The following is a 57,671-nucleotide window of genomic DNA, read 5'->3' as shown; positions in this document are numbered from 1 at the left end:
GAAGCAGTTCCCGATGGATCATAAAATTCATCTGAAGCTGACCGTTCACAACATATCCGTACACATCGATCAAATGCTGTCTTTCTGCTTTTGGATCATGTACAAGTCCATTTCGTTCATCTGCTAAATAAAGATGTGCTTCACCGTCTATTTGATCTAACTGTCCAAGATAATTAAAGCTCATCTGCGGCGCTGCCTTTTTGAGTAAACGAGATGCTGTCATGTATTGAAGCAAGCCATAGCCGATTCCCTTTTGCGGCACAGCTCTTAAGGTTTCTTTGACATCTTTGATTTGTCTCTCAATATCGGTTTGAATAAAAGGAATAAAAATAGGATAAGAGCTTGTAAACCATCCGACTGTTCGTGACAAATCCATCTGTTCAAATAAATCCTCGCGTCCGTGCCCTTCTAACGTTATGAGCAGCGGCTTTCCAACGGCTTGCGTGAGTCCTGATAAGAGTAAATCGTTTACCTCTGTTCGGTACGCTTGTGATGCCTGCCTTAGTAAAATATCTGTTTGATTCTTCGTCAATTGAATAGACAGGATCTCTGCATGTTCTTCTATATTGAAAAGTGCAGGGGTTTGAAAAGGAGAACCCTCTTCCTCTTGGCTCGTGATCTTTTGCCAAAAAGGAACCTGCTCTTGTAATTGATCGGTTTGTGCGTATTCATAAAGAGCATCTGCCCACTGCTGATAGGACGCAGTTTTCTTTGCAAGCGCGATTTCCTGCCCTGCCGCAAGCTGCTTCAGTCCATTTAATAGGTCTTCTTGTATGATGCGCCATGAGATTCCATCCATCACAAGATGATGGGCAGCGATAAAGAGTTCAGACGTACCATCACTTGTGTGAAAAAGAATGGCTTTGATTACTTCTCCCCGCTCTAATGACAACGTTTCTTGACAAGCGGCGGTCTCCATGCGAATTTGTTCCAGCGCTTCCTCATGAGAAACACTCGTCAAATCAAAGAAGGTGACACAAGGGGTGATGCCAGGCGCACGAATGGTTTGAATCCATGATCCATCTGCTGTTTTTGTATACATCGCTCTCAGCATATCGTGATGATCGACAATTTTTGAGAGAACCTGTGTCAGCTGCTTTAGCTGTATAGATTGCTTGAATTCCATATGCGCTGATAAATTCCAATAATCTTGGTTTGTCATTGATTGCTCAAAGAACCATGATTGGATTGGAAGCAGACGAACATCTCCTGTGACAGGCGATTGATCATAGGACGCAGCAGCATCTGACCTTTTCATAGCGAGTGCCAGCTGTGAAATCGTCTGTTTTTCAAATACATCTCTCGGCTGAATGACGTAGCCTTCCTGTGCTAAGCGCGCCATCATTTGTATGACAATAATCGAATCCCCGCCAAGCTCAAAGTAGTTATCATGTACGCCAATCGAAGGCGTACCGAGCAGCTGAGTCCACACTTTTTCCAGTAAGCGTTCTTCCTCACTGAGTGCCCTGTCAGCCGGTATGTCCACTTCTTCCTGTCTCCACTCTGGCGGCGGGAGACGTTTTTGGTCTACCTTGCCATTTGCCGTGAGCGGGAGTTCCTCCAGCTCTATTAATAGGCTTGGCACCATATAATCTGGCAGTATTTCTTTTAATTGATAACGAATGTCTTGCGTGGTCATGCTGCCCTTTTGGACAAAATAACCGATCAATCGCTTGTGACCACTCTCATGCTGATGCGGAATGACCGCACATTCTATGATGTCTTCAAAGCGCAGCATGGCGGCTTCAATTTCTCCGCATTCGACGCGGTGTCCGCGAATTTTTACTTGATGATCAATTCTTCCAAGGCAGTCGATGATGCCGTTTGGCAGCCAGCGGCCCATATCGCCTGTTTTATATAAACGCGCTCCTTCTTGGAAAGGATGCGGGATAAATGATTGCGATGTTTTTTCTTCATCTCCAAGGTATCCGAGTGCAAGCCCTGTACCGCCTACGTAGATCTCTCCAATGACACCTTGCGGAACCGGCTGCAGCTGGTCGTCTAGTACATAGGCCTGTGAATACGCAATTGGCTGACCGATAGGAACCGAAGTCTGCCCCTCATCCACTGCCCGAATGTGATGCACACAGGAGAACGTCGTATTCTCAGTTGGTCCATAGCCGTTTAATAGGCCTTCAGGTAAATACGGCAGCGCTTTACGGATATGAGCAGCTGACAAAGCATCACCACCGACCAATAAGGCATCGAATCCAGATAAAGCTTCTGGATGTTCCTCTGTTAATCGGTTAAACAGCGGTACTGTCAGAAATCCTGTTGTGATCTTGTAAGATGTCAGCGTATCAGCCAGTGTATCCATTGATAAGATCGTATTTCGATCGGTCAGTATCAGCCTTCCGCCGTTGAGCAGGGCTCCCCATATTTCATACGTAAAGGCATCAAAGGAAAAGCTCGCGATTTGCAAAATACGCGTTTGTTCATTAAGGGTGACATAATCTGTTTCACATACAAGCCGGATGACCGCTTGATGCGGAATTAAAACTCCTTTTGGCTGACCGGTTGATCCTGATGTGTAATTGATATAAGCGAGTCCATCAGGTTTTAAAGCAGCAGACTTGAGTTCTGCCTCTGATAAAAACTCTTCATACCCCTGATCAAGACAAATGAGCTCGGTTTGACTGATTGAGACTTGTTTCAGCCATTCATTTTTTGTCAGTAACAGCTGAATACCTGTATCCCTCAGCATATAATCAATGCGTGCATCTGGATATTCAGGATCAATTGGGACGTAGGCCCCGCCTGCTTTCACAATCGCCAGCACCCCAAAAATCATTTCAGGCGACCTGTCAATTAGAAGCCCTACTGGTTCATGCGGCTTCACTCCTCGCTGCTGCAGATAAGCAGCAAGCCGATCGACTTTCTCTTGTAACTCCTGATACGTCCACTGTTTTTCCCCAGATTCGAGGGCGATCGCATGAGGTGTCTTTTTCACCTGCGCTTCAAACCGTTCTGTGATGAGAAGCGGGCCTACTGGTTGTTCTGTGTTGCCGCTCCATTCATAGAGCAGCTGATCCCTCTCTTTCTCTGGCAGGTAATTCATTTGTCTGATTGGCTGTGCTGGATTTTCACAAATACACGCAAGCAGCTGCTCGTAGTAACGAAGGAACCGTTCCATCGTGTCGTCAGAAAATAAGTCTGCATCATACTCCAGTTTTACTTGAAGACCCTCCGCTCCTTCAAAAACAAACAGGGATAGATCGAATTTGGCCGTATCATTATCTTCAATGGCTAAAACGGATGTCACCTCACCCATCGGAGAAGCTTCAAGGGGCAGGTTTTGCAGAACAAACATGACCTGAAACAGCGGCTGCTTGCCAGCCTCACGTACAATATTCAGCTCATCTACCACCATCTCAAACGGCACATCCTGATGCGCATAGGCGCCCATTGTTGTTTCCTTCACTCGCTCTAATAGCTCTGTGAAAGCTGGATTGCCGCTATGATCAATCCGAAGTGCCAGTGTATTCACGAAAAAGCCGATGAGCTGCTCCATCTCCGTCCGATTTCTCCCGGCAATGACGGATCCAATGACAAACTCATCCTGTGAAGACAATCGATGCAGCAAAGTAGAGAAAGCCGAAAGTAATGTCATATAAAGGGTGCTGTCTGTTTTCTGAGAAAGAGCAGCCAACTGGTCAGACAACGGCTTCGACAAGCGGTATTTTTTCGTTTTTCCCCTATAGGATTGAACGGCCGGACGCGTGTAGTCATACGGCAACATCAACTCTTCCACAGGTACCGCAAATTGCTCCTTCCAATAGGAAAGCTGCTTCTGAAGCGTTTCTCCCGTCAAATACTCCTTCTGCCAAAGTGCGTAATCTGCATATTGAATCGGCAGCGGTGAGAGATCAGGCTCCCTCCCTTCGATCATCGCTGTATACCACTCGGACAGCTCCTTTGCGGCAATGCCAATCGACCAGCCATCTGATACGATGTGGTGAATGGACATCAGCAGCAAATGATCTGTGTCTGACAGCCGAATTAGTTTCGCGCGAAAAAGTGCATCATGCTCTAAGCGGAAAGGTGTGCCCGCTTCTTTTTTCGCCCACTCAGCCGCTTTTTGTTCTTTTTCTTCCTGTGATGAAAGATCTGATATATCGACAACCTCAAGCGCTGGAAGAGTCATATGCTCATGTATGATCTGTACCGGTTCATCGCCGTTCATTGCAAAGGATGTTCTGAGTGATTCATGCCTTTGCACCATTTGCTGCAGGCTGCGCTGAAGCACCTTTACATCTAAAGGTCCATTCATCCGAAAGGAAATCGTATTATTGTATAATGGCAGATCAGGCTGTAATTGATAAAGAAACCACTGTCTTTGCTGAGCATAGGACATCGGAAGCTCCTGACCCTTTTCTATTTTCCGTATCGGAATCGCTTCATCGGCTTTGGCATGTGAATCAATCCAGTCCGCTAACTCTCCAAGTCTCGTATGCTCAAAAAGAACGGTGAGCGGCACGTCAAATCCCGTTTTCTGTCTAACAGCAGACAGCATTTGCGTTGCCTTGAGCGAATGACCTCCGAGTAAAAAGAAATGATCACCACAGCTGATGTTTGAGACATCAAGCAGTTCGGACCAAATATGTGCCAAAAGTTTCTCCGTCTTAGTTTGAGGTGCTCTGTCCTCTGAATCATGTCCACTTTCCTCTATTAATTCATTGAAATACACTTCGTCCGGCATCCCATCCTCTGTTTCTTTCCAGTATTCTTCAGGATATAGATGGACGGAACATTCACCTGAGAGACGAGACTGTATACACGTATAAATGGATTGATACAGCCTTTCTTCAAAAGCCTTTGTTTGATCGGTTTTGAAAAAGACATATACGGCCTGCTCTGTTTGTATTTCCCCTTGTATCATCTCTTGAATTTCCTGCTTCGACCGATCCAGCCCGATATAAATGAGAGGAGCATCTGTCATCAAGCATGCCAGCATTGTTTGAATGCCCGCCCGTTTTGGAATCGGGAGATAACCTCTTTCTTTTAGCATGCCTTTGATCATTGAGCCTTCACTCATTCCGGTCTCATCCCACATGCTAAAGCTAAAGCAATACGGCTTTACAGTAGATGTCAGCCTCTGATAATGAGCAAATTGTTCAACGAACTCATTGGCCGCGCAATAAGCGCCAACGGTCATCCCGCCCTTTAACGTTCGAGCTGACGAGCTGGAAAGGAATAAGACATTGTGCCGTTTAGAGGCTGCTTCATGAAGCGAAATCGTGCCATATACCTTCGCTTCGTACATCGCATGTAATGAAACAGACGTCATGTCACGAAGCAGCTCTTCTTGAATGATGCCAGCGAAATGAATAACGCCATGCAGCCTTTTGCCTAAAGCCGTCTCCTGTCTTGAAATCAGGGTTTCAATGGCTTTTGCGTCAGTAATGTCTACTTTTTCATAAAGAACGGTGCCGCCGCGCTTTTCCGCTAGATTCTCAAGTGAAATCAATACGTCATGCTGCTCCGCAGATAAAGCCTCTCGCGCCTTTCTTCCAACCAGCACAAGATGCGCTTGATAGGATGTCAGCAGGTGCTCACTCAGCATTCTTCCAATGCCGCCAAGCCCGCCTGTCATCACATAAAGCCCGGAAGATTCAAATGGCGGTTTCTTCACCCTTTGTTCTTTTTCTAGATGAAGCGGTGTTAAAAGAGGAGTATAACGAACACCTTCACGATAAGCGGCGATATGATGGCTTGTGTCATGTGTGAGCTCTGTCATGATCGATGATGCATGAGAACGGCCAGCATCGGGTTCTGTCAGAGAAAAATCAAGACACCGCACCTTGATAAACGGCCATTCATGCTGAACAGCTGTCATCAGTCCTGCTGTCGTTGCTTTCTCCACATCATGTGTTTGATCTTCCGGCAAGTTCATCGCATGAGCAGAGACAAAGGTGATCTCTACCGGCTCCTCATAGGCAGCGATCGCTTTTGTTACATATAAGGCACTCATGCTGCCAGTTTTCTGTGCTTCTTTTGCCAACGCTGCATGAAGTGTGTCTTCTTGAGTTGTGTAGTTCCAAAGGTGAATGATTTGTTTCACCGAAACGCCATACGAACGGAGTGTCTCAAAGAGTTGTTCGTAGTCAGACGGCCGATTCGGGTGGATGATGAAGTGTGTATGTGTGAGTTGTGTGAATGCTTGACCCGGTTCAACCGTAATATACGTTTGTTCATTGCTTGAAAGGGATTTTAATTGATCTGCCAGCCCTAATGTGTCTGCAAAGATCACCATGTTCCCTGCTGTTTGTTTTTCAGCTTCATGAAGCGGAGCAGGTGTCCACTCCTTTTGTAAACTCCAATCAGGCAAGGTGTGTTCATTTTCAAGTCTAATGTCCAGCTCCTTGATGATTTCATCAAATTCGCCTTCCTGCCATCGCTTCTTAAGCTGTGCCCTTTCTATTTTTCCAGAGCTTGTTTTCGGAAAGGCATGCTTCTGGACAGGAATCACGCGCGATGCAGACAGCCCCATTTTTGTCGCAATATGGGATTTAATATCCTGACTTGCCCTCATGATATAAGAAGGTTCATACAGCTTCGGTGTAAAAAAGAGAATCAGCTCGTCGGATGCAGATGCTTCCATCCGGGCGGAACAGGCCGCTACAAAGCTCGTTTCGACGCCGGGTACTTCCTCTGCAATGACTTCTATTTCATAGTTGTGATAATTTTTCCCGTTGATGATGATCATGTCTTTTTCTCTTCCGGTTAATGTCAGCCTTCCTTCGTGCAGAAAACCTAAATCCCCCGTGTGAAACCAGCCGTCTGTTTGAAAGACTTCTTGATTCGCTTCGTCATTCTTGTAATAGCCCTTCATTGTCGTCGGCCCTTTAATTTGCACACTGCCAATATGATCTTCGGGAAGAAGCTCATGCTGATGATTCACGATACGAATCGTGATACCCGGAATCGGTCTTCCCAGCTCTGTAAAGCTGACGGTTCCTGTCTCACGTGCCTCCGCTGGTCTTAGCTGCTCTGTGAGTGATGTTTCCTCAAAGGTTAGAACCCCGCTGTTTTCATCTCCCCGCTCTATCGCAAAAGAGAAGACAACGGCTGAAGAGATTTCAGACATGCCGAATGCCGGTCTAATGACATCTCCCTTTAAGCCGTGCGGAGCCAGCAAGTGTAAAAATCGGTGAATTGTCTTCGGTACGACCGCTTCTGCCCCATTGATCATACAAGTCATAGCAGAAAGATCCCAAGATCCTGACGAAATGTCTTTCTCATAATCATTGATCATCGCAAATGCGAAGTTAGGCGCCCATGTTTTCGTTGCACGGTAGCGGTCCATCCAGTCAAGCCAGCGCAGCGGCTGAGCGATAAAATCATCTGTTCTTGCCCGAACCTGCTCACAGCCCGTGTACACATTGACTAGGTGAAACATCACAATACCGCCAATATGATCTAAAGGCATCCAGTCTAACGACACATCCTCTTGTGTAAACCCATTGGCTGCCACTGTTCCTTTGACATTCGCCAGCACGCTTCGATGAGAATGTTCTACGCATTTGGGCATCCCTGTACTTCCAGACGTTAAGATAAAAAAGACTGAATCATCCGGTGACGCGGGATAAGCTTCTATATCTCTTGCTAAAGTAAGCATCGGCTCAACGGCTGCAACACGTAACTTGTCTGTATGCCACAATAAAGCTAAGCCTTGCACCTCATCAATCAGCGAGTCATCTGTTAAAATGAGCGGATGCTCCAGCAGGTGCCACGCATGATGAAGTTTCTTCACGGAGGCATTCATTTCCCGATAGGTCGGTGCAGCGGACACTAGTGTTGGAACAAATCCGCCTAACACACACGCCCAAAAGGCTGTTACCATCGCATGATTGGATGAAAACTGAAAGAACACAGGATCACCCGGTTCAAGTCCTAATGCCCTCAAACCTGTCAGAACCCGCTCAGCGTCCTCCTTTAACTGCGCGTAGGATTGCGTGAGTTCATTCTCACTATTGACGATATAAGTCAGACCATTTGTCGTTTTTGCCGCCTCTGTTAAGGCGTCCTGTAAGGTTTGGGCTCCTGCGTTAACATCTAGATCCCCTCCATAGGAAAGGGCGGGCGGCATGTCCGCTAAAGCAGGGGAAGCCGTTTGCGTCTGTATCGATTCAGCTGCGGCCTCCTGCTCCATGTGATTGTCGAGAAATAAATGAGAGAGGTGATATGGCCGCGGTCGAATGGTTTTTTCACGAGAAAAAACAGCGAAGCGTTCGATTTCGTTGGTTTGTAAAATGGTTCTCTGTACATCTTGTAAAATCGTATCCATTGTTTCATGTACATTTGGTTCGTTCATAATTGATGGTTTCATATGAGTTCCTTTCCTTTTTTGACAGGCAGGGCTGCCAATATGCACCCCTGCCTGAACTAAAGTTTACAAAACGGCTTCTCTATTTTTTTGATTAATTATCTTTTGGATCAGCTGGGCATTTTGAGCTGCACATTCTTTGTTTTTGAACATGTCAGCGTGCTCACCGTAGCCTTGATAATAGCGATAAGCACCGGTCGTCGCTTCTTCCCAATGATCCATCCAATCTGGAATCTCAATTTGCTCTTCTGATTGGATGAAATCAATATCTGCTTGTATCTTTCCTTGATTCACCCCCTTAACAAATGTTTCATAATAGGCCCTCGTTTTTTGAGCAAGCGCTTCTTGAACGAGCTCTCCTTGGGCAAGTTCACTTTGCTTTGATTGATGGACAATCGCTGCGATATCGTCATCGATGGATCGTCCTTCTAAATCACTTTCTCCAATTTTCTTATAGGAATCGATCATAATGACCTTTTCCACCGTCCGTCCTGCTTGTTCAAGCGATTGAACGAGCTCAAAGGCCAGATAGCAGCCGCCAGAGTAGCCCATCAAAGTCAGCGGTCCTTCAGGCTGAAGGTGCTGGATATGATGAACGTATTGCGTCATGCGGTGATTAGCTTCAATAAAGTCAAAGGCGATCAAACGAACGCTATCAAGCGTTTTGGCGGCTTCCTGATAGATAAAGCCATAGCCAGGTAATGGCGGAAGAGCAAAGACTGTTGAAGTTTGAGATTCATTGAATACAAGATAGCCGGCAGCTTCATGATCCTGCTGTTGAATATAACGGCTGATGGCTTCAATTGTCGGCGTCTCAAACAGCAAGTGAATAGGCACCTGAACATCGAATTCCTTCGACACCTTTGATAAAAGCGACATCGCTTTTAAAGAATGTCCGCCAATCTCAAAGAAATGGTCATCTGTACTGATATCATCTCGTTCAAGCACTTCACGCCACATGACAAGCAGCTTTTGTTCTACCTCATTGGCCGGAAGCTTCACATGGCGGTTTCCTTGAGGCGCCTCTGGCTTTGGCAGCTGACGTTTATCAACTTTTCCATTTGGTGTCAGCGGCATTTTCTCAAGTCTGATCAGCTCATGAGGCTGCATGTATGCCGGAAGTTTCTCCTTCAGCCCTGACTTGATCACATCCACTTTGTCCTTCCACTCATCCTCACACGTCATATAAGCGAGCAGTCTTGTATGCTGTGACGAGCCATGCTGATCCGTTATAAGGGCAGCTTGCTTTACGCCCGGATGCATGAGAAGGTGGGCTTCAATTTCTGTCAGCTCAATTCGGTGGCCGCGAATTTTCACCTGATCGTCCACTCTGCCTGCATACTCAATCAGACCGTCTGCTCGAAAATAAGCCAAATCACCCGTACGATACAGCCTTTCTCCCGCAGCAAATGGATGTGTGATAAAGGCTTCTTTTGTCAGATCAGGACGGTTCAAATATCCCTTCGCAAGTCCTTTGCCGCTGAGACAAAGTTCTCCGACCATTCCAATCGGCTGAAGCTGTCCTTGCTGGCTCAATATATAAGCACCCGTTTGGTTAATCGGCTTTCCGATTGGAATAGAATAAGCTTCGATCGGCGGAGCTTCATCTACAGGATAATAGGTGGCGAAAACCGTTGATTCAGTTGGGCCGTAGACATTGATTAGTCTGCCTTTCCCCATGACATCAAAGGCTTTTCTCACATGCTGTACAGATGCACGTTCCCCTCCGAACAGCACCTTGCGCACACTGCGCATCCAATCAGTTTCTTCATCAATAAGAAGATTAAATAAAGCAGTTGGAACAAACATGACAGAAATGCTTTCTCTTTTAATCAGCTCCGTCAGTTCGTGCATATCTAAAATGGTGTCTTTTTTCGGCAGGACAAGCTTTGCTCCGTTTAAAAGCGCACCATATACATCAAAGGTAAAGCCATCAAATACGCTGTTGGATAGCGACAGCAGTGTATCTGTTTCTGAAATGGTTAAGTAGTTCGTATTTTTGACCACCCGGGCAATATTGGAATGGGTGGTCATGATGCCTTTTGGCTGACCTGTTGTGCCTGATGTATACATGATATATGCCGTATCGTGTAAACCTGCTTCCAGCGGCAGATTCTCTGAGCTCATTAGTGAAATCTCCTGATCATCTGCAAACAGATACGTGCCATCAAACGCGAGTCCCTTCGCCTGACCAATAAAGGATGAGTGAGTCAGAAGATGCGTTACTCCGCTGTCTTTAAGCATGTATTGAATGCGGCTTTCTGGATAATCAGGATCGATTGGCACATAGGCTGCGCCTGCTTTTAAAACAGCAAGCAGACTGACAATGAGATCAGGCGTTCGATCGGCTAAAATGGCGATGACCGTTTGATGTTCGGCTCCATTTTTTTGCAAATGCCTTGCCAATCGATTGGCCTGTTCATTCAGCTCGGCATATGTCATCGTCTGCTCTTCTGCTGATAGCGCCACTGCATTTGGCTGTTTGCGGACATTATGCTCAAACCATTTCGATAAATACAGCTGGTCATGCTCAAGCTCAGGTGCATTCCATTCCTCAAGAATCAGCTGTTTTTCCTGTTTTGTGACGAGTGGGAGTGTATGAACCGATTGATCGGGATGCTTGACCGCCTCATTGATCAATAGGCTGAGCTGTTCCTTTAACTTATGAACAAATTGAGGATCAAACGCTCTTTGGTTAAAGGCAAGCTTCAATAGTAATTCTTCTCCAGGCGATGCGAGCAGATTGAGATCATAGTTTGATTTTTCATAGACATTCATGTCCTCCACCGTGAACCCTAACCGTGCCTCTTGCTCGTCCTTCTTTGCGGCTGGAACATTTTCAAACACAACAATATGATCAATGAGCTGCTGCTGACCTGTCTTTGCTTGAATATCATAAATCGGAATATATTGGTGCGGCTCGGCTACAAGAGACTGCTGCTGTGTTTCTGACAGGAGCGCACGAAATGTCATGTGATCTGTCAGCTGAATTCTTCTTGGGATGACATTGATGAACAACCCAACCATCCTGTCAACGCCAGCCAAATCTGCCGGACGTCCTGACACAACTGTTCCAAACAGCACATCATTTGACCGCTGATACCTGCTCAGCAGAACCGACCAGACTGATTGAAGCGCACTGCTTAACGTCGCATTTTGCTGCAGCGCTAACTCTGATAAAGCGGCCGTTTCTTCTTTGCTCATGGACCATTCAATTTCGCCTAATTCATGTTCATTCGTCTGTTTCCGCTGCTCTTTAAAGGTCGATTGTCCATCAAACCCCGCTAATGATTGCTGCCAATATTGAAGTGATGCTTGCTTATCTTGTTTTTCCAGCCACTTTATATATTCTTTATATGGTTTGACCGGCGCTAACTTGTAAGGGATGTCATGTAAAAGTGCATGATAAATCGCAAATAACTCCTGCACCACAAGTCCAAAGCACCAGCCATCCAGAAGGATATGATGATAGCTCCATATCCAGCGATAGCTGGCAGGGCCCGTTTGGAAAACAGACGCCCGCATGAGAGAATCCTTCGAGAGGTCAAATCCTCTCAGCTGATCCTGTTGTTTGAATTTATCTATACGTTCAAGCTGTTCGTCTTCAGAAAGATCTTGCAAGTCCACAACATCAAGTGTAAAAGGACGTTCTTTTAGTACAACTTGGACAGGGCGCTTTACTTTTTCGTGGAGAAACACGGTACGAAAAATATCGTACCGCTCCACGATGATATTCATGCTTTTCTCAAGTAAGTCATAACGCAGTGTGCCCTTAACGTTCATATCCATTTGCTCTACATAAAAGCCCTTTTCTTGATGATGGAGGGTATGAAACAGCATTCCTTCTTGCATCGGTGACAGATAATACATGTCTTGAACTTGATCCCTTTTAAATTGACTCATCTATTTCATCCTCCCTTCCTTTTTTATGATTCATCTCGTGTTGTTAAGTCAATTTCTCCTCAAGCATGTCAAAAATGTCGTCCATTTCATCCATTTCAAGGTCAGCCGCAGAGAAGTCACTTGGCGTAAATTCCCGTTCTTGCTGCGCTAAGCAATGAGTGATGATGGATTGAATTTTCCCCTTCAACAATGCCATGAACTGCTGTATCGTCTGTTCTTCATATTCACTTGCACAATAGGAACAAGATAAAATGAATCGATTTTGTTGAACAAGACCACTAAGGTTCAGCTTATAAACAGCTTCCGAATCAGGGCTTGCCTGTCGTCCCATATCATAAGTCGACGGCCCAAAGAGTTCTGTCGTCACTTCCTGATCAATCTGTCCAAGATAGTTCAAGCTGATTGCAGGATGTACGTGCCGTCCTGACGGTTCAGCGGCTGTCATGTATTTTAAGATCCCGTAGCCAATTCCTTTATTTGGCACACGCCGCAGCATTTCTTTCGTTCCTTTAATAGCATCAGCTATGGTCTGGTCCGGCTTCGCTTCAAGAACAACTGGATACATACTCGTAAACCAGCCAATCGTGCGAGAGACATCCAGCCCTGATAAAATATCCTCTCTACCATGACCTTCAAGCTGCACATGTACATGGGACTCACCTGTCCACTCTTGAACAGCAAGACCGAGAGCACATAAAAGAATATCGTTCATTTCCGTAGTGTACGGCAGATGAATATCGGTCAAAAGATGTTCAGTTTCTGTTTCTGTCAGCTGCATTTGAACCGATTTGGTTTCGGCAACTTTTCTTTTCGTCACTTCATGATCCACAGGTAATGCGGTTAATGGTTTGCTTTCAATTTCTGCCCAATACTCCTGCTGACTTTTTAAAGGCTGTGACTGTGCATAACGTTCAATGGCCTCTGCCCATTCTTTAAAGGAATGAGTTTTCAGCGGCAGGACAAGCTTTTGTCCCTGAACTGCCTGCTGATATAGAGACATAAAGTCCTCTAGTAAAATCCGGCATGAGACACCGTCAATGACTAAATGGTGTGTCACGATGAGTAAATGATCGCCATCTTCTGCATGGAAACAAATCACTTTCATTAACGGACCTGTTTCGAGGTTCAGCTGACGCTGATACTCATTGGCATATGTGGAAACAGCCTTTTTCACGTCGTGCTCTTTTGAGACATCATGAGAAATAATCGCCAGCGGTTCCATGAGCTCCCGCTGGTTGTATTGCAGGATGCCGCCATGTTCCTGCTTGTATACCATACGCAGTGCATCATGATGTGAAAACAGTTTTTTCATGACTTGTTCTGTAATGGAAAGGTCAAATCCATTTGGTGCATGAAGCATCATCGAGAGATTCCAATGGTGCTGATCGCTGAATGCTCGTTCAAAGAACCAGCGTTGAATCGGTGTTAAAATGACTTCTCCTTCGACAGGTGATTGGTCGGCTGTGAGAAGATCGGCTTCTTCGATATATGGGCGCAGCTCCGCAATCGTTGGATACTGGAATAGAAGTTTCATATCGAGCTTCCAGCCCGCTTGCGTGAGTCTGCTTGCCATTTGGATGCCTTTAATGGAATCTCCGCCAAGGAAGAAGAAGTGATCGTGGATGCCGACTTGGCTGACGCCAAGGACATCTTCCCAAATGCCGCAAAGCAGCGTTTCCACTTCATCTCTTGGTGCTTCGTATACCGTTTGATTCGCTTCGATATCAGGTGCTGGCAATGCTTTGAGATCGACTTTTCCATTGGCCGTCATTGGAAATTGATCTAGTTTTATGATCCATGATGGCACCATGTATTCTGGTAACGTGCGTTTTAGGCTTTCTTTAAAGTTCTCTGTATCTGTATCGTTCTTCGTGATTACGTAAGCGGCAAGGGCGTCGTGATCACCCGCATCTTTGACCGTTGTCACGACGGCTTCTTTGACCGAATCCAGCGTCAGGAGCTGCGCTTCAATTTCTGACAGTTCAATCCGGAAGCCGCGGATATTGACCTGATGGTCTATTCTGCCGAGATAGATCAGCTCACCATCCTCTGTCCATTTCACTAGATCGCCTGTGCGGTACATGCGCTCGCCTGGATAAAATGGATCTGGGACAAATCGTTTGTCTGTTTCCTCTGGAAGATTCCAGTAGCCTCTTGCCAGTCCTTTTCCTGCAATGACGAGCTCACCGGGTACGCCTGGCGGCGACAGGTCGTATAAAGAATCCATGATGTAAAAACGTGTATTGGCAATGGCTGTTCCAATCGGAATCGTGCCTTGATCTGGATTGATGACTCCGCTTGTCGCTACGACTGTATTTTCAGTCGGACCGTAGTTATTCACGAGTTTGTATGGAACAGGCTTTACCTGTTTCAGCTTATCTCCGCCTGTTAGTAAATAACGCAGAGAATGGTTGTCCATTGACATAAACTGCTCGCATAGCTGGGTCGGCAGGAAGGCAATGGTGATGCCTTTTTCATTGAAATAAGCATTGAGCTTGATCATATCGAGGCGAATCGCTTCGTCGATAATGTGCAGCTCTGCGCCAGCGATCCACGTCGGGAACATCTCCCAAATGGAGGCGTCAAAGCCAAAGCCGGCATATTTCGCAGTTCGATCGTCTTTCGTCACTTGGAACGCATCATTGTGCCAAAATGCAAGATTTACAAGGGACTGGTGCTCAACCATGACACCCTTCGGCTGTCCCGTCGTCCCAGACGTGTAAATCATATAAGCGAGATTCGTTGGTTTGACATGAACCTGAATCTCATGAGCTTCTCCTTCTACCGCATCTTCTATGAACAACACTTGACCTGTGAATGAAGATGGTGCAGTGAGCCCTTTTTGCATCAGAAGTACCTCTGCCCCGCAGTCTTCCAGCATGTAGGCAATACGCTGCGCTGGATAATCTGCATCAATCGGAACAAATGCCGCACCTGCCTTGAGGACACCAAGGACAGCGGCTGTCATATCAAGAGATGGGCGGGTGAGAATACCGACGCGGTCTCCTGGTTTTGTGCCGTTTGCGATAAGTCTTGAAGCGACTGTATTCGCCCGATGGTTCAGCTCATCATACGTCCAGCTCGTTCCGCAGAAGGTTGCCGCTTTTTGGTGCGGTGCTTCAAGCGCCTTAGCCTCAATCAGGGCATGAACGGTTTGATCTAACGGGACGTCTAGGGCAGGTCCTGACCATTCATTGATCAGCTCTCGTTTTCCTTCTTCAGTTATGAGAGATAGCGCTGAAATTGGCTGATTCAGCTTAGCCAGCATATCGTCTATGATTTTTTCAATATACATGCTCCAGCGCTGAATGGTGCTCTTTTTAAACAGGGCCGCCGCATACTCAAAGCGCAAGCCCACTTGGTCATTTTCTTCAAATACACCGAGGGTTATATCAAATTTTGCATGAACGGTATCTTGCTGCTTTTGCGACAGCTTGAGTCCATTCAAATCCGGTAACGTCAGGTCACGGTCATCTGTTGTCAGCATGACACTAAACAATGGATTGCGGCTCGTGTCTTTCGGAAGATCTAACTGAGCCACCAATTCCTCAAACGGGAATTCTTGATGTTCATAGGCTGACAGGCTGCGATCTTTCATTTTTTCAAGCAGCTGCGCTGTCGTTTCTTCTGGCTGCACTTCGTTTCGAAGAGCCAGTGTATTGACAAACATGCCTGGAACCCGCTCGATTGAAGCATGCGTACGTCCTGCGGTCACTGCGCCTATGACGATATCTGTCTGCCCAGTTAACTTGGAAAGGAAAATGGCAAATGCCGTTTGCATCACCATGTTCAAGCTCACACCTTTTTCCGCCATGAGCGTTTTGATGGACTGCACCTTTTCAGCAGACAACCATCTATCGACTCGCCCTCCTTCAAATGACTGAACTTGAGGACGCGGAAAATCAAGGGGCAGTGCTAAGTCTTCCGGCGGCTGTGCATATTGCTCCAGCCAATACTGCCGCTGTTTCTTAAGCAGCGCCTGCTGCTTTTCTTCCTGCTGCCATACCGCAAAATCCTTGTAATGCAGCTGAACTGGCGGTAACGTCTTTTTCTCATACAGCTCTGCGAGTTCTTGAATGAGCAGACTGCGTGTGACACCATCTGCAATGATATGGTGCATATCCATCATAAATACATATTTCTCATCAGAAAGCTTCGCCACTTTTGCCCTCATTAATGGTGCTTGATGTAATGAGAATGGTGTAATGAATGACTCGACGACAGACTGCTCCTGATCGCCCTCTATTTCATCAACCTCTAATGTAAACGGTACTTGGCGATAGACCTTTTGAACGGGTACGCCGTCAATTTCTACAAAGGCTGTCCGAAGTGATTCATGTCTGTCGATCAAGGCTTGAAGCGCTGCTTCCAGCTGCTTCACATCAAGGCTGCCTTCCATCATTAACACGGCTGGCATATGATAAGTGACTGCTTCTGGATGCAGCTGCTGCAGGACATACATCCGCTTTTGAGCAGAAGAGACAGGATAGAAATCTTGCTTTTCCGCCGGCTGAATGGATGTCACCACTGAAGAATCCGTTTCTTCCAAGTAGGCTGCCATCGCCCGTATGGTTGGCTTTTCAAAAAGGACTTTGAGCGGCACATGCTTGTTCAGCTTCGCTTGCACCTTCGAAATGAGCACCATGCCCTTGAGGGAATGACCTCCCAATTCAAAGAAATGGTCAAGAACGCCCATTTGTTCAACTCCAAGAACTTCTGACCAAATGTCACACAGCGCCCGCTCAAGTTCCGTTTCTGGTGCCACATGCGCCGTACGGTTCATATGCACCTCATGCGGAAGCGGCAGAGACTTCGCATCCACCTTTCCGTTTTGGGTGAGTGGAATGTGATCGACTTTCACAAAATACGTTGGAATCATATAATCCGGCAGTGTCTCCGCAAGATTTTCTCTAAACGTCAGTGTTCCAATGTGTTCAGGCGCTGTGTAATAGAGTGCAAGCTCCGGCAACCCGGACAGGTGCAGGACTTTTACATAGACTTCTTGAATAGATGCCAGTGCACGTGCGGCATGCTCAATTTCCTGTTTCTCAATGCGATAGCCGCGGATTTTCACTTGGTCATCGACTCTTCCAAGAAACTCAATATCTCCATTTGCATGCTGTCTGACCAAATCCCCTGTGCGATACATTCTCTCTTGAGGATCATATGGATTTTCAAGAAAACGTTCCGCTGTTAATTCAGGCTGATTCAAATATCCTCTCGACACGCCTTCTCCAGATATATAAAGCTCTCCCGGCGCGCCATAAGGGACAAGGCGCTGCTGCTGATTGCATACGAGCGCTCTTGTGTGAGCAATTGGCTGCCCGATCAAAGATCGTTCCTTCAAAGCGTCCAGCTCTTGCGTTGTGATCAGCTTGGTCACTGTACCAATGGTTGTCTCAGTCGGACCGTAATGGTTCATGACTGCCACGCATGGATGCTGCATCATAAATGTCTCAACATCCTCAGGGATCACCGGTTCTCCTCCAAGTACCACCAGGCGTAAAGCGTCAAATGAATGTTCCTTAGAATCTGCCATCATATGAAACAGGGATGGTGTCATTTTGATATAAGTCAGCTCTTGTTCATCAATCAACCGCATCAGACGTACAGGGTCTGTATACACGTCTTCACGAGGAACATAGAGTGTCCCCCCTGCTTTTAAAACAGGGAAAATGCTTGTGTAACCAAGATCATATGCATAAGAAGAAAGCAGTGCCGTCCGATCACATTCCTGCAAGGTCACCTCATTTATCAGCCAGCTGACATAGTGTGATAGATTACGATGCGTGAGCTGTACACCCTTCGGCTTCCCCGTTGTCCCAGATGTGTAAATCACATAAGCAAGCTGATCAACCGATACTTCCGGCAATTCTAGTGGATGGCTTTGATGCACTGCTTGTTCAACCTGCACCACTTGAATCGACTTATGATTTTGATAGGAATCTGCTAGAGACTCATTTGTCACGATGACTTGTGCACCTGAATCCTCTAATGTGTAGCGGATTCGTTCAGCCGGAAAGGCTGGATCAATCGGAACAAACGCTCCTCCTGCTTTCATCACACCGAGCATAGAGACGATGACATAGACAGAGCGGTCAAGAATCAGTGCCACAGTTTGTTCTTTCTCTACGCCTCGTTTTTTAAGCTCACAGCTAAGTGCATATGACATATCCTCAAGCTCGCGGTAGGTGAGTTTTCTTTGATCATCCATGACGGCGATAGCATCCGGTGTTTCCTTCGCCTGACGCGAAAATTGGACATGGAATGGCTCATGACGATTCGTTTGCCCTTCGCCTTTTTTCTCCAAACGTTCTATTTGTTCATGCTGATCCAGTATATGGAGCAAGCCGATCTGTTCCTCTGGATGATGAACCGCCTCACGAATAATCGCCAGGAGGTGAGTTCCGAACCTGCGGACGGTCTCTTCTTTAAATAACGCCACTGCATAGTCAAAGCTCAGCTTTAATGCTCCCTCGCGTTCAAATGCTTCTAAAGATAGATCAAATTTGACCGAGTGATGCTGAATGGCATAAGGCGAAATGTGCAGATCGCCAAGCTTTAGCGCCGGTACCTCCATGGTCTGCATGTTAAATGACACGCTAAAAAGCGGGCTCCGAGTTGTATCACGGTCTAATGGAAGATGTGCAATTAACTCTTCGAGCGGATAGCTTTGATGTGCAAAAGCGTCAACACTTGTTTCTTTTATTTCTTCAAGCAGCTGTAAAAATGTTTTGGTTTGTTCTGGTTTTCCGCGCATCGCAATGGTGTTGATAAACATCCCCGGCATGTCCTGGATATCAGGGTGTGTCCGTCCAGCAACAGGCGAACCCACAATGATATCTTCCTGCCCGCTATAGGAGGCAAGAAGCACTTGAAAGGCAGATAACAAGAACATATACATGGTCGTATCGGTTTTCTGAAGCAGTTCATGAATGCGCTGAGTCGTTGCTTGATCACAGCCAAACATGAATCGTTCTCCAGTAAAATCACGTTCCGCTGGACGCGGATAATCAGTTGGCAGCTCTAAAACCGGTAAATCTCCTTCAAATTGCTTCAGCCAATACGCTTCATGCTCCTTCTGTTTCTCCGTTTCTTCTTCACTTAGCTGCCAGACAGCGTAATCTTTATAATGAAGGGCTCGTTCAGCAAGAGCTTCTCCATCGTAGGCCTTCGCCAAATCTTGAATGAATGTCTTCATGGAGCTGCCATCTGTAATGAGATGATGTGCTTCCAAGACGAGAAGATGACGATGCTCACTGACTTTCAGCAGCTGAGCTCGCAAAAGGGGTGCTGCTGTTAAATCAAATGGCGATTGACGTTCAGTAAGAAATGCCTCCGCCTCTTCTTCCTTGATGTGATGAACAGGAAGGTCAAATTCAGTCCATTCATGCACCCTTTGGACAATGTCTTCCCCGTTCATATGAAAGCTCGTTCTTAAGATTTCATGTGTTTGGATTAACTGATTAAATGCTGATTTGAGCCGCTGATATTCGAGTGTTCCTTCAAGCGTTAAGACGATCGGAATATGATAATTCGTGCTGTCAGGTTCAAGTGTCTGCAAAATATATAAACGGCGCTGAGCTGGTGATACCGGATATTCGTCCGCCTGCTCTGCTGGCAAAATAGGATGTCCGGCTTCTTCTTGACCATCCTGATCGATGTAAGCCGCTAATGAGCGAATCGTCGGCTTCTCGAAAATCACTTGAATCGGCACTTCCTTTTGAAGCACTTCTTGAACCTTTGCAGACATCATCATCGCTTTGAGCGAGTGCCCGCCAGCCATGAAGAAATGCTCGTCTACCCCAACCGTTTTCCCAAGAAGCTCCTCCCAAATGTCAGCGAGTGCCTTTTCTGTCTCAGTCTCAGGCAGAATGATTTTGATCTCCTCGCGATGCACTTCGTCAGGCTTAGGTAAAGCTTTTCGATCTACCTTCCCGTTCGATGTCAGTGCAAAGGTATCCAGCTTCATCACATGGTGCGGCACCATATAAGCTGGCAGTTTTTGATTGAATACATCTCGTACCTCTTCTTCTGTCAGTGACCCTGTGAAGTAAGCGATGATTTCCTTTTCATCTGAAGAAAGCTGCTGAACAAGTACAACTGCTTCATCTATCCCCGCTTCTTGGTGAAGCACTGATTCAATTTCACCAAGCTCTATACGGAAGCCACGAATTTTCACCTGATCATCGGCACGGCCGAGGAATTCAATCTGACCATCTGCACCATATCTAGCCAAGTCCCCAGTTCGATACATCCGTCCTGACGGCTTAAAAGGATCTGCCATGAATACTTGATCAGTCAAATCTGGACGTTTGATGTACCCTCTTGAAACACCATCTCCGCCCACATACAGCTCTCCTGGCGCTCCAATCGGCTGCAGTCTTTGATAGTCATCTAAAATATAAGCTGACGTATGATTGATCGGCTGACCAATTGGGATCGGACCCGTTTCATCTCCTCTTACTTCGTAAATGGTCGAGATGGTTGTATTTTCAGTTGGGCCATAGACATTCAGCAAGGTAATTGACGGATGCTGCTTTTTCACAAGCTCCGCACTTTTCACATTGATCACATCACCGCCGGTGAATAATGTTTTTAACCCTTTGAACATTTGCGGCCGCTGCTGAGCGAGCTGATTAAATAAACCAGTCGTTAAAAAGAGCGCTGTGATCTGATGTGTTTGGATAAATTGTTCGAACCGGTGAATATCCAATAAAGTATCACGGTCAACAGGATAAAGCGTCGCCCCATTCAGAAGCGTAGTGAAGATTTCAAGGGTAATCGCATCAAAGCTGACAGCTCCTGTATGCGCCATACGATCCGACGTGTTCAAGCCTATTTTTTCCTGAGAGCATGCTAACCTCACAATATGCTGATGCTCAATTTGAACTCCTTTTGGCCGTCCAGTTGATCCCGATGTGAACATGATATATGCCAATTGAGATGGAGACGTCTCGACTGATAACTCCACTTGTGAGTGATGAGACAAGCCGGTCACACAAACAGCTTTGATGCTTTCATCAACTGGCGGCTGGCTGTCAGCATAGAGCAAAATGGATACACCGCTGTCTTCAAGCATCCAACGGATTCTCTCCTCAGGCTGAGCAGGATCAATCGGTACATAAGCAGCCCCTGCATGTAAAATGGCCAAAATAGAGATCACCGCATCTGCTGACCGGTTCATATATACCGCCACAGCATCCCCCGGCTGAACGCCTTTTTTAACAAGACTGCTGGCTAAACGACGGATTTCCTGTCCAAGCTCTTCGTATGTGAATGTTCGCTCGCCTTCGACTAATGCCGGATGGTCAGGCTGCGCCTTGATACGTTCATCGAGCAGCTCAGGAATGGACAGATGCTTCGGATAATCTCGCTCCGTCTGGTTCCATGCTTCAATTTGCTGCTTTTCTTCTTCTGTAATACATGTCACTTCATGAAGACGTACGTCAGGATTGTGAATGATTTGCTTCATGAGATTGGTCAGATGTTTGGATATGTTTTCAATGACCTTTTCTTCAAAAGCCATCGCATTGTATTTGAATGTCAATGTCCACGTTTCACCAGGATAGACAAGGACATTGAGATCGAAATTCGTTTGTTCAAATCCGTCCTTTACATCAATGGCAAAACCGAGACGTGCAGACATGGTGTCACCAGACAGCTCTTGATCTAAAGGATAGTTTTCAAATCCAACCAAATGATCAAAGAGCTTTCCTCCAGCAACTGTTTTCTGCTGAATGTCATAAAGCGGCATAAAATCATAGTTTTCCGCTTCCAGTGCATGCTGCTGAACCGTTTGAAACAGCTGTTTAAAGGTCTGCTCCTGATCTAATGTCACTCGAACAGGTATCGTATTAATAAACAGCCCTGCCATCCGCTCAATCCCAGACACACTTGGAGGTCTGCCTGATACGACTGTTCCGAATGTGACATCATCTGCTGCATGATAGGTGCCTAAAAGAACGGACCAGACAGCCTGAAAAAGGTTCGGGGCTGTCACTTGGCATTGTCTTGCCGCATCTTGAATGGCTTGTACGGTTTGAGCGTCCCATGTAAACGTCCATTCCTGATGGTCATATTGTCCGTTCGCTTCTTTTTGCTGCAGCAGCCCTTGGTGCTGAACAGCACCATCCAGCCGCTCCTTCCAATAGTCTTCCGCTTCTTGTTTGTTTTGCTTTCCAAGCCACTGGATATAGTCCGCATAAGGCTTACCTTGTGAGCGATCCGGCGTTCGGCCGTTCCGATAAGATTCATAGTAATGAAACAGTTTTTTCATCAACACACCCATGGACCAACCATCCATAATAATGTGATGGTTGCTCCAAATCAGGTGCCAGTTTGTTTCATTTAATTGAAAAACAGCGACTTTCAACAACAGATCATTCGTTAAGTGAAATCCTTGCTTTCTCACTTGCTTTTTATATTGATCCAATACCTTTTTCTGCTCTTGATGATTCAGATGAGATAGATCTTCTCTATACACATTTAAATGACGTTCAGCCAGTACAACCTGACGAGGCTTTTGTAATTGCTGATAGACAAAGGCTGTACGCAGAATGTCATATGTCCGTACGAGTTCATTGAGACTCTTTTCAAAAAGATCGAGATCAAAATCTCCGCTTATTCCAAGCTCAAGCTGTGTGAAATAAGAGGAGGAATTAGGGTCTAGCATGGCATGATACAGCATGCCCTCTTGCATTGGTGTTAAAGGATATACCTTTTGAATTTTCTGCTTGCTCATAAGTCCACCTCTTCATTTTTGCTTAAAATAGATCCATTAGCTTTTCAAGTTCGTCCATGGTGAGATCCTCATCCCCCACATCACTAGGTGTGATCTGACTCTCATCCTGTGATAGACAATGTGAGATCAGTGCCTTCACATTCTTTTCTAAGAGTTCCTTGAACTGTTCGATCGTACGTTCTTCGAATTCAAGGTGATGATAGGAAATCGTCACATGGAGCATTGCTTGTTCTACGAAACCAACAATATCCAGCGCATGAGGTTTCTCAGATTCAGGGCTCAGCGATTGTCCTGCATGCCATGGAGAACGCCTCAATTCACCGCCGCCGATCTGTTCATCAAACTGACCAAGATAGTTAAAGCTGATATCTGGTGTGACTTGAAAATCGATATCGTCCTTCATCTTGTCAGGTGTTAAGTATTTTAAAACGCCATAGCCGATGCCCTTGTTCGGAATGTGTCTGAGTTCCTCTTTTAAATACTTGATCTGATAAGAAAGATCTTCTGCATGCGACATATCCAATAACACAGGATACATACTAGTAAACCAGCCGATGGTCCGTGATACATTGACTGCAGGAAGGATGTCCTCTCTCCCGTGTCCTTCAAGATGAATAAAGTGCCTGTCTTCACCTGTCCACTCTTTCATGGACAACCCTAATGCCGTCAGCAAAATATCATTGATTTCTGTTTGATAGGCTTCATGTACATCCGTCAACAGACTGCGTGTTTCCTCTTCAGACAATGTAAAACGAATGGTCTGTGTATGAAGCATTCGTTGATCCTCCGTGACATGATCCTTTTGAAGTGGAGGAACGGAATGCGCAAGCACCTTTTTCCAATAATCTCTTTCCGATAGCAGCTCATCTGACACAGCGTATTCAGTCAGCTTCTGGGCATATTCTTGGAAGGAGTGTGTTTTTTCAGGAAGGGTAAGAGTTTCCCCGCGCTTCGACTGTTCATAAAGAGCCATGAAATCTTCAAGGAAAATGCGCCATGACACACCATCAATGACAAGATGGTGTACAGCCAGCAATAAATGATCCCCTTGATCCGTTCGGAAAATGGCAGGTCTCACTAAAGGCCCGTCTGCTAGCGATATACTCGCCTGCACTTCATTTGCCAGCTTTTCTACCTGCTGGATTTGCTGCGACAGCTCTCCTGTTACTTCCACCACATCAATTGCCACATTATTTTCCTCGATTCCTCGATGACGCTGGATGACGCGCCCTTCTTCGAGCGGATACACCATTCGCAAGGCATCATGATGAATCATGAGCTGTTCCAGTACTTGCTGAACGTTTTTCTCATTTAAACCATTTGGCGCATGAAGCATCATCGATTGGTTCCAATGGTGCTGATTCGTAAAGTTTCGTTCAAAGAACCAGCGTTGAATCGGTGTTAAAATGACTTCTCCTTCGACAGGTGATTGGTCGGCTGTGAGAAGATCGGCTTCTTCAATATATGGGCGAAGCTCCGCAATCGTTGGGTACTGGAATAGAAGTTTCATATCGAGCTTCCAGCCTGCTTGCGTGAGTCTGCTTGCCATTTGGATGCCTTTAATCGAATCTCCGCCAAGGAAGAAGAAGTGATCGTGGATGCCGACTTGGCTGACGCCAAGGACATCTTCCCAAATGCCGCAAAGCAGCGTTTCCACTTCATCTCTTGGTGCTTCGTATACCGTTTGGTTCGCTTCGATATCAGGTGCTGGCAATGCTTTGAGATCGACTTTTCCATTGGCCGTCATTGGAAATTGATCTAGTTTTATGATCCATGATGGCACCATGTATTCTGGTAACGTGCGTTTTAGGCTTTCTTTTAAGTTCTCTGTATCTGTATCGTTCTTCGTGATTACGTAAGCGGCAAGGGCGTCCTGATCACCCGCATCTTTGACCGTTGTCACGACGGCTTCTTTGACCGAATCCAGCGTCAGGAGCTGCGCTTCAATTTCTGACAGTTCAATCCGGAAGCCCCGAATGTTGACCTGATGGTCTATTCTGCCGAGATAGATCAGCTCGCCATCCTCTGTCCATTTCACTAAATCCCCTGTGCGATACATGCGCTCGCCTGGATAAAATGGATCTGGGACAAATCGTTTGTCTGTTTCCTCTGGAAGATTCCAGTAGCCTCTAGCTAGCCCTTTTCCTGCAATGACGAGCTCACCGGGTACGCCTGGCGGCGACAGGTCGTATAAAGAACCCATGATGTAGAAACGTGTATTGGCAATGGCTGTTCCAATCGGAATCGTGCCTTGATCTGGATTGATGACTCCGCTTGTCGCTACGACTGTATTTTCAGTCGGACCGTAGTTATTCACTAGTTTGTATGAAACTGGCTTTACCTGTTTCAGCTTATCTCCGCCTGTTAGTAAATAACGCAGAGAATGGTTGTCCATTGACATAAACTGCTCGCATAGCTGGGTCGGCAGGAAGGCAATGGTGATGTCTTCTTTATTGAAATACGCATTGAGCTTGATCATATCAAGGCGAATCGCTTCGTCGATAATGTGCAGCTCTGCGCCGGCGATCCACGTCGGGAACATCTCCCAAATGGAGGCGTCAAAGCCAAAGCCGGCATATTTCGCAGTTCGATCGTCTTTCGTCACTTGGAACGCATCATTGTGCCAAAATGCAAGATTCACAAGGGACTGGTGCTCAACCATGACACCCTTCGGCTGTCCTGTCGTCCCAGACGTGTAAATCATATAAGCGAGATCCGTTGGTTTGATATGAACCTGAATCTCGTGAGCTTCTCCTTCTACCGCATCTTCTATGAACAACACATGACCTGTAAAGGAAGGTGGTGCAGTAAGTCCTTTTTGCATTAGAAGTACCTCTGCCCCGCAGTCTTCCAGCATGTAGGCAATACGCTGCGCTGGATAGTCTGCATCAATTGGAACGAATGCCGCACCTGCCTTGAGAACGCCAAGAACAGCTGCCGTCATATCAAGGGACGGACGGGTGAGAATGCCGACGCGGTCTCCTGGTTTTGTGCCGTTTGCGATGAGTCTTGAAGCGACTGTATTCGCCCGATGGTTCAGCTCATCATACGTCCAGCTCGTTCCGCAGAAGACCACTGCTTTTTGGTGCGGTGCTTCTTGTGCCTTAGCCTCAATCAAGGCATGAACGGTTTGATCTGACGGGACGTCTAGAACAGGACCTGACCATTCGTTCAGCTGTTTTTGCTGCTGCTGTGGTGACAATAATCGCATTTGATCTAACGATTGATCTGGTGCTGACACCATTTGTTCCAGCAAATGAAGGAAATATTCTTTCCACTTTTCAATTGACGTCTTTTGAAAGATAGAACAATTAAAATCAAACACGAGCTCAATTTGATCTGCGGATTCGTTTCCAGTTAAGGTCAAATCAAATTTGGCGATCTTCTCTTCGAATGGCTGTGGAACAATGTGAAGCCCATCCATTGATAAATCACGAATATCCGCATTTTCCATTGAGAATACCACGTCAAAAATTGGATGGCGGCTTGTATCTCGAACCGTTTGCACCTGATCTACCAATTCTTCAAATGGGTACAGCTGATGCTCGTTTGCCTCTAACACAAGCTGATGAACATTTGACGCAAATTCAGCAGCTGTCTGATGTCCTGCTGGTCTTGTTCTAAGTGCCAGCGTGTTCACAAACATGCCGATCACAGATTGAATATCAGGATGGGTTCTGCCAACAACCGGAGAACCAATGATGATATCCTCTTGTCTTGAAAGCTTGCTTAAAAGAATACTGTAGCTAGCAAGCAGGACTGTATAGGTCGTACTGTTGAGCGCTCTAACGAGTTCGTCCAATTTCGCTTTAAGCGAACCTTCGATTGTAAATGAGACACGATCTCCTGCGAATGTTTGCACTTTTGGCCTTGGCAGGTCTTCCGGCAGTGCCAGTACAGGCAGTTCCCCTTCTAATTGATCCAGCCAGAATGCCTCTTCAGCTGCTTTTTGCGCAGCAGATGCCTCACTTTTTGACCAAACTGCATAATCCTTATATTGAACAGGTAATTCCTCTAGTTTGTCTCCCCGATACAAGGCTGATAGCTCCTCAATTAAAATGCCAACAGACGCACCATCTGAAATGATATGATGCATATCAATCAGTAAATAATGGACATTTACGGAAACGGAAACTAGCCCTATTCTGAGTAAAGGCGCTTTTTCTACATCAAATGGCCTGATAAAGTCATTCATTAATTCCTGTATGTCTCGGCCGTTCTGTTCAATTTTTTCAATGTCTATAGAGACATTTGTTTCAATACGTTGAACAGGTTCATTCTCAACAAAATCAAAGCTCGTTCGGAAAGCTTCATGACGTTGGACTAGCTGATCAATTGCCTTTTCAAATCGTTTTTCATCAAAGGCGCCTTCTAGCTTTAAGGCAGCCGGCATATGATAGCTTTGCTCCGCATCAGTCATTTTCTCCAAAACAAACAGTCTTTTCTGAGCAGATGTCACTGGATAATAGGCCGCCTCTTTGGCAACTTCTACTCGCTTGATCTCCGTTTGATCCGCTTGATCAACTGCAAGGGCGAACGCTTCTAATGTCGGGGATTCAAATAAAGACTTCAAAGAGAGCTCCACCTGCATCTCTTCATACAGCCTATTCAGCATTTTCATGCCGCGCAGCGAATGGCCCCCGCATTCAAAGAAATGATCGTGCCTGCCGATTCGCGGCACTTCAAGAACTTCCTCCCAAATGTTCGCCAGCAGACGCTCTGTTTCTGTTTGAGGAGAGGTGTATTCATTTGCCCCCTGCTCACTGAGATTAGGTGCCGGCAGCGCCCGCCTATCGACCTTGCCATTATTCGTCAAAGGAAGCTCGTCTAATGGCATGAAAAATGCCGGCATCATATATACAGGCAGTTCACGTCCTGCTTGCTCGCGCAAATCAGTTAATGAGACAGATCCTTCTGCTGTGAAATACGCACATAACGTGTCATTCGGAGCAGCAATGACGACAGCTTCCTTCACCTGAGGATGCTGCAGCAGCTGGTGTTCAATTTCCCCAAGCTCGATACGCTGTCCGCGAATCTTCACTTGATGATCGATCCGTCCAATGAATTCAATATCTCCATTCGGCAGCCAGCGTGCAAGATCGCCCGTTTTATACATGGTTTCTTCAGGGCGGAAAGGATTGTTGACAAACTTTTCGCTTGTTAGTTCTGGCTGCTTATAATATCCTTTCACCAGTCCATCACCAGCGACACATAGCTCTCCCGCCACGCCCGGCGGCTGAACATGTCCAAACTCATCTACAATATAAACAGCCGTTTGACTCACTGGCTTTCCGATTGGGATGGATAACGCCTGCTTCTCAATATGATTCACAGGATAATATGTGGTGAAAATTGTGCTCTCAGAAGGTCCGTACATATGAACAAGCTTGTCTTTCCCAACTGTCTCAAGTGCAGTCACTACATGAGGCACAGAAGCACGTTCTCCGCCAAACAGCACTTTTCTTACGTTTTTCAGGCTGTCTTTTTTCATATCGATGAGTAAGTGAAAAAGAGCTGTCGTGATCATTAAAATACTGACTTTTTCCTTCTCAATCGCTCCAGAAAGCTCATTCATGTTTAAAATATGATCCTTTGGCAGAACAATGAGTTTCGCTCCGTTTAATAATGCACCAAACACATCAAACATAAAGGCATCAAATACATAGTTTGAGAGGCTCATCACCGTGTCTTCATGAAGAATGGTGAGATAATTCGATTGCTTCACCGTTCTCAAAATGTTCCGGTGTGTCACCATATTTCCTTTAGGCTTACCGGTTGTACCAGATGTATAGGTCAAATTCGCTAAGTCCTCAGGTGAAATATGAACATCTATAGGGCTGTCTGACTGCTGAGTAATCGCTTGATCTTCTGTTTCTATGATGGTTCCCTCAAATGCAGTGAGCACCGAACGTTGGCGCAGCACTTGATGTGTCAGTAAGAATTGTGCACCGCTGTCTGTTAAAAAGTGCTTCACGCGCTCATCAGGGAAATCGGGGTCAATTGGTACATAGACACCGCCCGCCTTAAGCACAGCCAGAACAGAGAGCACCATTTCATTGGATCGTTCAAAGAATAAGGCCGCTTTCATCCCTTTTTCAAAACCATTTTCACGCAAATAATGAGCCAGCTGATTCACTCGGTCATTCAGCTCTTGATAAGAAAGAACCACATCTTCACATTGCAATGCAGGCTGATGACCATGCTGCTGCACCTGTTTTTCAAACTGCGTCACAATGGTTTCTTCTGCTGGATAAGGCGAAGGTATCGGATTCCACCTATTTAACTGAGCTTCTGCTTCTTGTTCAGACAGTAATCGATAGGATTGAATAGCTTCCTGCGGCGCTTGAACCATCTGCTCCAGCAGATAAATATAATGTTTCATCATCTGCTCTGCCGTACTTCGTTTAAATAGAGCCGTACTGTAATCAAGTACAAAGGATAAACCTTGATCGGACTCCATCGCTTGCAGTGTTAAATCAAATTTCGCAATATGGAAATTGGTTTCTTCAACCTCGACCAGCATGTCTCCAATATGCTGAGCTGCTCCATGATCCGGCGCGAGTGTAAAGACGGTGTCAAACAATGGATGACGGCTAAAATCTCTTGGCACATTCAGCTTTTCAAGCAGCCGTTCAAATGGATATTGCTGATGCTCAAATGCCTGCATCGTCTTTTCCTTTACTTGCTCAATCAACTGAGACATGGTTCCATTCGGATCTACCTCCGACCGCAAAGCAAGTGTCTGGACAAACATACCGATCATGTCATTCAAATCTGTATGCACACGCCCTGAAGCCGGTGTTCCGACCACGAATTCCTTTTGACCCGTATATTTCGCAAGCAATGTATAGTAAGCAGAAAGCAAGACCGTATACAGTGTCGTGTGATGGTTTGCTGCAAGCTCCTGTAATTGATTCTTTAACACTTCATCTATTTCTTTGATGACACGATCCCCTGCGAAAGACTGGACAGCTGGACGCTGATAATCGGTCAGCAGCTGTAAAGCCGGAATATCGCCCGAAAATTCTTGCAGCCAAAATGCCTCTTCTTTTTGAAAGCCTTGGTGCTGCTGCCAAACAGCATAATCTTGATATTGAAGCTTCAATGGTGCTTTAACCAAGCCCTCGTAAGCATCTGACAGCTCACGCAGCATTAAATCGATCGAAAGACCATCTGAAATCAAATGATGCATATCGAAAAAGAGCAAATGCTCCTGATCTTGCAATGACTGCAAACCAATTCGAAGAAGCGGCGCACACTCAAGATCAAAAGGTCTGACAAATTGCTGCATGTTTTCTTCCATCGTACCGCCTGTCAGCTGTTCTATTTGAAAGGACACTGATGAAACGATCCGCTGACGAGGAACACCTTTTATCGTATGAAAAGAAGTACGCAGCATATCATGACGTGTGATCAGTCTGTTAAAAGCTTCAGTCAGCTTCTCAAGCTGCAGAGTTCCTTTTAACCTCACAACAGCAGGCATATGATATGCAGTGCTTTGCTCCAATTGACTCACCATGTAGACGCGCTGCTGTGGAGGCGACAATGGATAATGATCAGCATCCGGCGCTTTTGGTATCACCGTTACAGAAGACTTTTCTGCCTGCTCAATATAAGCAGCCAAAGCAGCAATCGTCTGCTGTTCAAATAAAACGGACAGCGGCACCTCCACTTGCAAGTCTCGCTGAACCTGTGTAAGTACGGTCATCGCTTTGAGCGAATGCCCGCCTCGATCGAAGAAAGAATCATATACACCGATCTCCTCTTGATCAAGAATGTCTTCCCACAAATGAACAAGCTTCGTTTCTATATCGGTTCTAGGTGCCGTATAAACAGCATGAACCGCTCTATCACCTTTTAACGCAGCAAGTGCACGACGGTCGACTTTGCCGCTGACTGTGAGTGGAAAAGCATCGAGTTCTTTGAAATAAAGCGGCATCATGTAAGCTGGAAGCTGATGTTTGATAGCCGCTTGCAGCATGTCAACAGACACACCTTTTTGACGAGCTTGATAGTAAGCACTTAACGCCTTTTCCCCATCCGCTTCATCAACCACTAACACGACAGCCTTATCAACTCCATCTACCTGCTCCATCACAGCTTCAATCTCGCCTGTTTCTATCCGGTAACCCCTTATTTTCACTTGATCGTCCATTCTGCCAAGATAATCAATCGTGCCATCCGGAAGCCATCTGACTAGATCCCCCGTTCGATACATCCGCTCATGCGGAAAAAACGGATCTGCTGTGAATACCTTCTCCGTCAATTCAGGCTGATTCACATAGCCTCGCCCAACACCTATACCGGCAATGCACAGTTCTCCAGCAGCCCCATGCAGCTGTAATTGATCATGTTCATTTAAAATATAAACACGATGATGACCAAGCGGTTTTCCAATCGACACATAGCGCTGTTCAGTTGGTTCACTCAGCTCACTGAGATCTAGACGATGCACCGCCGCATCCACACACGTCTCAGTTGGACCATACACATTCCACAGAGTAAAATCAGGCTGACTCATACGAACTGCTTCGATGAGTGAACGTGCTGCTTTCGCAGGCAGCGCTTCTCCCCCAATCAGCATGTGCGTCAATGACATCCCGTCCAAATCCGCAGCAAGTAAAAGCTGTACATGCGCCGGTGTTCCATCTGCCGCTTCAATTTGATTTTTTCTGTAATAAGCCGCTAGCTGCATGCCATTTCTCGTCGTTTCTCGCGGGATGATATGAAGCGTATGTCCAAATAAAAGGGCAGCAAAGATTTGTTTGACCGATGCATCGAAATGGAATGGGGCTAGAAGCGCCATTTGTAGCTCATTCGCCCCTTGATACATCTCATGATGCAAAGCATGGACCAAATGATGAAGCTGAAGATGCTCAATCATGACGCCCTTCGGCTTTCCAGTCGTACCCGATGTATAAATCATGTAGGCTAAATCATCCGGCGCCGTCTGTTCTACGAGCTCAGGCAGCTGTCCACCATCTAATAATATTTGCTGCTGCACGATTAATTTTTCCGAGAGGGCTGGGTACTCTTGAATGAAAGATTCATCTGTTAACACAATAGAAGCACCTGAATCCTCCACAATAAATTGAATGCGCTCCTCAGGTAATGCCGGATCAATTGGTACATATGCCCCGCCAGCCTTTAGTATGCCGAAGACTGCTACCATGGCATCTGTCTTCCGCTCCATCAAAACAGCAACAGGCACATCACGTGAGATACCTTTCATTTGTAAAAAACGAGCCAGCTTTTCTGCCTGTTGTTGCAGCTCTCCATAAGTAATTGTTCCATTTTCTGCTACAACGGCTGTCCGGTCTGCATATTTGTTGGCTGTCTCATCAAACAGGTGATGAACCGGTTTTGCTGCTGGCCTTTCAAACGATTCTCCTTCAGATAATTGCAGCAGCTCCTTTTGTTCACCTGCTGAAAGTAAAGGCAGTGTCCCGATCAGCTGATCAGGCTGAGAGACGGCCGCTTCTAGTAATATCAAGAATCGATCAAACATCTTACTCATTTCTTCTTCTGTGAATACATCTGTACGGTAATCCAAATCAATGGTCAATGTATCAGTATCCCAGCGGTCTTTCACATGTATTGAAATATCATTCATTCCGCTCCCGCTAAAAATCGGTTCAGTAATGAACGACAGATTCTCTTTTTTCTGCCACTGCATCACCTGATACTCTAAAGAAATATCAAAAAGGCGTCCTGTAAACCCTTCTCTTTCCCGCAAATCATTCATGAGCAGATTGTAAGGGTACTTTTGGTGACGTAATATCTTCATTTGATCCGCCATAACCTGCTTTACGAAATCAAGAAACGATTGCGACCCTTGAACAGATGCACGCATTGGAATCGTGGATACAAACATCCCAATCATCTTTTTTTCTTTGGCATTCGTCCGGTTGCCCATAAAGGTTCCAAGAACGACATCTTCCATACCGCTAAAACGATGTAAGTAAATATAGACAGTGGACATAAACATTGAAAGCATGCTGACTTTCTGCTCTTCACAAAAGACACGAAGCTTCTCTTTTAAAGAATCTGGAACATCCCCTGAAAATCGCTCCGCATGTAAACTCATCTCGTATCCCTTATGCGGTTTTAACGATGCGAAGTCTGGAATATGAGCAAATTGCTCATTCCAAAAAGCTTGGTCTTTTTGAAAACGTTTAGAAGATTCATAGGTCTGCTCACTCATGATGTGATCAACGAAGGAAATCTCCTCAACTGGCGAGATGTCTACTCCTTGCAGCATGTCATGATATAAGTCAATAATGCGATTTCCCATTAAAATGATGGAAATACCATCCGCGACAATATGATGTGCTTTACAGAACAGCCAGCACTCTTGATCACTGATTTGAAACACCGTAAATTCAATCAAGGGGCTGTCAATCAATGGCATTGGCTCACGAATCTGCTCGTTTGCCCAAGCCCTTACCTCCTCTACACTCCAGCCCTTTTCCATGCGAATCGGCTGTTTTTCATAAGGTTTGATATATTGAACAGGCTCCTCTTCTTCATCTCGATACACGAGCCTCAGCCGAAGAGAGTCAGTTTGTCGAATGTACGCTTGAAGCACATCGACGACCAAAGAAGGATCGAGACCAGATGCTGATCTCAACCTGGCGAATCCACCCAAATTAGAAATACTTGTACCTGGATAAAATCTTTCCGTGTAGAATACTCGCTTTTGCGCATGTGTTAAGGGGTAATAAACTGTATTCATTCTCATCCTCCGCCTCTTCTATGTTTTCTCCACCAATTTCACCCTGCACCCTCTATATCAAAAGAACCAAGTCTATTTCATTAAAATAGACGGTTTAACAGAAAAGGAGCCCACCCCGAATAAAACGGAGGGACTCCCATTTTCATTCGGTAGCCTGCCGACCTTAGCAAAAAAAGAATCATTTACCTTAGGACATGGCTTTGCGTCTCTATGTTTCCATAGATTTGCCTTTTTCTTCTTTTCTTTTAGATATTTTCTATTTACGTCCACTTTATATGAAAATATTGTTTTTTTCACCGAAAAATGGGTGTAAAGATTCATGCGTCATACCGAAGGGATCCCATGATAATTGACGATATTTACCGAAAATAACTAATAATAGTTGCGTTCAACCGAAAATAATCGACTAAATACCGCAAAAATTTCATATTTTCCCTTAAATTTTGAAAATATGACCGAAAATGTAGGATAGAGGTCTCCTTGCGTTCCCCGCAAATTCTTAAATCTTAAGAACTATATTCCCTAAAAAAATGAATTTTTTTTACTGTAAAAACAACAAAAAAAGAGCTGTCATTTCAAATGACAACTCCTTGTTTCTTCATTATACTTACATCACCTTAGACAGACCAATCGTTTTCTCAATAATGAGCAGCGCAATGATAGAAATGATAATAAATATGACAGATATCGCATTGACACTCGGATCAAAGGTCTGCTCAATGTAATAAAAGGTCCTGACGGGGATTGTAATGGTTTGAGGAGAGGAAACGAACAAACTGATCGATATTTCCCCAAATGACGTCACAGCTGAAAACACCCCGCCTGCAATGATTCCCGGCTTAATCAAAGGCAATGTGACTCGAAAAAACGTGCGAATGGGTCCTGCGCCAAGATTCATTGAAGCCAGCTCAAGCCGCGGATCTAAATTCGAAACACTCACGCCTACCGTTCGAACCACATAGGGAAAACCAATGATGACGTGACCAATGACGAGCGCCCACAAAGACCCTGTAAAGCCCATAGCCGTAAACAAGTAAAGCATCGCAATCCCTAACACCACCTGAGGAATCATGAGAGGTGACAGAATGAAAGCTTGGACAGCCTCCTTTCCCTTAAAGGAAAGCCTTGCTAAAGCATACGAAGCCATTGTCCCTAAAAGAACCGTGAGAGGCGTCACGATGAACAGCAGAATCACACTGATCCGAAGAGATTCCATCCATTCTGGATTTGACACGACCTCATGAAACCAGCGAACAGAGAACGAAGTCGGTGGAAATTCAGGAAAGGCATTTGGACTAAAAGCAGATAGGACGATCACAAGAACAGGTATGGTTAAAAAAAGATAAACCAATGACCCAGCAGTCCAAATCAGGATGGAAAGCAAGCGGTCACCTATTGACTTTTTACGCATGCATCCTCGCCTCCCAACGCTTCAATAAATAGCTTAATAGACTGACTACCACAAGCACACAAACCAATAATGTAAAGGACATAGCTGCAGCAAGAGGCAGATTATACACCTGCATGACCTGCTGATAAATTGACAGCGGCAGCAGCGGCTGCATCCGTCCGCCGACTAACAGCGGGGTGATATAACTTCCTGCTGCCAGTGAGAAGACGATGATTGCGCCAGTTACCATGCCTGGAATGGTCAGTGGTAAGGTGACATGAAAAAAGGTTCGAATCCGGCCAGCTCCAAGACTCATAGAAGCCGGTCTTAAGTGACGATCCATATCGGTTAAGCTTGTTGCGATCGGCAGTACTGCAAATGGCAGCATGACTTGGACATAGGCAATAATGACCGCATTCATATTCCACAGCATCGAGAGCGGCTTTTCAATTACATGTAAATCTAGTAACATGCCATTGATCAGACCATTTTGCGAAAGAAGAACAATCCATGCAAATGTCCGAATCACAACACTTGTCAAAAGCGGCGACACAAGTAGGATATAGAAAAATGCCCGCAGACGCGGATTAGGTGCTTTGACGAGCACGTATGCTGCGGGGTATGCCATCAATAAACAAATCACCGTTGTCTGCAAAGCCACCCACACAGTACTTCCAATCGCCTTTACATATGCATCTGTCGTGAACACATGAATATATTGAGAAAAGCTATACGTTTGTAATGTATTCATCATCGAATCGACATCGCGAAAACTGAGAACGAGCATCATCACCAGAGGAGCTAGTAAAAATACTATAAGAAACAAACAGGCTGGCAGCAGCATAAACCAATGAAATCGTTGATTCTTTTTCTTGATTCGCATCACGTATGCACCTTCGAATCTAAGAAAACGATATCTTCAGGCTGCCAATGGATATGGACGGTTTCTCCAACTTCAGGCAGCTCGGGAAATGCCGCATCAGAAGCATGGACAATAATTTCACCATGATCAAGTCCCACAACCAAACGTAATGAATGCCCAATATAACTCACATCTGACAGCACGCCTGATACATGGTTCGGCTTTACTTCCTCCCGCTCAGAAGAGATGCTGATTCTTTCAGGACGCAGCATAAGCAGTTGCTTTTCCCTCTTCTCTTGATGTGCCGCAGCCTGCAGCTGAAGATGCTGACCGTTTGAATGGGTTATATGCGGAACTGTAAATACCGCATCAGCTTCATTGTACACGGCCTCAAAGATGTTCACCTGTCCGATGAATTCAGCTACAAATCGATTGTTTGGCTGGCGGTACACCTCTAAAGGCGTCCCAATCTGCTGAATTCTTCCCTCTCCTAAAATTCCAACCCGATCAGAAAGGCTTAAGGCTTCCTCTTGATCATGTGTCACAAGAATGGTTGTAATCCCGACATTCCTTTGAATTTTTCGCAGCTCTGTCTGCATGTTTTTTCTTAGTTTGGCATCTAGGTTGCTGAGCGGTTCATCAAGAAGGAGAACAGACGGCTGAATCGCCAGCGCTCTTGCAATCGCTACCCGCTGCTGTTGACCACCGCTTAATTGGTGGGGCATCCGTTTCGCAAATGCCTCTAATTGAACAAGAGACAAGCTTTCCATTACCTTCTCTTTAATTTCCGCCTTCTTTTTCTTTTGAACCTTTAGCCCGTACGCCACATTATCAAATACAGTCAGATGTGGAAAAAGTGCATAGCTTTGAAAGACCATACCTGTTTTTCTTTGGTAAGGCGGCAAAGCTGTCACATCCTGATCGCCAATATAGACGACGCCTTTTGTTGGTTCTAAAAAACCGCCAATGATGTTTAATAATGTTGATTTTCCGCAGCCGCTAGGACCAAGAAGGGAGAAAAACTCTCCCTCATTCACCGTAAGACTGACATCGTTGAGAGCAATCTGCTCACCGAAGTGCTGACTGATGTGTTCTAAATGAATTCCACTCATGCGATCACCTATTTTCCTCCGCCTAATACTTCGTTCCATCGATTTGTCCAATTGCCAAGCTCAGAGGTCGCTGTTTCATAATCTACCCAAGTCAGCTTGCTGTAATAATTTTCTCCAACTTTCACTTTCCCCTTAATCTTGTCATTGTATTTCACATCAGAATTCGACATGCCATAATAAGATTTTTCCGAAAAAGCTTCCTGAGCTTCTTTTCCGCTCAAGTAGTTTAATAGTTTGTATGCCGCTTCTTCGTGCTGATTTCCCTTCGTTAAAGCCCAGCTCGCAACAGCTGCAACAGCGCCTTCTTTCGGATATGAGAAACCAATATCCATTCCTTCTTCTTCAAGTGCAAATACTCGCCCGTCCCAATATGGAACAGCCGCGACATCCCCACGTTCTAACAAAGTTTGAATCGATCCTGGGTTATCTGGAAAAGCAGCTACATGACCTTTTAACTGCGCGAGACTTTTAAATGCTTTATCAATATCCTTAGGATTTGATTCTGTCCCCCCTTGCGCATGAACAAGTGCAGAGAAAAATTGCAAACCGGCTGAATAAGTCGGAGATGAAATGGCTACCTTCCCTTTCAGCTGACTGCTCCATAGGTCAGTCCAGCTGTTTGGTTCCTGCTTGACGAGGTCTTTTCTATAAGCAATTCCAAGCTGTCCCATACTAAAACCTGCTGCATATTGTTTTCCATTCACAGTAAGCTTCTTTTGGACAGAACGGTAAAGTTTTTTGACGTTCGGCGCTTGATCTTCATCGATAGGCGCAAGAACGTTTGCTGCGATACCTCTTTGAATCGTATCGGGCTGTAAGATTAGTAAGTCATATGGTGGATTTTTTCCATTTGACGCTTTTAATTTTGTAAACCATTCAGAATCCGCCCCAGAGACGGTTTGCACTTTAATTCCTGTATCTTTTTCAAACTTTTCGAGGATTGGTTTGATATTCTTTTCCCAATCGCCTCCATATACGCCAACAATCACAGTCTGCTGCTGTTTGCCTTGATCCTTTCCATTTCCACCACAAGCGGCCAGCAGTACAACGATTGACAGGATGCCTGCAAAAATAGCAATTAATCTTCTATTCATGATTTATTTCCCCCTTTTTGTCCATTCAATTGACAAAGTGCTTGAGTAATATCTTCCTTTGTTAACGGCTCATTTCTATGACTGAAATGTTGATGAACTGCATGTTTATAGTGCGTACGTTCATTAGCCGGATAGGAACGAAGCTGAACGGCCAGCTCACTGCTGGCTTCGTCCGTCCATACTTTCTCATAAGCTGCTCTTTGTTCTCCGAAATCCCACACGTCAGTAGATGCAGAAACATCAACCTTTTCTCGCACCCTGCTCGTCTGCTCCTCATCAATCTTCCATTTATTTTGGTCTAAATACACTTTCACACCATATTGCTGCAGCGCTCTCTCTTCACTTAATAGACCTGCTTCCACTTCCTGAAGGACTTTTTCTTTCTTTCGGGCAAATGGATTCCCCCAGCCGCCTCCACTTGGTGAAATCAATTGAACGATATCGCCTTTTTCAAGTCGCAGAACATCTATTTTGGGCTGGTCTTGTTTCTCACCATTAGCCGTGATCAGCTTGACCTCACCAATCGATCCTGCTCGGCCGCCCATTAATCCCCAAGGCTGAAACTTCATCCGTTCCATTCCTCGTGCTGTCACCATTGATTCAGGCTTCATCATTTCAAATTCCAAACCAATTGCATGTCCGCCTCGATTTTCACCAGCTCCACCTGTATTCGGCAGAAGTTCATATCGGTGAACATGAATATCAATATGCTGTTCCAAACTCTCAATTGGGGTATTCTTCAAAAAGCCTGACGAATGATCAATACCGTCCACTCCATCAGTACCATTTTGAGCACCGCCGCCTCCGCCTAATGGTTCGACAACGGACATTTTCCTGCCACCCGTTTGATCATCAGGTACTGAGAGAACCACAATGGCAGATTGACCTGCACCTGCTGCCGGCACCGCTTCAGGTAACAGCTTACCAATGGCGCCTAGCACGACATTGTACAGCCTCATCGTAATCGAATGACGAATCCCGACAGAAGCCGGGTATTCTGGATGCACCAGCGTTCCTTTAGGAGAGATCACGTCAATTGGATACGTTATACCACCATTAATCGGTATAAAAGGATCCTTACTAATGATGTAATTAATCAATCCTTGATAAAGAAAGGAATGCTTCTGACCATTGGTAACGAGGTTAAAGGCTGTTTTCACTTGCGGGTCACACTCAGAAAAATCGAGCGTCAGCCGTTTCCCTTTAATCGTTAGCTTGATTTTCAACCGAATAGGGACGTCTGAGATCATATCATCATCTAAATAATCAGCAAATTCACTCGTTCCATCCGGTATAGCTTCAATGACCTTTCCAGCACGATCCTCGGCTTGCTTCAGCAAGTCTATCATTCCTTGTTTCACTTCGTATTTTCCAAATTTTTCAATCATTTCTTTTAACCGAATATCTGCTGTATTAACTGCTGCAATCATCGCATTAATATCACCATCATTTAGATGACTAGCGCGGCTGTTCGCTCTTAAAAAGGTACGTACGACCTGATTCTCTTTCCCGCCTTCATAAATTTTCACTGGCGGAATTCTTAATCCTTCTTGATGGACATCCGTTGCTGTCGGTGAAATACTCGAAGGCACAAGCCCAGCCACATCACTGACATGAACAAAAGACCAAGCATAGCTTACGATTTCACCATCTACAAAAATCGGCTTAATGATATGGACATCTGGAAGGTGAGTCGCCAAACCGTCTGTCGTATAAGGATCATTAGTGATGATAATGTCTCCTGGCTGCATCGGCCCGCTTTCTTCAATCGCTTTTTTTAGACTCAGCCCTAAAAAGATCGTCACACCTACTGTCTTCGGATAAACAAAGAAATCTCCAGATGGCGTGGCTAATGCTGTCGCAAAGTCAGCAGATTCTTTAACGAAGGTCGTAAATGACGTCCGTTCAATGACATGCCCCATACCTGATGCAATCGCATTAAAATAACTGCGCATCATCTCAAGCTTTGCTGGGTCAGTTCTCATGTAAAGCCGCCTCCTTTGAAATCACTAAGTTACCTGATAGATCAATGCTGCCTGCCCAGTTTGGCAAAATTAATGTTGTTGTATCATCCTGCTCAATAACGGCAGGCCCATTTACAATAGAACCTACTGACAGAGTATCCCGGTTATAAACCGATGCTTCGTATTCTTTTTCTTCAATAAAAATTCGTCTATATTCATATGGTTTCAAAGACTGTCCGCTGCTTTCATGAACAGGTGAAAAAGGCAGCGGAGGCGTCTCGCCTATGACTCGAACGCGTAAATGAGTAAATTCGATTTTTGCCTGATCATCCCTATGACCATATTGACGCTGATGCAATTTGTGAAAGGCTTCAATGAGTTGGTGTATATTTTGTTCCTGCTTTAGCCAATCAATCGATAATGGCAGTTCAATCTCAAATGCCTGTCCCTGATAACGTGCGTCTGCTAATAATAGAATGGATGTCTGATTGATATGCTGAATGTTTTGCTGGCTGACCCAATCAGTCGCTTTTCGCGACAGCTTCTCATAATCTTGTTTTAGTTGGTTGATCGAATAGTCTTGTAAGCATATTTTCTTCGACAGCACCGCATCATGAATAAAGTCAGCAGTCAGAGCACCTAACGCACATAATGTACCCGGACTTGGAGGAACAACCACATTTTTCGCATGAATTTCTCTCGCAAGGAAATTCGCCACAACCGGCCCTGCTCCGCCAAACGCCAGCAAACTAAAATCTCTAGGGTCAAACCCTTGCTGCTCCATCACATTGCTTAATTCTGTGTACATATTGGCTACGGCTACTTGAATGAGCTGGTCAGCCGCTTCTTCAACCGTTTTGTTGAGCTGATCAGCAATTGGCTGAAAAGCCTTTTTCGCCGCAGACAACTGTAATTGTAAATGTCCTCCGGCAAAACGTTCTTGATTGAGGTAACCGCATATGAGAAACGCATCAGTTAAAGCTGCTTTTTCTCCCTTTCCATACGAAGCTGGTCCCGGGTTTGAGCCAACTGATTCTGGCCCCGCTTTTAGAAGTCCGCCCTGATCAATCCATGCTACCGAACCTCCTCCTGCTCCTATTGAATACATCGCAACAGATGGAAGAATAATTGGGAAGCCTGAAAGCTGATTCGATTGCGCCATTGTAGGCTGTCCATTTTGAATAATCGAGATATCTGCACTCGTCCCCCCAACATCAAAAGTGATCAGGTTGGGTTCAATAGATGATGCTGCAATTCTAGCCGCACCGATGACACCGGCTGCCGGACCAGAAAAGAGAGTCTTCACAGGCGAGGTTGCCGCACTTTCTGCATCCATTAAACCACCATTTGATTGTGTAATGTATGGAGAAATTGGTACACCTTCTTCCTTCAAACGACTTTTCAGTGTTTGCAAATACTGTTTCACCTTTGGTTGAATGTACAAATTAACAACAGACATCACTGTACGCTCGTATTCCCTCATTTGAGGCCATAATTCAGATGAGGTAAGGACTTCTAACTGTGGATAATGATGATTGATATAGGCTTTTGCCTGTAATTCATGAACTGGATTTTGATAACTATGTAAAAAAGAAATGACGATACCTGCTAGCTTTTTAGATATAGCATGCTGGACTGCATCATCTAACTGCTGCAGATGGAGAGGTTTTTTGATCGTACCATCGTGTAACAACCTTTCAGAGATTGGATATACATGCTTCCGTGGTATCAATGGTTCTGGCAAACGAGAATTGAAGTCATAAGGAATGGGTAGTCGTAAACGTTGAAGTGACAATATATCTTGAAATCCTTCTGTCACAAAAAGGGCTAAATCTGCTCCTTTTCGCTGCAATAATGTATTAAGACCAATTGTCATTCCGTGAACGAGGTATTGAATGTTGGATAGATCAACACCTCTTTTTTTTAGAAGATTTAACCCATTGATAATTCCTTGGGCTGGGTCATCAGTCACTGTGGGTGTCTTGAGTTCAGTCAGCTCCCCTGTTGCTTCATTTATCAACGATAAATCAGTAAATGTTCCGCCTATGTCTATTCCGAGCCGGTATGAGACATCCGCCATTTGTACTTCCCTCCTACAATGTAATTAGAATCATATTTTGATAAATTACGACATTTTTTGATATTTGACTCCATATTATTAAAGCAGATCGGTCTAGTCAATTTTATTTTTTTGAAATTTCTGTGTGTTAAATTCTTGAAATTAGCTCAAAAAGCAGTGATAAAGCCATTTTGAATGAGCATATTCGTTTTATGATCTACAAAATTAAAATTTTTATGAATTTCTACAAAAATGAAAAGCATGAAATCTTGTAAAATCTGTTTTTTGAATTTTAAAAGGCGTTTTTTCAAAACCAGGGGAAATTGGTAAGTAATTCTGCTATACTTCTGTTTACAAAATACGCAAACAAGAAAGAGAGCCAGCACCTATGAAACTTCTTAAAATGATTCTCTTGCTTTTATTGATTGTTATTGGTGTAACAACAGGCTATATCCAGCTGGAGCAAGGGAAACAAGAGACAGCGAATTCATCTTATGACAAAACGATTCATTTTCCATCAGACCGCTATCCCGAAACAGCCAAGCACATAGAAGAAGCCATTGATGAAGGTCATTCGTCCATTTGTACAATTGACCGTAAACATAGTGATGAGCAGAGGGATCGATCATTACATGGCGTTCCAACAAAGCGCGGGTATGATCGTGACGAATGGCCAATGGCGATGTGCAAAGAAGGAGGCACAGGAGCTTCTGTCAAATATGTACGCCCTTCTGATAATAGAGGCGCAGGCTCGTGGGTAAGTCATCAATTATCGGATGATCCAGACGGCACAAGAATCCAATTTATCATCGATTAGCAGCCTTTCCCTTTTCTATATTAAAAAAATTTTCACATGACTGCATGCAGGTATTTTAAACACTTTTTTCATGCCGATAATCCTTAAGGAGGGATACCCTACCTTATACCTAAAGGAGTTAAAAAGCATGAAGAAAAAGGGAAAACTGAGGCTCGGTGCCAAAATTTTGCTGATCTTTTTAAGTGTCCTCATCATCTTTTCCGCAGTTGTTGGTTATGTGGTGAATCGCGAGATGACAGAAAACATCAAGCAAATGGCAACTGAAAAAGCAAAAGGTGATTTAAAACTAGGCTACGCCTACCTGAATGAAAAAGTAGAAGGCTCGTGGCAGATTAAAGAGGATAAGCTATTCAAAGGAAATACGCAAATCAATGATCATGACACATTAGTTGACCAATTAGCCGAATATACCGGTGATACCATCACGATTTTTCAAGGAAATACCCGCGTTGCTACGAATGTCATGTTAAACGGGAAACGAGCTGTAGGTACAGAAGTCTCTCCTGAAGTGAAGACCACTGTTTTAGATAAAGGAGAAAACTATTACGGCACAGCAAATGTTGCCGGGAAAGACTATCAAACGGCTTATATGCCGATCAAAAATGAAGCAGGCGAAACAATTGGTATTTTTTATACTGGCGCCAACCAAAGCATGATTTCACAAATGCTTCAGTCATTCTATATACAATTTGTCATCGTCCTTTTGTTAAGTCTGATCGTTTCGGTCATCATTATTTCTATTTTCACTAAGCGGATTCAGGCACGTCTCAAGCATATGGCTTCTGCCATTAAGAGTGCAGGCGAAGGTGATTTAACCATCAATGTGACGGATACTGCTGGTGATGAATTGTCTGATCTGGCTGGCCATTTCAATAAGATGCGTGAAAAACTAAATCAAACCATTCTAAATGTCATGAACACGTCTGAATTAGTGGCCACATCCTCTGAGCAGCTGTCAGCTAGCGCAGAAGAAACGAGTGCAGCATCAGAAAAAATCACCTACACGATTCAAGAAGTGGCACAATCTTCAGAAGAACAGTCCGCTCAAATGACAGCTAGTGAGCACAAAATGATTCAAGTATCAAACGAGCTGGCAAACATCACTGAAAATGCAGGACAAATGGCTTCAAGAAGTCACTCCGCACAAGAAGTGGCCCAAAAAGGTGTACACAATATCGGTGAAGTTCATTCACAAATGACGTCTATTGCCAAATCAATTGAAGAAAATGGTACAGCGATTCAAGCATTGGAAACACGTTCAGCTGAAATCGATCATATTTCCAAAGTCATTACAGATATCGCCAGCCAGACAAACCTGCTAGCTCTTAATGCAGCAATTGAAGCAGCACGGGCAGGTGAGCACGGAAAAGGATTTGCTGTTGTCGCAGACGAAGTGAGAAAGCTCGCAGAAGAATCTCAAGCATCATCAAACATGATTTCCCATCTCATTTCTGAAATACAAAAAGAGATGACTCATTCAACGAATGCCATCAAACGAGTAAGAGAGGAAGCGGCTCAAGGGGCTGTCCTTATCTCTCATACAGAGGAATCATTTCATGATATCCAGCAGTCGATGAGAGAAATGGCGAATGGCATTAAACATTTATCAAGTGCATCACAAAAAATCGCAGCTTATACAAACGATGCGAAACAGTCTTTTGCGTCTATTACAGAAGGCGTGAAACGAACGAGTGAACATTCACAGCAAGTAGCCGGTTTAACAGAAGAGCAATTTGCTGCAATGGAAGAAGTAACAGCTTCATCAGAAGCGCTTGCCCATTTAGCAGGAGATTTAAAAGCAATGGTCTCGCAATTTCACATCTAGACCCCACACCAAATAGCGCAAGACGGCGACAATCGTCTTGCTGCCTAACTTTCTCCTCAAGAATCACTCTTTCAACCATTCACGTTCCAACAAAAATTCTTAAATAAAGGAGTTTTTTATATGAATCACTTAAATCAAGCCTATTCCCTATCTATCTCCTACCACCAAATCACGGTATACACCGGAAGCGAAACACCACCTGTCATTGATTGGACAGATGAGGACATTCTTCAAGGATTTGCAACTGGAGATCAAGGAGTTTCCTTTGAAGGAATCAATAATGGAAAGGCGTCTATTATTGTGACATTAAATAGCGATGAGCCCCAAGTCTCGGTTGATAGAGCTATAACAGTTCCCTTTACGCTTACAAATGATCAAGTTTATATCACAAGCGTCATGGCCAGAGTGCTGTCTTTCTCCATTCCAAAAGGAGACTATCAGCTTACCTGCTACACCTCACAGCAGCCTGATCAAGACGTTTATTATGTAAATTTCCAAACAGTGTAGATTACGACTGATCGTATAGATCAAGCCACTTTTCCGCATAGTCTACCGATTCTCTCATGGGCAGTAAATATGAACTGGCAAGTCCAACTTGATTGTGCTGATGGATGCCTCCTGATTGCAGAAAATCACGGCCAATCTGTTCAAATAGTTCTTCTCTTGTGATGATATCTTGGTACTCTTTCCATACCCTCCATCCATTCTCTAAAATAGGGGCTCCTCTTGTCATGAGGTCCTGCTGAGGAATTCGGTATTCAGCTAGATGAAAAGCTGTCATGCTCTCAAATGATGCACCAAGCAGCAGCACTTGAGCATGAAGATCATACATGCGGCCAAGAGGCGAATGCTCTCCTAATCCAAAGGAAAGCGCATGGTGTTTCAGAATTTCATGTTTTCTTTTCCCCCAGGCTGTGAATGAAAAATTGGGATGATTGCTTCTCGCCACACCTGGGTATTTCCAAAATGTTTCTGCCACCTTTCCCATTGCTGATGGCGTCGTGTAAGCTGGGTCAAATGCAGGCATTGTTTCTTTGATCGATTTCCACCATGAGTAAGGAACAGGCGGATCGATCCAATCGGCGGGATCAGAAAGCTCTAACGTTTGTGCCGGCATAATCAGTGTCCCCTCTTCTGTTAAGGTTTCCATCAATGCTTGTATGACGGCTACAGCGCCTCCGTTTACCCAGCCGATTGATGATAAAGATGAGTGAACACATAAAATCATGCCCTTTTTCACACCAAGTTGAACCAAGTCTGCTTTGATTCTTTCCTTTGTCATCGGCTCAGCTTGATTTTCGATTAATTTTTGCATCGTTCCTTTTCCTCCTGCGTCTCTTCTATTACTGATGAATGAGACGTTTAACCGCAATAGACAGTTTGTAATTTGCGTAATTCGTCAGCTCCGTTAAAAACTGATCAAGTTCATCATGACTGGAGAAATGTCCTTCAGCCATATAACAGCCTTCACCACTTATTTTGTACAAATTCTTGATTTCTTCCCTTTTATAAAGAAACGACAGAAGTGGTTCATGATGATGATTACGGGTATACAGCTGCAAAAAGGTTTGAATCGTCTTTTGTGTCTGCCAATCAATTGAAATGGTATATGCTTCAATCACGCCTTCTTCTTCTAGCTTTAACACCCGATTTGCAACAGCTTGGCCGGTTAAATGAACTTTTTCACCTAGAGCTTTCATCGTTAATCGGCTGTTCTTTGATAGTTCTTTTAAAATATTCATATCTGTTTGGTCTAGCATTGGCTCACCTCTTTCAAAAATCAAGCCCTTCCGATGAAAGACTTTCATGATCCTCTGTCACATAGAACTCTTTTAATATACTGTAAACTTAATGAGAAAAAAAGGAGGCCTTTTTATGAAAATTACACTCATTCGCAATGCTACTTTATACCTTCACTATGGTCATTCAACTTTTTTAATCGATCCCTTTTTAGCAGCAAAAGGAACATATCCACCGTTCCCTCATACAGCCAATCAACATTTGAACAATCCTATTGTGGAGCTTCCTGTAAATATAGATTTAGACAGTCTGTTACACCCAGATGCTGTCTTACTCACTCATTTACATTTGGACCACTTTGACGACGAGGCCAAAAGAAAATTAGCTCAAGATGGGCCAATTTATACTCAATCGGAGAAGGATCGAAAAGAAGTTGAAGAAGCTGGATTTCAGCATGTCACATGCATTGAAGATGAAATGGACATTTGCGGCGTTCATATTAAACGTACAGGCGGACAGCATGGGACGGGAGAAACGGCGAAGCGGATGGGTCAGGTGAGCGGTTTTGTTTTCTCTCACCCTGATGAACCTACCCTTTATATTGCAGGTGATACCGTTTGGTGTGATGAACCGAAAGAGGTTGTGAATACATGCAAGCCAGACGTCATTGTGGTCAATAGCGGGGCTGCTCAATTTTTAGAAGGCGATCCGATTACAATGACCAAGGAAGAGATTCTAGACGTTCACCGTTCTCAGCCAAAAGCTCAAATTGTCGTCTGTCATCTTGAAGCTGTGAATCATTGCTTGTTAACAAGAGCTGCTTTAGAGGCTTACATTCAAGAGCATCATGCAGATCAAGCCATTTCTGTCCCTCAAGATGGGGAAAGTCTCACCTTCTGATCAACAATAAAAAACCGGCACTTCGCTGCCGGTTTCATCATTATCATGGGCGATGGTGCTGTGGTTTTTTCAGCAATGGAACAAATCCGTTCTTTTTCAAATGAGTGTAATGCTCATCCATTCGTTTCGTGATGTGCGTGCCTTGTTCCTTTGTTAACACGCCGTACTGTACATATTTCTCAATGACTTCTTTTCGCTTAGAAAGAATTTGCTGCTCAAGGATTTCAATTTGTTTTTGTTGTTCTGCTGTTAATTTCACTTGATGTGTCACCGGGCGCTTTTCCATTTGAGGTGTTTCTCCATGAGCCGTTTCTATATGAAAACCAAATAACAGCATCATCGACAAGATGATCAAACTACTTATTTTTTTCATCATTGTTGTTCCCTCCTTTATTCGCCTTTATTTTGCGCTCACTTTCCTTTTTTATACATTATATCAACACGCAAATTGCTTATAATATTCTTACTTTTTCACTTTTCTTCTGAAAACGTTGTCCTTACAGAAAAAGCGTGCTATGTTTTGTTTTGTATAAAAAATAGAGGAGGATTCTTAAATGAGTCGTTTTTATCATAAAAAACCTATATGGATCATGCTTGTTGTATCTGCTTTCATCCTTATCATGTCTGCTTGCAGTCAATCAGGCTCATCTCAATCCGGGGACACAAAGTGGGATGAGATTAAAAAGAAAGGGAAAATCGTGGTTGCAACTTCAGGCACCCTTTATCCAACTTCTTATCATGATACTTCTAATGGCAAGGATCAATTAACTGGCTATGAAGTAGAAGTCGTCAAAGAAGCGTTTAAACGTCTTGATGTGAAAGTGGAATTTAAAGAAATGGGCTATGATGGGATGCTGAGCGCCATTAATTCTGGTCAAGTGGATGCTGCTGCAAATGATATCGACATCACAGATGACAGAAAAGACAAGTTTGCCTTTTCTACCCCTTATAAATATTCCTACGGAACGGCTATCGTACGGAAAAATGATTTATCTGGCATTAAAACTTTAAAAGATTTAAAAGGAAAGAAAGCAGCAGGGGCTGCCACAACGATTTACATGGATGTCGCTCGTAAGTACGGTGCAAAGGAAGTCATTTATGATAATGCGACAAACGAGCAATACTTAAAGGATGTTGCAAACGGCCGTACTGATGTCATTCTAAATGATTATTACTTGCAGACACTGGCTCTTGCTGCATTTCCTAAATTAAATATTACGATTCACCCTGACTTGAAGTACATGCCGAATGAACAAGGTTTTGTTATGAAGAAGGACAACAAAGAGCTTCAAAAAGAATTGAATCGTGTATTAGGCGACATGAAAAAAGACGGAACAATGAAAAAGATTTCTGAGAAATTCTTTAATCATGCAGACGTCTCTAAGAAAATTGATGCTGATGTCGAAGATGTCAACATTTCCAAATAAGGAGCCGCAATCGTGGGAGATATTCATTTAGAATATATATTTAATCCTGCACTGGCAAAGGCGTCATTTCCATTTGTTATGAAAGGCATCTGGCTGACGCTGCTCATTTCCTTTGTGAGCATGTTTTTTGGTACCATTCTTGGCTTTTTTATCGCTCTTGCCAGAATGGCGAATTCTTGGATTCTTCGGCTGCCTGCACGGCTGTATATCTCATTCATGCGAGGCGTGCCCATTCTAGTGATTTTGTTTATTCTCTATTTTGGGTTCCCCTATATCGGCATTGAATTCACAGCGGTCACTGCTGCCATTATTGGGTTCAGCTTTAATAGTGCTGCCTATATTGCAGAAATTAACCGGGCAGCCCTCTCCTCTGTTCCAAGTGGACAGGTGGAAGCCGCTAAATCATTAGGTCTCAGCTATTGGCAAACGATGCGTGGTGTCATTTTGCCTCAATCCGTCCGCATCGCCCTGCCGCCATTGACCAATGTCATGCTCGATTTGATCAAAGCTTCCTCACTGGCAGCAATGATTACTGTACCAGAGCTCTTCCAGCAAGCAAAAATTGTAGGCGGACGAGAATTCGATTATATGACCATGTATATTTTGGTCGCACTCATTTACTGGGGTATTTGCAGTGTCGTCTCATTGCTTCAGGACTTTTTAGAAAAACGCTATGCGAAATATCTGTAGCAAAAAAAGAGCAGATCCATGAGATCTGCTCTTTTTTCTTTTTAATGAATGAGCCATAACCATACATATAACCCGAGTAAAGTGAGAATCAAGGTTGGAATGGTCAGGATGATTCCGGCTTTCATGTACGCTCCCCAAGAGATATGGACGCCTTTTTTCTTTAAGACATGAAGCCACAGCAATGTCGCCAATGAGCCAATTGGGGTCATTTTCGGTCCAAGGTTGGAGCCGATGACATTGGCATAAATCAGTCCGTCTCTCATGACACCTGCTGTATCTGTATGTCCAATCGCAATCGCATCAATTAAAACGGTCGGCAGATTGTTCATCACAGAGGACAGCACTGCGGCAAGCACGCCCATAAACATCGTTCCTGCAAGCAAGCCATGTGAAGCCCCTTGCTGGATCCATGCCGCCAATATTTCTGTAAGACCGACATTTTTCAGTCCATATACGACGACATACATGCCGATCGAGAAAAACACAATGGACCACGGCGCTTCTTTGATCACTCGCTTTGTCGCCACTTGCGGACTTCTTCTCGCCAGCCACAAGAAAGCAAGGGCAATTCCGCCTACGATGATGGACACTGGAATACCGATCAGCTCCCCCGCAAAATAACCAACAAGCAGACAGCCGAGCACATACCAAGACAAACGGAACATACGGATATCTCGAATAGCTGATGCCGGTTCCTTTGCCTGTGACAGATCGTAGGTTTTTGGGATAAGCTTTCGGTAAAATACATACAGAACCAGCATGCTCGCTCCAAGCGACACAAGGTTTGGCACGAACATATTCGCTGTATATTCTAGAAAACCAATATGAAAATAGTCGGCTGATACGATATTGACCAGGTTACTAATGACAAATGGCAAAGAAGTTGTATCTGCAATAAAGCCGCTTGCCATCACAAAAGGAAGCACCATGCGCTCATCCAGCTTCAACGCTCTCACCACAGATAAAACGATTGGGGTCAAAATCAGTGCCGCTCCATCGTTGGCAAAAAAAGCAGCCACAACAGCGCCTAGCAATGTTAAATAAATAAACATGCGGACACCGTTGCCTCTTGCGGCTTTTGCCATATGCAGTGCAGCCCATTCAAAAAAGCCGATCTCATCTAAAATTAACGATATGATAATAATGCCAATAAAGGCAAATGTGGCGTTCCATACAATTTGCGTGACTTCCCACACATCGCCCAGATGAACGACGCCAAAGGCAAGTGCAAGAATGGCGCCTCCACACGCTGACCATCCTATGGTGACACGTCCTGGCTGCCAAATGACAAGGACGAGGGTCATGATGAAAATCAAAATGGCTAAGGTGACTGATCCCAAAGGTGGCCCCCCTTTCACTTTTCTCATAAAATCTTTATCTATCATACAACGAAATGCAGCCGTTGTATGCCATTTTCGCATTTCACATGAAAATCCGCAGGTGATCCCGTGCACCTGCGGATTCCATCATCATTATTGATCTTTTTTCATCAGCATCAATTCAATAAATAACTCACACCGCTGGCTAAAATGACTTAAGTCGATCGAGGTCATGTCAAAAATTTGTTTCATTCGATAGTTTAATGTATTTTGATGAATAAACAACTGCTCCGCTGCTGGCTTTAGCTTGCAGTTATTCAATAAGTAGACTTCCAGCGTTTTTAAAAACGAGGTTTGACTCTCGCGGTCTTTTTCCTTCAAGCGTAACAAATCTGGATTGAAGTCGTTTTTCTTTTTTTGATGGCTGTAAATGGAATCTAAAAACCGGAAGACCCCCAGATTCTCGTAATCATATGGAATCAGTTCTTGTCCTCCGACAATTTTTACTGCCTTGACGACCTCTATCGCTTCAAATCGGCTTGTACTCATTTTCATGACATCACGATACTCTCTTCCCATCCCAATATACAAAGGGGAAGGATGTGCATGCGTTTTTGATTGCAGATGTGCGATGACATCAGCCGCAGTCGCTTTCGGTGAGTGCCGGTCTGACAGGCTGCCTAATATGACGACGATATCTGCTTGAACCGAATAGACGTGATTCACCTTATCCTCTAGCTGCAAATACGTTCGAATGACATCCTTCACATCTTCTGCCGTCTCACTTTTGTTATCGGCAGCGTGCACGACCATGACGGTAAATACGGCTGGCAGAGGAATGCTTAAGTTCTCAGCCTCCCATTTCAGCTCTTCTTCTGTATAAAAATGATCATCCATGACCTTTTTGAAAAACTCTTCAATCTTGCCTTCCTTTTTCTCAAGCTGTTTCTTATTCTTATAAATCACTTTTCCAACCTGAAAGGAAGCTTCGTGTAAAAATTGCAGCTCCTCCTGAGAGAGGGAGTCCTCAATGTCCTGCACCCAAATAAAGCCTACTACCTCTTGTTTATGCTTGGCGCTCACAGCCACCCGCCGATTAAATCCGAGCTCGTCATGGCCGCTCACATAAAAAGGCTTTGACTCCTTGTGAAGCCGCTCAATTACCCCTGTTTTCTTTAACCAATCGACCACAGACCCCGGACATTCCTTGGAGAAAATCGTTTGCTGATTGACTGGGTCAAACTGCTGAATGCTGTAAGAATTATAAGCAAGGAGCTGACACTCTGTGCTTTCTAAAATGACTGGTTTTTTTAAATATCCGCTAATAAATGCAATTAATTTATCGACATCAAAAAATGTATGAAGCTTTTCTAATATCTCTTCCATCCCGATTGCTCCCTGATTAAGTAATACATTTATCATACTTCTTTCCAGTCAGATTTGTATAGAAACAAGTCGCAAGCAGGCAAAAAAAGCATGAACCCGTCAGTGCAGGTTCATGCTTTTTCCATATTAAAACATTTCACTAATCGTTTTTGCCTGCATGTGCAGAGCTAGGTAATCTGGACCGCCTGCTTTTGAATCCGTTCCTGACATTTTGAAGCCGCCGAATGGGTGGTAACCAACGATGGCACCTGTGCAGTTACGGTTAAAGTAAAGGTTCCCTACATGGAACTCCTGCTTCGCACGGTTGATGTGATCACGATTATTCGTAATGACAGCACCTGTTAAACCGTATTCTGTGTTGTTGGCTACCTCAAGTGCCTCATCAAAGCTAGAGACTTTCGAGAAAGCCAAGACTGGTCCAAAGATTTCTTCTTGCATTAAACGGGAAGTTGGCTCAAGATCTGCAAAAATGGTCGGGTGGATAAAGTATCCTTCCGAATCATCACTTGTTCCGCCAGTGACTAAGCGGCCTTCCTGTTTGCCAACCTCGATATAATCCGTGATCTTGTCAAAGGACGCTTGATCAATGACAGGTCCCATGTAAACATCCGCAGAAAGTGGATTGGCTGTTGTTTTCGTTTCTGTGATTTCCTTCACTCGCTCAACCACTTGGTCATACAGCTTCTCATGGACGACAGCCCGAGATCCAGCTGAACATTTCTGACCTGAAAACCCGAAGGCTGATGTGAAAATGGCATTAGCTGCTAATTCAACATCTGCATCCTCATCGACAACCACTGTATCCTTACCGCCCATTTCAGCAATGACACGTTTTAAATGCTGCTGACCTGGCTGCACTTTTGCCGCGCGTTCAAAGATACGTGTCCCTACTTCTCTTGATCCAGTGAATGTAATCAGGCTTGTTTTCGGATGATCTACTAAGTAATCCCCGACCTCTGCTCCGCTTCCTGGTACAAAGTTGACAACACCCTTTGGAAGACCGGCTTGCTCAAGCTCCTCCACAAAACGGGCTGCAATGACAGGCGTCGCACTCGCTGGTTTTAAAACAACTGTATTCCCAGTGACGATTGGGGCTACTGTTGTTCCTGCCATGATCGCAAACAAGAAGTTCCACGGCGGAATCACGAGCGTCACGCCAGTTGGTGTGTATACATATTGATTGCGTTCGCCTTCGCGGCTGTTCACTGGTTTGCCTTTCGCCAGCTCCAGCATTTGACGGGCATAATATTCTAGGAAGTCAATCGCTTCTGCTGTATCTGCATCCGCTTCATTCCAAGGCTTACCTGCTTCTTTGACAAGAAGGGCTGAATACTCATGCTTTTTACGGCGAATGCTTGCCGCAGCTCTGAATAATACGCCTGCTCTTTCTTCTGGAGACGTGTAGCGCCATGTTTCGAATGCTTTCGCTGCTGCTTGAACCGCTTGTTCTGCCTCTTCCTTGCCCGCCTTCGATACGGTTCCAACCACTTCATCCTTTTTCGCTGGATTGATCGAAACAATCTTGTCTTTCGTTTCAATTCTTTCTCCATTAATCACGAGCGGATAGGTTTGACCAAGTGATTCTGTTACTTTAGCTAATGCTTGTTCAAACGCTTTGCGGTTTTCTTCCTGGCTAAAATCCGTGAATGGTTCATGTTTGTAAGGTGTTGTCATTTTTGTCACGCTCCCGTTTCAAATTATTTTCTCGTCATCCCTTTTAGAGCAAAGGCAATGTTTGCCGGCCGTTCTGCAAGACGTCTCATGTAGTAGCCATACCACTCTCGTCCATACGGAGTATAGACCCTCATTTGATAGCCTTCTTTCACAAGTGCCTGCTGCGTTTCTGATCTCATGCCGTACAGCATTTGAAATTCGAACTGACTTGTCTGTATATTGTGTTTTTTCACAATATTTTTCGTGAACTCAATCATTCGATCGTCATGTGTCGCAATGGCTGTATAGTTTCCTGAGAGCAATTGCTTTTCGATCAGCTTTTGATAATTCTGATCGACGTCTTTTTTGTTTGGATACGCCACTTCGGCAGATTCCTTATAGGCACCCTTTACAAGTCTTAAAAATGGCTTCAGCTCATTTAGGTCATCAAGATCCTTTTCTGTTCTGTACAAATACGCCTGCAAGACCGTACTGACATACTCATATTGAGATTTCATCTCTTTAAAAATGTCCAGCGTTTTTTGACAGCGCTGTTCATCCTCCATATCGATTGTCACCATGATACGGTGCTTCTCTGCCGTATCTAAAATACGTTTCATATTGCGATACACAAGGTCATCGTCAATATCCAGGCCAAGTGATGTCATTTTGAGTGACACGTGGGAATTGAGTCCCGCCTCTGCAATCCGCTGAATGGTTTGAATACACTCAGTCGTCCGTTCATTGGCAATCTCTGCCTTTGTGACAAACTCACCAAGGTGATCAACTGTCACAGCCATTCCTTGGTCATTTAATCGCTTGATAACAGGGATGGCACTCTCAAAGTCCTTCCCTCCGATGATTTTCTTAGATGCAACAGCACTTCCCCAATTACGAGCAATATGGTTCAAGAGACTGCTCTTTGACAAAAACAAGAAGAAATTTCTTGTGACCGACTCCATAAAGGGCACCTCCCACTCTTTGTAAGCTATGTCTTTATTGTAAAGCTCATAAGCTGTCCGCTACAATATTTGAAGATGACAAAAATTCTGACTTTTTTTGTGGTTTTATCACAATAAGAGATAAAAAAGAGCCTGCCGCGATCCGGCTGACTCTTCCCTGCTTACGCCCACACCTCATCAAGGGTAGACTGCAGCAGCTCATTTAATTCTTGCATCAGGTTGTCTTTCGGCTGATTGTAGCTTTTCACCAATTCATCAAATCGCGCGATCTCTTTGTCGATAAATGGATGGACATAAGCGAGGCGGTTCTCTACATCCATTTCTTCGCCGTCCATTTTACGTTTGAGCAGCTCATGGATTTCCGCTAAAAGCGGACCTTCCTCCACAAGTTCCTCGAGCAGTTCATGAAAGTCCATCGGCGGAACCGTCCGGTAGCGTTCAATCCACTGGCAGGCAAGCAGTGGACGAAGTACATAAAAATACTTCTTGATTCGCACCTGCTCTCCTCGTAAATGCCGGCTTTCATTCCGCTTCGCCATATTGAGGTAATGATACATCAATGCTGCAGGATAAAACGCTCGATCCTTTAATTCTCTTAGCTGCTTTGCCAAAGAGAAGGATTCAGCATAGATGATGTCAGAAGACAGCCATTCCATGATGGACGGATTCGATTTATTGAATAAGCGAAGTGCCTTTCTAAGCTCCCAGCCGCTTATATCAAGCATGTCATCAATCGGGCGTTCAATGACATCTCGGTGCTCTTCCATCGCCCAATACCATTCTTTTCGAGGAACATATAAAAAACGAACATCATAATCACTATCAGTCGAGGGGAATCCCCATGCTCTGCTGCCTGATTCGACCGCGAGGCAAATCTTTACATCATACGTTTCTTCAATGATTTTCAGCTCTTCCTTGATTCTCTCTCTCATCATCCATCAACTCTTTCTATAGAATCCTGCATGACTTCTTCACGTTTTGGGAAAATACGAATAAGACATATATGAAAAAGGAGTTGGATCTCATGTCTATATCTCGCATCATGAAATGGATCACCGGGATTTTTGAAGCCTGTCTTGCCATCCCTGTCATTGGAGGACTATTTGTGATCAGCAATGGCTATACACCGCTCATGGTCATGCTTATTCTGCATATTATCACACTCGTCTTATCGAAGCGAGACCAAGGACCAGTGATTGGAAGCATCATTGGGATTATCACATCGTGCCTTGCCTGGATTCCGATACTTGGATTCATTCTGCATATCATCACAGCTCTTGCCCTTATTATCACAGCATTAGTGCCTGATGAAAAAACGAGACAGAATACGAGTTATTAAAAAAGAGGCCCTCCTAGAGCGGCCTCTTTGTTCTTTTATTTGAGTAAATGCTTTTGTAAGAAGGAGAGCTTCTCTGTTTGAAAAGCCGGGATAAACTCGTGTCCAAAATAGCGATATACTTTCAGGTCTTTATCTGTTTCTAAATGGTTGTATGCCGCAAACACAGTAGATGGCGGGGTTATTTTGTCAATCAGACCGATCGCCATCAATGTTGGCTGTTTCACCCATCCAGCTAAATTGATTAAATCAAAATAACTTAATGTCTCAAATGCCTTTTCCTCCACTTCCGGGTCACTATTTCTCCGAAAGTACGAATTGATTTCTAAATAAGGCTGCTCCAATGCCGCATCCACTGCACGCTCGAAGTTTGATAAGTAAGGATAATCTGCCACGACGACCTTCGGAATGTTTGAAAGGGCTGCAGCTGCAACCGCTAATGCGCCTCCTTGGCTCCCACCAATCACGCCGATCCGGTGTTCATCCACTTCCGGGAAAGACTGAATGACTTCGAGTGCACGAACCGCATCTAAATAAACACCGCGATAATAGTAGGTCTCCTTTGATATAATGCCTTTTGTCATCCACCCCAAAGCGTGACCGCCTGGTGTCACTGCCTGATCTTCACTGCCGCCTTGACCGCGGACGAGCATACCAAATGTGGCATAGCCGTGGAGCGCCCAGTTGACGATGTCGTGAATGCCGCCGTCATAGCTGGCATTATAGCCATGAAAACGAACGAGCGCTGGATGCGGGCCAGTTTGATCAGGTACAGCATAAAAGCCTTCAATTTTAGAATGTCCAAAGCTTTGATACGTCAGGCGGTACACCTTGACGCCTTTCACTGGATAGTCATAAGGTTCAAGTGTTGGCTTTGCCTCCACTTGGTGCAGTTCTTCGAGTGATTTCTTCCAAAAATCTGAGAAATCAGGGCGTGCTGTTTTCTTTGGTTTATATTTTTTTAGCTCTTCAAGTGGTAAATCGTACAATTGCATATCCGAGTATCCCCCTTTGTTTTATTCATTATATGTATCATAACACCGATTTCTTGAGTGAGAAAGCCATTTAACAAAACCTTCTGACATTTCTATTGGCAAAGATGATGGAAACCTTTATGATAAAGAAACTGGCCTTGAAGACTAAAATAAACCATTACATACATTCATGATTTTCACATGACATATAGCAAATAAAGGAGGAACTCGTATGAAAATCGCCCTTGTCCAAATGGACGTACAAATTGGAGAACCAGAAGTGAATTTTAAAAAAGCAGCAGCGTTTTTAGAAGAAGCGGTTCGCGAGCAGCCTGATTTGATCATTTTACCCGAAATGTGGAATACCGGCTACGCCCTTGAACAAGCCGATCAGCTTGCGGATGTAAACGGTGAACGCACAAAACAGCTCTTCTCCTCCTTTGCCCGCAAGCA

27 protein-coding genes and 1 riboswitch (2 of these 28 running past the window's edge) are annotated in these 57,671 nt (G+C 44.6%); of the genes, 8 read left to right on the top strand and 19 right to left on the bottom strand.

Features of this window, described 5'->3' with window-relative positions; all coding sequences use genetic code 11:
- The 10 genes from NSQ25_RS01970 to NSQ25_RS01925 form a co-directional block, all read right to left on the bottom strand.
- Positions 1-8,329: the 5' portion of a non-ribosomal peptide synthetase gene (locus NSQ25_RS01970; RefSeq protein ID WP_326136067.1), read on the bottom strand. The gene continues 1,805 nt to the left of window position 1, outside the view; 8,329 of the gene's 10,134 nt are visible here — the first part of the coding sequence; it begins with the start codon at positions 8,327-8,329; its stop codon lies beyond the left edge, outside the window.
- A 63-nt stretch (positions 8,330-8,392) separates the two neighbouring features.
- A complete protein-coding gene (locus tag NSQ25_RS01965; RefSeq protein ID WP_326136068.1) occupies positions 8,393-12,229 on the bottom strand; it encodes an amino acid adenylation domain-containing protein in 3,837 nt (1,278 codons plus the stop codon).
- Positions 12,230-12,272: 43 nt separating this feature from the next.
- Positions 12,273-22,973 carry a non-ribosomal peptide synthetase gene (locus NSQ25_RS01960; RefSeq protein WP_326136069.1) on the bottom strand — a complete coding sequence of 3,567 codons (10,701 nt, stop codon included), beginning with the start codon at positions 22,971-22,973 and terminating at the stop codon, positions 12,273-12,275.
- Positions 22,974-22,995: 22 nt separating this feature from the next.
- Positions 22,996-33,708 (bottom strand): non-ribosomal peptide synthetase, encoded by a 10,713-nt coding sequence (locus tag NSQ25_RS01955; protein WP_326136070.1) that lies wholly within the window; start codon positions 33,706-33,708, stop codon positions 22,996-22,998.
- A gap of 145 nt (positions 33,709-33,853) precedes the next feature.
- Positions 33,854-33,947, bottom strand: a riboswitch (cyclic di-GMP riboswitch).
- A 368-nt stretch (positions 33,948-34,315) separates the two neighbouring features.
- On the bottom strand, positions 34,316-35,119 hold the full coding sequence (locus NSQ25_RS01950) for an ABC transporter permease (protein ID WP_326136071.1): 804 nt from the start codon (positions 35,117-35,119) through the stop codon (positions 34,316-34,318).
- A complete protein-coding gene (locus NSQ25_RS01945; RefSeq protein WP_034283317.1) occupies positions 35,112-35,981 on the bottom strand; it encodes an ABC transporter permease in 870 nt (289 codons plus the stop codon). Before NSQ25_RS01945 ends, NSQ25_RS01950 begins: the two co-directional genes overlap by 8 nt.
- Positions 35,981-37,072: an ABC transporter ATP-binding protein gene (locus NSQ25_RS01940; protein WP_214755599.1), complete on the bottom strand. Its 1,092-nt coding sequence runs from the start codon at positions 37,070-37,072 to the stop codon at positions 35,981-35,983. Before NSQ25_RS01940 ends, NSQ25_RS01945 begins: the two co-directional genes overlap by 1 nt.
- 8 nt (positions 37,073-37,080) lie before the next feature.
- Positions 37,081-38,166 (bottom strand): ABC transporter substrate-binding protein, encoded by a 1,086-nt coding sequence (locus tag NSQ25_RS01935; RefSeq protein ID WP_070326677.1) that lies wholly within the window; start codon positions 38,164-38,166, stop codon positions 37,081-37,083.
- Positions 38,163-40,151 (bottom strand): hydantoinase B/oxoprolinase family protein, encoded by a 1,989-nt coding sequence (locus tag NSQ25_RS01930; RefSeq protein WP_326136072.1) that lies wholly within the window; start codon positions 40,149-40,151, stop codon positions 38,163-38,165. The genes NSQ25_RS01935 and NSQ25_RS01930 overlap by 4 nt, the downstream gene beginning before the upstream one ends.
- Entirely contained in the window at positions 40,141-42,210 is a 2,070-nt protein-coding gene (locus NSQ25_RS01925) for a hydantoinase/oxoprolinase family protein (RefSeq protein ID WP_326136073.1), read from the bottom strand. The genes NSQ25_RS01930 and NSQ25_RS01925 overlap by 11 nt, the downstream gene beginning before the upstream one ends.
- Positions 42,211-42,577: 367 nt before the next feature.
- Between NSQ25_RS01925 and NSQ25_RS01920 the strand changes: the two genes are divergently transcribed.
- The 3 genes from NSQ25_RS01920 (at position 42,578) to NSQ25_RS01910 (ending at position 45,338) form a co-directional block, all read left to right on the top strand.
- Positions 42,578-43,006, top strand: a complete 429-nt coding sequence (locus NSQ25_RS01920; protein ID WP_326136074.1) for a NucA/NucB deoxyribonuclease domain-containing protein — start codon at positions 42,578-42,580, stop codon at positions 43,004-43,006.
- Positions 43,007-43,133: 127 nt separating this feature from the next.
- Complete coding sequence (locus tag NSQ25_RS01915; protein WP_046313811.1) at positions 43,134-44,831, top strand: methyl-accepting chemotaxis protein; 1,698 nt, start codon at positions 43,134-43,136, stop codon at positions 44,829-44,831.
- 120 nt (positions 44,832-44,951) lie between these two features.
- Positions 44,952-45,338, top strand: coding sequence for a competence protein ComJ (locus NSQ25_RS01910; RefSeq protein ID WP_034283302.1), 387 nt, complete (start codon positions 44,952-44,954; stop codon positions 45,336-45,338).
- Between the two features lies 1 nt (position 45,339).
- Here the strand turns inward: NSQ25_RS01910 and NSQ25_RS01905 are convergent, their stop codons facing one another.
- Together NSQ25_RS01905 and NSQ25_RS01900 are read right to left on the bottom strand one after the other, a co-directional pair.
- Positions 45,340-46,146, bottom strand: a complete 807-nt coding sequence (locus tag NSQ25_RS01905) for an AAC(3) family N-acetyltransferase (protein WP_034283301.1) — start codon at positions 46,144-46,146, stop codon at positions 45,340-45,342.
- A gap of 28 nt (positions 46,147-46,174) precedes the next feature.
- Positions 46,175-46,591, bottom strand: coding sequence for an Lrp/AsnC family transcriptional regulator (locus NSQ25_RS01900; RefSeq protein WP_180951418.1), 417 nt, complete (start codon positions 46,589-46,591; stop codon positions 46,175-46,177).
- A 115-nt stretch (positions 46,592-46,706) separates the two neighbouring features.
- Between NSQ25_RS01900 and NSQ25_RS01895 the strand changes: the two genes are divergently transcribed.
- Entirely contained in the window at positions 46,707-47,471 is a 765-nt protein-coding gene (locus tag NSQ25_RS01895) for an MBL fold metallo-hydrolase (RefSeq protein ID WP_326136075.1), read from the top strand.
- Between the two features lie 43 nt (positions 47,472-47,514).
- On the opposite strand, the gene NSQ25_RS01890 is transcribed toward NSQ25_RS01895, so the two are convergent.
- A complete protein-coding gene (locus tag NSQ25_RS01890) occupies positions 47,515-47,844 on the bottom strand; it encodes a YckD family protein (protein ID WP_024424311.1) in 330 nt (109 codons plus the stop codon).
- 181 nt (positions 47,845-48,025) lie between these two features.
- On the opposite strand from NSQ25_RS01890, the gene NSQ25_RS01885 reads away from it, so the two are divergent.
- Both NSQ25_RS01885 and NSQ25_RS01880 read left to right on the top strand, forming a co-directional pair.
- Positions 48,026-48,898: a transporter substrate-binding domain-containing protein gene (locus NSQ25_RS01885; protein ID WP_326136076.1), complete on the top strand. Its 873-nt coding sequence runs from the start codon at positions 48,026-48,028 to the stop codon at positions 48,896-48,898.
- Between the two features lie 12 nt (positions 48,899-48,910).
- Positions 48,911-49,588 (top strand): amino acid ABC transporter permease, encoded by a 678-nt coding sequence (locus NSQ25_RS01880; RefSeq protein WP_034283291.1) that lies wholly within the window; start codon positions 48,911-48,913, stop codon positions 49,586-49,588.
- Positions 49,589-49,629: 41 nt separating this feature from the next.
- Here the strand turns inward: NSQ25_RS01880 and NSQ25_RS01875 are convergent, their stop codons facing one another.
- From NSQ25_RS01875 to NSQ25_RS01855, 5 genes are all read right to left on the bottom strand, one after another.
- Entirely contained in the window at positions 49,630-50,928 is a 1,299-nt protein-coding gene (locus tag NSQ25_RS01875; protein ID WP_034283290.1) for an arsenic transporter, read from the bottom strand.
- A 132-nt stretch (positions 50,929-51,060) separates the two neighbouring features.
- On the bottom strand, positions 51,061-52,293 hold the full coding sequence (locus NSQ25_RS01870) for a helix-turn-helix domain-containing protein (RefSeq protein ID WP_034283288.1): 1,233 nt from the start codon (positions 52,291-52,293) through the stop codon (positions 51,061-51,063).
- A 126-nt stretch (positions 52,294-52,419) separates the two neighbouring features.
- Positions 52,420-53,967, bottom strand: a complete 1,548-nt coding sequence (gene pruA, locus NSQ25_RS01865; RefSeq protein ID WP_024424316.1) for an L-glutamate gamma-semialdehyde dehydrogenase — start codon at positions 53,965-53,967, stop codon at positions 52,420-52,422.
- Between the two features lie 23 nt (positions 53,968-53,990).
- A complete protein-coding gene (locus NSQ25_RS01860) occupies positions 53,991-54,908 on the bottom strand; it encodes a proline dehydrogenase (protein ID WP_041116595.1) in 918 nt (305 codons plus the stop codon).
- 161 nt (positions 54,909-55,069) lie between these two features.
- The gene (locus NSQ25_RS01855) at positions 55,070-55,840 is read right to left on the bottom strand and encodes a nucleotidyltransferase domain-containing protein (RefSeq protein WP_041116835.1); all 771 of its coding nucleotides are present in this window, start codon (positions 55,838-55,840) and stop codon (positions 55,070-55,072) included.
- A 92-nt stretch (positions 55,841-55,932) separates the two neighbouring features.
- On the opposite strand from NSQ25_RS01855, the gene NSQ25_RS01850 reads away from it, so the two are divergent.
- On the top strand, positions 55,933-56,247 hold the full coding sequence (locus tag NSQ25_RS01850) for a hypothetical protein (protein ID WP_034283282.1): 315 nt from the start codon (positions 55,933-55,935) through the stop codon (positions 56,245-56,247).
- Positions 56,248-56,282: 35 nt separating this feature from the next.
- On the opposite strand, the gene NSQ25_RS01845 is transcribed toward NSQ25_RS01850, so the two are convergent.
- Complete coding sequence (locus tag NSQ25_RS01845; protein ID WP_326136077.1) at positions 56,283-57,239, bottom strand: acetylxylan esterase; 957 nt, start codon at positions 57,237-57,239, stop codon at positions 56,283-56,285.
- Between the two features lie 211 nt (positions 57,240-57,450).
- Between NSQ25_RS01845 and NSQ25_RS01840 the strand changes: the two genes are divergently transcribed.
- Positions 57,451-57,671 carry the start of a carbon-nitrogen family hydrolase gene (locus NSQ25_RS01840; protein ID WP_326136078.1) on the top strand. Its footprint extends 565 nt past the window's final position, so only the first 221 of its 786 coding nucleotides appear in the window; its start codon is at positions 57,451-57,453; its stop codon lies beyond the right edge, outside the window.

The sequence above is a fragment of the Bacillus sp. FSL R5-0512 genome, from assembly GCF_038593295.1.
Lineage (GTDB): Bacteria > Bacillota > Bacilli > Bacillales > Bacillaceae > Bacillus > Bacillus safensis.
This window is presented reverse-complemented; position numbering and strand designations above follow the sequence as displayed.

Coding starts and splice junctions, on each gene's coding strand:
- NSQ25_RS01890 (WP_024424311.1), bottom strand. CDS start 47,844: ATGAAAAAAATAAGTAGTTTGATCATCTTGTCGATGATGCTGTTATTT.
- NSQ25_RS01950 (WP_326136071.1), bottom strand. CDS start 35,119: ATGCGTAAAAAGTCAATAGGTGACCGCTTGCTTTCCATCCTGATTTGG.
- NSQ25_RS01895 (WP_326136075.1), top strand. CDS start 46,707: ATGAAAATTACACTCATTCGCAATGCTACTTTATACCTTCACTATGGT.
- NSQ25_RS01940 (WP_214755599.1), bottom strand. CDS start 37,072: ATGAGTGGAATTCATTTAGAACACATCAGTCAGCACTTCGGTGAGCAG.
- NSQ25_RS01955 (WP_326136070.1), bottom strand. CDS start 33,708: ATGAATACAGTTTATTACCCCTTAACACATGCGCAAAAGCGAGTATTC.
- NSQ25_RS01920 (WP_326136074.1), top strand. CDS start 42,578: ATGAAACTTCTTAAAATGATTCTCTTGCTTTTATTGATTGTTATTGGT.
- NSQ25_RS01965 (WP_326136068.1), bottom strand. CDS start 12,229: ATGAGTCAATTTAAAAGGGATCAAGTTCAAGACATGTATTATCTGTCA.
- NSQ25_RS01905 (WP_034283301.1), bottom strand. CDS start 46,146: ATGCAAAAATTAATCGAAAATCAAGCTGAGCCGATGACAAAGGAAAGA.
- NSQ25_RS01945 (WP_034283317.1), bottom strand. CDS start 35,981: ATGCGAATCAAGAAAAAGAATCAACGATTTCATTGGTTTATGCTGCTG.
- NSQ25_RS01915 (WP_046313811.1), top strand. CDS start 43,134: ATGAAGAAAAAGGGAAAACTGAGGCTCGGTGCCAAAATTTTGCTGATC.
- NSQ25_RS01910 (WP_034283302.1), top strand. CDS start 44,952: ATGAATCACTTAAATCAAGCCTATTCCCTATCTATCTCCTACCACCAA.
- NSQ25_RS01930 (WP_326136072.1), bottom strand. CDS start 40,151: ATGAGAACTGACCCAGCAAAGCTTGAGATGATGCGCAGTTATTTTAAT.
- NSQ25_RS01885 (WP_326136076.1), top strand. CDS start 48,026: ATGAGTCGTTTTTATCATAAAAAACCTATATGGATCATGCTTGTTGTA.
- NSQ25_RS01845 (WP_326136077.1), bottom strand. CDS start 57,239: ATGCAATTGTACGATTTACCACTTGAAGAGCTAAAAAAATATAAACCA.
- NSQ25_RS01900 (WP_180951418.1), bottom strand. CDS start 46,591: ATGCTAGACCAAACAGATATGAATATTTTAAAAGAACTATCAAAGAAC.
- NSQ25_RS01870 (WP_034283288.1), bottom strand. CDS start 52,293: ATGGAAGAGATATTAGAAAAGCTTCATACATTTTTTGATGTCGATAAA.
- NSQ25_RS01925 (WP_326136073.1), bottom strand. CDS start 42,210: ATGGCGGATGTCTCATACCGGCTCGGAATAGACATAGGCGGAACATTT.
- pruA (WP_024424316.1), bottom strand. CDS start 53,967: ATGACAACACCTTACAAACATGAACCATTCACGGATTTTAGCCAGGAA.
- NSQ25_RS01855 (WP_041116835.1), bottom strand. CDS start 55,840: ATGAGAGAGAGAATCAAGGAAGAGCTGAAAATCATTGAAGAAACGTAT.
- NSQ25_RS01860 (WP_041116595.1), bottom strand. CDS start 54,908: ATGGAGTCGGTCACAAGAAATTTCTTCTTGTTTTTGTCAAAGAGCAGT.
- NSQ25_RS01935 (WP_070326677.1), bottom strand. CDS start 38,166: ATGAATAGAAGATTAATTGCTATTTTTGCAGGCATCCTGTCAATCGTT.
- NSQ25_RS01960 (WP_326136069.1), bottom strand. CDS start 22,973: ATGAGCAAGCAGAAAATTCAAAAGGTATATCCTTTAACACCAATGCAA.
- NSQ25_RS01850 (WP_034283282.1), top strand. CDS start 55,933: ATGTCTATATCTCGCATCATGAAATGGATCACCGGGATTTTTGAAGCC.